We start from the raw sequence: 57,671 nt of genomic DNA on the forward strand, positions 1-57,671 counted from the left end.
GCCCGCGCCGCACTACTGACCATTGGAACCGGAAATCAGCCCTCACTGTACCTTCAGGAAGTTGCAAAGACCGAAAATGCTGAATTTAAATTACTGGCTCGGAATGGGCAATATTTAATTACTCGCCCCGCCGATGACCGTCCAATAGTTGCTCAAATTCCGGGTTATACAGAAAAAAATGCCTTGCAAGCGATTGAGCGATTGGAGCATATTACCCGTTGGACAAATATTGCTGAACTCTCCAGCCCTCCTACCAGTAGCATTCCAGCCTCGGCGGTGCAAATGGTAATTTATCAGGAGGGGCAAGAAGTTAAAGATGCGACTATTAGCTTGCAGTATCAACAGCAAAATGGTTTGTGGAAAAGTCCGACTTTTAAAGTCAAACTCAACAATACTAGCAATCAAGAACTATTTTGCGCCCTGCTAGATTTGACAGACAGCTATGCAGTTAGTCCGGAATTATTAGAAACCGGAGGTGTTTGGCTCAAACCAGGGGAGTCAGCTTGGGCTTTGGGAGGTGAAAATATCTATCCGACAGTGCCAGAAAAACTTTGGAAACAGGGAATAACTCAGAGCCAAGATATTCTCAAACTAATTGTTAGTACGGCTGAGTTTGATGCTACCTTGTTGAGACAAAATGAACTGGACTTACCTTTCTTCCCAGAAAGAGAACCAGGTCGAGGGCGGGGAACCCTAAACCGTTTGATGAAGCGTGTGCAATCCCGCGACCTGAGAGCTGCACCAGAAGAAGAGGAATTGTATGATGACTGGATTACCAGTCAAATCAACATTACTACAGTGCGCCCCAAACCATAATGCTAATTTTCAAACCCTGATCTGTGTTTTTGAATTATTCCTAGAGGTAGTTGACATTTGTACATCAAGCTAAACTTGCTTTGTTATTAGAGGATGTTTTAAAAGTATTTGATGATGTATCGAATACTTTTAAATCCCCCTAAATTCCTCTTAAAAAAGGGGACTTTGAAGATATATTCTCCTTTTTTTAAGGGGGGAAGGGGGGATCAATAAATACCTAAAGTCACAGCCAAGCACTTTTAACACAACTTCTTTGATAACTAAAGTATTTATAAAAGTCAGTCACAAGTCAGTAATCTCCAGACGGGAAGTCAGTATGCAGTGCTGTTTGATGAATATATCAGATTCAAACAAGTAGAACAAACAACCAACAAAGGAACTGTTTTTATGGCTGAATTTTCTAGAAACATGGCATTTATCATTGGCATTAATAATTACACAAACGGTATTTCCTCTCTACACAATGCTGTTAATGATGCCAAAAAGCTAATTGAAATACTGCAACAAAAGCATGAATATAAAGTACAGGAGTGTTTGGATGAAGTAGCTACTCTCAATAACTTAAATGAATTTTTAGAAAAAATACTACCAGAACAAGTAAGTGAAAATGACCGCTTGCTATTTTACTTTGCCGGTCATGGGATAGCCCTGAATGGCGATGATGGTCCAGAAGGTTATCTGATTCCCCAAGATGCCAAATTGGGAGATGTTCAAACCTATCTACCAATGACTAAGTTGCAGGAATCCCTGAGTAAATTACCGTGCCGTCATTTTTTGGGAATCCTCGACTGCTGTTTTGCTGGAGCCTTTCGCTGGTCAAGCAACAGAGATTTATTAACTGCGCCAGAAGTCATCCACAAAGAGCGTTATGACCGTTTTATTAGTGACCCAGCTTGGCAGGTGATAACTAGCGCAGCTTCTGACCAAAAAGCCTTAGATGCCTTTGCACTTAACTCAGAACGCGGCTCAGATGGCACCCATTCCCCTTTTGCTGCGGCATTAATCGAAGCACTTGTAGGTAAAGTCCTTAAAGTCCTGGTTTCTGCGTGGACCATTCCAGCCAGACCAGCAGTGGCAAAATCAAGTCTTAATAACCTTGCAAAAGGCGGTTTATCAAGTTAAAGAACTCAATCATTGGCAAGGACCTCAAGGTGAGATACGCGGTATATTTTTAGGTCAAGATGACAAGGTATGGATCGCTGTTAGCACTACTGTTAAAACAAATGACGGTGATGAGAATAATATTATTAGCTTATGGGACTCAGAAAGCCGACAGGTTACAGAATTACCTTTAGGCAATTTCAAAAATGTCAGTTTTAGAAATATCAGTTTTAGTCCCGATGGCAAACTGGCTATCGCAGGACAAAACAAAACCATCTACTTATGTGGTCTGGAGAGCAAGCATTGTAAGGACTTACTAAAGGTTCCAAACTCAATTGAAATTGAAAGCGTCAGTTTTAGTCACGATGGCAAGAGCTTAGCTTTCATTATTTCCAGGCAACGTGGTGGTGGTGCTTACTCATGGGAGAAGCCACGCAGTGTTTACTTATGGAATTTGCAGAGTCGAGAAGGGTTAAAAGAATTACCGGGGTATTCAGAGACTCAAGGCATTACCGTAGAAGACGTGAGATTTAGTAGTGATGGCTACCATATAGTAGAAGTTTTCAAAGACCACAACAATAGCAGTAGCAAAATTCCTGATATCTCACTCTCCAAGATCCATTTTTGGGACTACTTATCGAAGCGCGAATTAGGTGTAACTGCAAATAATTCAAAATTACTACAATCGGATCTGTCATCACATAATAATTTAAAGGATGTAATATTAAGCTCTGATAGCAAAAAAATGGTTACCATTCCACTAATAATAAGTCCCGGCGTATCCAAGATTTGTTCTATCGATTTTTGGGACTTGTCTTACATTGGCGCTAATTCTACGCAAAAACCATCAAAAAATTTCGACGAAGGCTGCTCCGCCGATTTCAATCCCAATCCCGATAACAACCAGTTAGCTATTGGAGGAATAAACGGCGACATTAGTTTTTACAACAGTAACAGTATGCATTATTACGATAGTAACAGTTATAGTGAGCAAAAATTGACTGAATGGAAGGCTCATGAAGGTGCAGTTAAAAATGTCAAATTTAGCAGTGATGGTAAACGATTAATCACTATTGGAGAAGATGGTGTTATCCGCTTGTGGAATACGCAAGAATCGCAGTCAAGCTTACCTTCACTTCCTATAGACAAAAAAATTGAAAGTATCAGTGTTAGCCCTAATGGTCAACAAATAGCTCTTACAGACTCTCAGGGTGCTGCTAGTTTGTGGGACGTGTCGCATCAAACTTTAACCCCACTGCCAAGAACTGAAGGTAGTTTCACCAGTGTTATTTTTACTCCCGATGGAAAACACTTTGCTGGTGCTAACAAAGACAACACGATAAGCATTTTTGATATTTATGGAAAACTTGTTTCTCCTAATAAATTTAAATTACCTAGTGGTAATTTAAAGAATATGATTTTTCGCCCTGACGGGAAATTATTTATAATTGTGGAATATGACAAAGACAAATATTTAACTTATTATATGGTTGATTTTTCCAACAATTCCAAACCTAATGAAATTCGCATAGGAGGATACCTAAATAAGGGGTATAAATTTATGGGGTATACATTTTATAATGGTAAATTTGTAGCAGCCACTCCAGATATAGAGGATACCAGGGGTTCTACATCTGGTAAGGTAAATTTGAAGGATTTGTCATTGGACAATATTATTAATAATATTAGTACTAAAAAACTAACAAAATTAAACGCAGATTTCATGACAGATAAGGTTGCATTTAATATTGATGGGAACTTAATGGCTATAACTCAACAAAAAATTGGTAAACCAGATGGGACTGTTATGTTATGGGATATCGATGCTAACCAGATAGTTCAAAATTTTAAAACGTATTCTAAAGTATATGAAAACAAAACTTTCAAAGACACAGAATTACAAACAGACGCAATTAAAAGCCTAAGTTTGAGTGCTGATGGCAGCACACTGGCTATTCTTGGTCAGGACGGAAAAGTCATGTTGTGGCATACAGGATTAGATGAATTACTCATGCAAGGTTGCCAACAAGCACATAACTATTTAGCTACCCTTGGTGAGAAAAATAGCGATCGCCATCTCTGTGACAAGAATTAAAGCTTCTCAGTTGCCAGAACAAACGCAGAAAACTAGTACAGGTGAAACAATTGCAGTATCAACTCCCAGTAGTTTGGGTGTGTCAAAAGTAGTTGGTAAGTGAGCGATCGCTATCTCTGTGACGACGTACCAGTTTCAGTTACATCTCAATTTTCTACTATCCCTTCTCCCGCTACATCTCCCCCTACTGCAAAGAAAATTCTTCCATAAAGCGTTAAAAGCTGACCACAACATAACTCCACGAGTTATCAACGTCGATAAAAATGCCGCCTATCCACCTTCAATTAATGAGCTGAAAAAGTCACAACTATTACCCGATGATTGTGAATTACAACGAGTAAAATATTTAAATAATCATGTGGAGCAAGATCATCGATTTATCAAACGATTGGTTAAACCAGGAATGGGATTTACCACGTTCAACACCGCGAGGCGAACCTTGAGAGGATATGAGGCTATGAACATGATCCGTAAGGGACAAGTCAAGGGAGTTGAAAAAACAGACATTGCTGCTCAAGTAAAATTTGTTGCTCAAATCTTCGGTATAGTTGCATAACTATTTAGGCAGCAGATTTCTCTAATGCTTGGTTTAAGATATGCCACTGCTGTTTGCGAGTATCCAATGGCAAAGATAGGATATACAGTGCCAAACGAGTTAGGGGGAGACGACCTAAATTAATGTCGATTTCTACTTCTGTGCGCCTTAATTTACCCATATACTGCATAGATAACTTTGACGGCGCGAATAGACAGCAAGTGCTATTTATCAACATTATTTTGCCATACTTCTTTGAGAAACTTTTTGAACTCTTCTATAATCACAGGTAAATCACTATCAATTTCTTGGGTTTGTTGCCCATTTGTACTTGAACGGAAGAGACGACGACCTCGACTATCAAAACCAATTTTATCCGCAACTGCCATAAAGATTGAGTAATCTTCTGGTACTGGTAAATCTCCACCTTGGCGCTGAAGAATCAAAAAGCTAGTGATAATTCACAATCCACATTCTACCTGAAAATTCTCTGTAGGTAACTGAATGGAAGCAATTAGCAAAGCCATGTCTTTTAATAGCCATCGGCGAAAGTGTGCTTGGTTAGATGAAGAAAGAATTCCATTAGACACCAAAATACAGACTATTTCACCAGGTTGCAATTGATTTAAACACTGTTCTACAAATAAGCACTCTTGTTCTGCTTGGGTTTTCAACTTGGATGTAATCACGTAGCTTCCATCTTTGTGTTGTATCCATTTATAAGCCATCTCAAATCGGGCTAGTTTTGAATCGGAAGTGAGATTAATTTTGCAATAGGGAGGATTGGCAAGTGCTACAGTAGGCAAGGAAATTGGCAGAGGAAGATTACTGACACAATTTTGAAATAGTTGTTGCCACTCAGTAATTTTAATTCTCATCAAAATAAACTTCCTTGCAACATATTTTCTGCTTTAGTATTTTCATACTTGATACCATTAATTAGCAAACTATTATTTAGCTTCGTTTGACGTGTTGATGCGGGAGTTTCATACTTTAAATTTGGTCGGATAAAAGAAATCCCCTTGCCAGTCAGGGTGTCTCCGATGACTAAATCTCCGCCCAAACTAGGAATAGGCAATGCCAAGTAGGGAGCGTAAAGCATGAAGTTTAAACTTGCTATTTTTATTAGTAGTGAATCCCACTCCCAGCCTGTTAAACTGATAGCATAATTGGACATTTCCAATGCTAATCGTCCTGTACCAAGTGCTGGTTCATATATATGAAATGGTGCTATTGCAGCAGAACTGACAACTGCTGCAATAGCCATTGTCTTGGCTGTCCAAGTAGGAGTAGGATAGAATTTAGCTGTTGATTGTCCGTAACGATTAGCAGCCAACAAATGACCGAAGTAATCGAAGGGACAAGAAATCAAAAGCTTCAGTTCCAATTCTTGAATAAGACGATTACTCGCACCGTTACATCCCTCTGGCTCATGAGGCAATTTAGCAATGCTGGGATGCCCTAGAGCATAAAGTAACCAGTCAATGAAATAGGGAATAAATCTGGAAGGACTGCCACATCCACCTGTAGGAATAGATTGCAGACAGCTTGAGAGCATCTGTAAAACTTGAGGATGTCCTAAGTCTAAAAACTCAGTTTGCGGTATTTCTTTAGGTAGTTCTCCAGTTTCCATTGTCCATCGCCATTGCTCCCACCTACCTTGATATTCATCATCTAATTTCAGTAATTTTGATAATAGCCATCCATGTTCAACAGTTGATTTGAGTACCATTGATGTTATCTTTAACAAGCATTTGCCAATGGCAGAGGCATTAGCCTCTTAAATCTTGACTTCTGGAATAGCTTCTAAATTGACCATTGACGATAACTCAGGAATGACTATATTTGATTGTGATTTTTTATCTGGAGATTGAGTCAGTAGTTTAATTAACCATTTTTCAGTCTGCATCTGATCCTTTTTATTCCAGCGTACATTTAATCTTTGGGCGGGTTTAACAGGATGTAATGCTAAAATTACGAATTGTATTTGGTTAGGAGTAACTGAGTATTGTCTAGCCGTAGTCCACAATTTTACCCGGTCTTGCCAGCTTAAATGTGGATGGCGTACAGCCCATTCATAAAGCCTGGGAATACCTTGTTTAAATGCTATATTTGTTAATACTTGAATAAAGTGCTTATCGTCATTAATTGCAAGAGGTGCAATTACTGGATTATCGACTAATAACTTTTTCCGAGATTTAAAAATTTCTGGTGCAAGTTCCTGTATTTGATCAACCCACTGAGCAATTTGAGGATAGGCATTTAATAAAGGTTCTACAGTCAGTCCTAAAAATAGTTGTCTCATCACCAAAGAGAAGTTATCTGCAACTATAGAGTCAAAGGCAGAGCGATTTGGATGAGATTTTTGAATGGGGAATAGGACTTGTTGTTGTGTTTTAGTAATTTGTTGAATATCGGCAAGATTAATTACTGGCATGGTGGAGAGAATATAACATCTCTCCAATGCAGCGGTAAGCTGCAAATTAATTATACGTACAGCCAAGATACAAGAATTAGCTGTCAATCAAGGACATACACCTATTCGTCAGGCAGTCATTGATTACAGCATATTAGATTTAGAGATCGATCAGATTGTTCGGCGGTTGATTGCTATGCACTCAGCGATAATACGGTTAATATCAGGCAAATAAAGCACATTCAATAAGAACTGTAAAATTACTGGACTAAATCTGAAGCAGTATTGTATTGTCACTTTGGATATTATTCAGTTTATTAGAGCTTCAATATGCGATCGCTCCGTTTTATTTTTATTGGTATCATTACTTCTCTATTTGTTACAAATGTTGTTTTTCTGCGAAGGACTCTCTCTGTCCTACTCTGTGGCGTTCTGAGCTTTAACTCAGCAAGTTGTTATAGTTTCTTAAACATTTACGGAAAAGCCGACGCTGCTGCACCTCCTAGTAGTGCTGTTGTCACTTCCAAGGATTTGAGTGTTGTTCAGAAAGACGAACAAAAAATTGCGGATTGTTTCTTGGGAGTCTGTGTAAACCTTCCCAAATCGCCTATCCCCATCCCCGGTGTACCCAGTGGAAATCCTATAGATATAGCTAAAACTGCCGTTATTAAAGAGATTGGGGAAGCAGTCGGAGTTGGTTCACCACTACTGTTAGACCAAAAGACAGCCTATCCTGATGTTTCCGATCAAGTCAAAGATTTTCACCCAAAGCCCTTAGCGATTACTTCTGATCAAGACCTGCAAAAGCCTTTACCTCCGGGAGACTACAGTCTTGATGTGATAGCTTATTGTACCCAATTCTCTATCCATGCACCAGGGCGAGGGCTACCCTATAAACTTGCTCCTTTGACAGGAAAACAAGCACCTGCAATTAGTGCTTTGCTGTCCCGTGGAACGTTGCAAGGTATTGCTCCTGCCACACTAAACGCAAATTCATGGCGGATTCAGGCAGGTCTACCGTTGAAGCAATGGTCGCAACAAGATCAAGCCTTAATTCACAAGCTTATCCCTGAGTATGAAAAAGGACTAGAAGGGGACTACCTGCAACAAATTGAGAATACCTACAACCAATTCCGCTTAGTTCCTGGTATCCCGTCACTAAATGACCTACTCAGACAGTCTGGAGCGCCTGGACAAACTGTACTGCAACTGCGACAAGCACGCCAAGCCCTTACTAATCAAACGATTTCCGCAGAACGCCTACCGGATATGCTCTATGAGCCGACAGGCGACGGTTTACCGCGTGTGCTTCCGGCAGCTAAAGATTCTTCACCGTCGCATTGGGCAGAAATTAAATCTGGTGTTTTTGCTCGATTCACAGTTATTGAAGGAAACTTGGGACGAAATTTATTAGAGTTCCGAGTTACACCCCAGGCAAGTGCAGCTATAAATAATTCTGCTACAGTCGTTGCACAAAATCTGGATAAGAATCTGCAAGTAGGTGATCCTAAAACAACTGTTGCAGTAGCACCAATACCATTAGCACTAATACTTAATGGAGCATTCTACATTGGATATTCTATCGGTCGTGCAGCACAGGCTCTCATTTTTGCTGCTCCAATTAATTACTGCCCTTATATTCCAATTGCCCACAATACATCTAGAGTTATTTCAGCAAGTGGACCTTACAAACTAACGATCTACGTTACGGGAGCAGACAATACTCCAGGAATTGGCGCGGCTTTTCCTGGTGGACATGCATGGATTAGTTTGTCCGATGGACAAACTACGAATTACTATGGTTTTAGTGCAGCGTTTAGATCCTCTTCTGAAATCCCTGGAGGGACATTGCTTGAATTACCTTATATATTTTTCCCGATTGGTATTCCAGGTATTTTTCAGGATGAGAGCGGAAGACCTTACAATGTATTCCAAGAATACACAATCACTCAACAGGGCTTGAGAGATGCGTATCAGGCAATTGTAGATTGGGATGACACCTATAATTTAGCTTTTCATAACTGTGCAACCTTTGCTTCTACAGTTGGAATTGTGTCTGGGGCATTACCAAGCAAAGATATTAACCTTCTTTTATCGATTATTAATCCTGCTAGTTTAGCTAACTACTTACTTTCGCATGGAGGAAAGAGCCACTGATATAAAACTTTTTTAACAGGCGTTTTTTAAGTGCTATTATCTCTTGTCGTAGGTTAGGTTGATGAACGAATCCCAACATTAATTAGCTCAAACAAAGTGCGATTGCTCCATAAGATAGTTTGAATAAAATGGTGATACTCTGATTATCGATACCTATAAAATTAAGCACCAGCGATCGCATAAAAACACAAAACAAGACAGGGATTCCATTAAACGAAATTCCAAGATTCATTAGCTCAAACGAAGTGCGATCGCTTTCAAAAATGTTTTGCTCAAAGGAGCGATCGCTCTGATTCTGGATACTTAGAAAAAAGTGAAGATAATACAAAAATTGATTCTTTGGAGGCAATCTGAGATGCGTCTTGTGCGCTCAATACAGGCTCAAAATGTCTGCTATGCAGCATCAATTCCGGTAGTCTACGCTATGACTAGATTCACTATGAAGCTAGCAGCAATTCTCCTGGTGATTAGTGTGGCAAGTTGTAGCTCTAGTTCACCCCCGGAGGCAGCCAACTCCCCCTTACAGATTTCCAGTTCTTCATCTCTAGAAAAAGGCAAGACTGCTTTAGAGACCTTACGGAAACTCCAAGACAAAACTGAACCAAACAGTATTACTGGCAATGGCATTAAAGCACAGACATATCCGGCGGAAGTGAATGAGTTAAAATCTGCAATTGACACTTATACCAATAGTGCCGAGGCTGGAAGTCATCCCGAACTTACCAAGCTTTTACAACATGCATTGACTGGACACATGCTTGCACTAGATTTAATAAAAAGTACTCCAGGAGAATATGTTAAATCTTCACAGGTTGATAAGATTTTTCAGTACTCTCCAGATATTAAGAAGCATATATTTGGTCAACCTGCAAAAGATTCAGGAGAAATCCTTTATCGAACTGGTGTCATTCTTGCGGGAATCTGGAGCCAAACAGGGGAAGATGCTCGACTTGCCTCAATTGAAGTGAATCTTTCTCAGTAACCTTGCAGTAGTTTTCAAGATGGAAGATATACAGATAGGAGAATTTTCTTTATGTCATCAAATCCCAATGTCCTCGGCTATTACCTTTACTCGCTGGTTGTGATTGGTGCATTTATCTATAATTGCCGTAATTGGAAATTTATTCGGGTGACTCTTCTCTACTATATCTTCCTGACATTTTTTGCATATCTTCTCATCTACGGTAGCGCTTATAATTTAGAATCACACCTGAATCAATTGCATAAAGATGGATTATTCACAGCCTTTCCTTTCACTATTGGCGGTGATAGGCCAGATGTAAACACGGTTCTTAAAACAAGCCCCAATTTTTTTCCTTGGACTCTGACATCAATTTCCTTTTTTGTAACATTCCCGCAAGCTGTGACTAGAGGAGCGCGAATCCATAAGCGCAAATCCCCAGAAAAGGTCATGGAAAAAGTACTTGACCATTACAATCAGATACGAGATATTTTAAGGAATATAACTAATATTGTACTACCTATTATAAACGATATCTATATTGTTGGTGAATGGGTATTTGTATTAGTCTAGAGCGGTAAAACTTGCTAGAGTAGATTTTTAATGATTGAAATAGGCGTAAATAGGTAAACCAAAATTTTCAATAATAACGAATTTACTAGGTTTAAGTTTTTGCTCTAGCTAGTTTTGCCACGCTAGGTATTAGTTACTATTTCATCACTTGTTTCCCCATTTCCTATGCACAGTTGGTATCTGATGCTCCTTGGTTGTTTTTTTATCTTACTAATCACAGGAACTGATATCACCATTGGCATAAAAGGGCCTATCGCTATTATTTTAAGTGCCTTTGTCCCTGGTATTATCTACAAATTGCAATAGTTGTCAACTGTTGTATTGACGGTGATGATTTTGCTTGTGAGTCTTAGCATAGCCATATTTTCTGGCACTCTCATATTTTCTCTAATTGAAGTCATATTTCACACAAAAAATCCTGGTATTATTACTATAATTATCATCTTTGCTCTTGAAATTGGCGTGCTATCGTTAAGCTTTACATATCTCTCCAAAATCATCACCTTCGTGATTGATAAACTAATTAATTGGATGGGTTATCGAAGCCATCAATAAAATCAGATTTTCAGCTTAAAGATATATTACATATATGATTAATCTGGCATTTATCATAATAGCTGTTATTGCTGTAACTTACTCTTTGTTCCTCATTATAAAGTTTTTATTACCTATATTCCGTTCAATAAAAGTAAACCCAACATTCATTAGCTCAAACAAAGTGCGACACCGAATAGCCAGTCACTATCAGGCTACGCCTACACTCCATATCTTGAGAAAGATATTGTGGATAGAATGCCAATACGATCAATCCTCTACTTCCGGTTCACCAATTGTCTTCTGTGCGCCATGACGAATATGGAGAATTCTCACCGTTGGAACAGGCTGATCTTCAAGAACCGTAAATAGAATACGATAGGTTTGCTTTCCTTGCCCGTAAATAAGCTGACGAATTTCTTGACTAAAGAAGGCATCCTCTCGAGCGATTGGACAGCGCCGAGGCATTTCTTGCAGAGAGACGATTGCTTTAATCAGCCCTTGATACCAGAGTTGGGCGCGTTCATCTGTGGTAAACTGAGAAAAACTTAAGAATGCGGCATCCGCTTCGGCTTTCGCAATGCTAGAGAAATCAATGCGGTACGTCATGCTTCAAGAGACAATCCATATTTCTGATTTTGTTCAGCAATGAAGTCCTCTAAACTCGAAAATTGTCCTTGCTCAAAATCATCAAGCCCACGTTGGATTCCCTTTAAAGCCTCAAAAAAATCTTGATCGTCCAAACTCAGTCCTAAAGTCAGCACCGCTAGCGCCATTTGCGAAATATCTTGTCCAGTACTTTCAGCACGCTGTCGCAGCAGTGCCTCAACTTTCGGTGGCAGATCAAGTGTAATGGACATTGTGAGTTTTCCGAGCGTGATATTGGTTTTATTATAGCGATGCCTGCTCTGGGCGTAGCTGCGGCACCTCATAGATTGGGTAAAGCGGACTGCTCAAGTGTGGGAGTGCTTCAGCTACGCCCGTTGTAGACATCACGCTAATTCTAGATACCTGTAAAATTAAGCTGCAAGCGATGGCAACTCTTAGAGACGCTACGCGTAGCAAAATGTCAAAATTACCTGCTGTACAACAATCCTAACTGATAATGACTCAATCCCAACCTCCATTACCACAACCCAAACTAGAATCTGCTGGTATTACCTCTGACCAGTATTTTGAGTTTACTCCAGAAAAACTAGAACTGAGTAACGGATATTTGGGTTACGGTGGACAAGACCAACTTGGGTTTCATTTGTCTGTTCTCACCAATATGGGATTGTTGACAGCAGTTCGACATACAAATTTGTCGCTGTGGCTAGAAGCACTCAAAGGTGTGGTGAGGGAAAAACTACCGACTGTCAACGCCCAACCAGAAGTAGCAGAAGCAATGCTCGATCGATTTAATCAGGCGATCGCAGACTTGGAGGCAGTGATTGAGTATCTGGAACAATATAAATCTGGAATTTGAGCGATGTCTACGACGATACTCGTGTCAAACATCAGGTGTAGCGATGGTCTCCGACCGATCGGAGGCGATCGCATCTAATAACACTAAACCCATTTGTTTCAATAAAGCAGTGTTACCATCAGGACAACCATGTTGAATTAGACACTTGGCACAGCCAGTATTGCAGTTGCAATCCTGTGCGATCGCACTAGCAGCACCAGCAAGTTTTGGCAGATGTTTAAACACAGCTTCAGCCGCACCATTACCGCCATCACTGGTATCATAGAAATAACCTGTGTAATTGTTATTTTCCCCTAACTCCTTCACTACTGTAAAATTCACCTGTTTAGGGTCAACTCTAGCCACCAGCTGCAACGCTCTCATAATTTGATGCCCAAAGGTGTGGATAGCAATCAAGGTAGTGGAATATTCCCACAACTGTTGATAGCCTGGTGGAATCGCTTCTCCACTGCGAGTAAGACTAGTTCTAGTTTCCTTGGCATTGTGCTGGATGTATTCTCGCGCACTTGAGTTAATCGTTACTTTAACCATTGGTGCTGAAAATTGAGTACGGAAAGGCTGCTCAAACTTTTCTTCTGACAGGGTTTTCACAATTACAGCTTTGCGTGTGAGTTTGCTACAAAGCGGACAACGATGTTCTTTAGGTAGCGGCTCTTTGTAGTTAAGACACCGCTTGTTCAAACAAGTCTGCTCATAGATTTGGGTCATTAAACTGTAACCACTGGTAATGTGCTTAACTTCACCAAAACTAAGTGACAGGGTTAAGTATTCCTTACAGTCATCAACTTCACTGACTTGAGAAAACAGCAATGGTAACTTTACCGGATCTGTCAGCACTGTTAGGCTACTGGTTTCTGATTCTGTAACTGCAACTGTAAATAGTGGGCTATCTGCTGTCTGTTTTAATATTGCTTGCTTGCTGTTCAAGTCAAGGGAGATGCACTGATAAGTCAGCATTCGTCCATTGGTATCTTGTCGTTTGTAGATGGCTTGGGGATGGACTTCCCGGTGAGCAATATCTTCTGAGATTTCCTCCAGTTCTTCCCCAGATTCTGCATCTACTAGCTTGATGGTAGTTTGAGATAAACCACCACGAAAGTTAACATCTTTATGGGGATAACCCTTTGCCCACAGTCCATTACGACCTTTATTTAGATGCCCTTGGGCTAACAGGAGTTTTGCTACCTCGTAAGCTGCTGTGCCAAAGTAGTGCTTTATTTTATTAGTAGGAATACCAGTTTCTGCGGCTGCACACATCAAATGTTTAGCAGCAAAGATGGGATATTCGTCATTAAAGAATACTTCCTCAGCTTCTCCTGACACCAGCATTTCTGGATGTTCAGCTACATAGCAGTCAATGGGATTGAGAGCATTGGGAAGCAGCACTGTTAGTCCAGGTTGTGAACGACCGGCTCGACCACTGCGTTGCTGATACGCCATTTTGGAGCCAGGCCAGCCACGCAAAATGCAACATTCTAATTCTGGTAGGTCAATTCCTGCTTCTAAAGCTTCTGTGGCAATAATCCACTTGAGCGTGCCAGACTGGAGTTGGTCAACTACTTCTGCCCGACGCTCAGAAGTTATGCCACTGTAGAAGGCGGCTACTTGGTTTGATTTGAGTAATTCTGTTAGTTCCCGCACGCTGCGACGGGAGTTACAAAAGGCGATACCTGATTTACCTTGATTGAGCAAAAATTGAATAATCCGAGCGATATCACCAGTCAAATTGTAACTGGGCTGAGTGATAATTATTTGTCTAGATGGTGAAGCTGCTCCACTTTTGCGAATCCAAATTAGGGGTTTGGGGTTGAGTTTAGTTGGTTTTAAGCCGGAGATTTTCAGAGCCAGTTGTTTAGGATTACCACAAGTGGCACTCAGGAAGATAAATTGCAGTTTCTTGGAGTCACCACCGTAATGATCTACTGCTAGTTTAATACGACGAATCAGCCAGGACATATTTGCGCCATAGCTGCCTGAGAGGGTATGAGCTTCGTCAAGCAGTACATAGCGTAATCGTTGATAAAAGTTTGCCCAATGCGCGGATTTCCAGGCTTGCTTGAGTTGAAAATGGATTAATTCTGGTGTGACACCCAATATATGCGGTTCGCTCTTCAGGATTTGTTCTCGTTTTTCTGATTTGACATCTCCAGTGATCATTGCCAATATAGGTCTGGATTGTGTTGGTATGGTAGAGAGTAGTTCAGAGATTTTGTGGAACTGGTCTAGTGCTAATGCTCGTAGTCCATAAAATGCTAATGCTCGATGTTCTTCATTTATACAACCTTCCAGAATGGCGGGGTATGTGCTGAGAGTTTTGCCACTGGCTGTGGGAGAGGTGAGGATTAAACTTTTACCTTGTCTAATTGCTTGTAAGGCTTGAAGTTGGTGAGAGTAAAGTTGGGTGATTCCTAATGAATGAAGTGCTTGAATTAATTTATTTGGTAGGTCATTAGGGATATTTTTCAGATTAGGTTCTTTGGCAGAGATAGTCTGTTGCCATAGTAAATCTTCACCTATAAATTCAGCAATATCTGTTGGTTCATTAGGATGGTTATTTGAGTTAGAATTTTCTGTAATGGGTGTACGAGGTGGTGTCCAAAAGCTTTGTAGTAAGGCACTATAATTGGGCGTGTTCATGGTGGTGTTTTTCGCTCATTGCCCTAAAAAATCCCCCAATGGGGGAGTGATACTAAATTACGATAAGTAGTAGAGTCAACCCTGCCCAAAAATGTCTTTTATACGCTAAGACTGAAACTAAGATGGGCAAGTTCTTTAGCAAATGCTTTCTATCATAAAGTCAGTTAGCAACTATACAGTATAATAGTTTGAAAAAATCAACGTTTAGGTCAATTATTAGCGTATTAGGGAAGAAGTTGTGGAACTAAATAGTCAAAATCTACACCCTAGCTCATCTGATTTACCTCAAGTACCTCCAGCGGACTGGACAACGACCCGTAGGAAAATACTCTCATGGCTGAATCAAAATAGTAGCTCTCTAGCAAATTTGTATGAAGGTGCAGTTTGCTTAACTTTTGGAATTCAAATTCCTGGTAGATTAAGATTTATATCTCATGCTGTTCGTGAAATTCGTAATAGATTGCCTGATTCTATTCCTAAAATAAGTGAAAGACTTGAATATAAAGATGAAGTTGAAAACCTAGCAGATATTTGGGAGAGTAATGGCTTTGGTTTAGATGAAACACCTTTAGAGAGTGAAGATATTACTATTAATTTTCAAATATTTAGTAAAATTCAGCAACTTATAAAAAAACATAAAGCAGTAAGATACAATAATAAAAAAATAACCTTTCTCTTTTTTGAATTATGTATTTCTGAAAATAAACTTGACCTGAATATATTAGAACCTATAGTCAATCACTACTGGGAAATAACAGAGTGGTTTATGGAACAAACACATGAAACACATGATAGCGGTAAACCTAAATTAGATCCAGATGATCTTAAAATCCGTCATCAATTTGAGTTATTTGAGTCATTTCTCGCTACATTTGCTCAAAATTTCTACACTACTGTAGATAAACTTGATGAAATCTTACAAGAAGACAATCCTCAGCAGATAGAGAAAGTTATAGGATTCCTGATTCACCCACAGCATTTTAGTTACTTTTTCAATCGTCTACAAAATCCAGAGTGGATTAAACCGTTAAAGGATAAAGGGTTTTTCAAGAATCCTCCACAAATTATTGAGGATGTTAGTCAAGGCACTGTCAGCTTTCCTATGTGGCCTCAGTCTCGCTATCTAGCGCGAATGGCTGAACACAAGCCGAAAGAGGTTCTAGAAATTGCACGGCAGATAGAAAGCAACAATCCCCGTGTCCATGAAGATTTTGTTGATGCTGCACTTGAGATGGCATTACAAGAAGCAGTGCAATTAGTTCCTAAAGTTAAAACTTGGATTAAATCACTATACTCATCCTCTCTACTTCCAGAGAAAGTTGCTGCCCTCATAGTACATCTTGCTCAAGGTGGTAAGATTAAAAAGGCACTAGAACTGGCCAAAACATTACTTGCTGTTATGCCAGATTCTAGTTTGAACAATGGGGACAATAATGATAATAATGTTTACCTTTCCTCACCCAAGCCAAGAATACGTTTTAATAACTCGCATTATCGAAGAATTTTAAAAACCTTAGTGCCAGAATTAGTAAAGATAACGGGTGAAGAAGCGTTAATTATGCTAATTATTCTGCTTAATAATGCGATTAAGTTCTCTAGACGTAATGCAGAAACTGAGGAAAAGCAGAATAATTCGCCTATCTTGGAGGATTACTCACGTATCTGGCGATATGCAATTGAGGAGCATCATCGAAATCACCCTCCTTACGATGTTAGAGAAATTTTAGTAGAAACAGTAAGGGATACAGCAAAACAGATATTAGAATCGGATCGGACGAAAATCCGAAATATTGTGCAGAAGTTGGAGGAGCGACGCTGGCGAATTTTTCATCGCATCGCACTTTACCTGATTCGTGAGTATCAAGATGTAGACCCCAATTTACTGATTGAAAAACTTATTGACTCTAAGCGTTTTACAGATACTAGTTCTTACGAAGATTATGAGTATGCACACTTACTCAAAGATAATTTTGCTCAACTTACTGTAGAGAAACAAGCGCAAATTCTAAGTTGGATTGAAAATCCGGAACTGGACTTTAATTGGGAAGAAGATCAAGAGAGAAAAGCTGAATGGGTGAAATATTGGCAGTGGCATAAACTAACAATAATAAAAGATAGTCTTTCAACATATTGGCGTGAACGCTATGATGATTTAGTCAATAAATTTGGCAAGGAGATTGAACTTTCAGATATTGTTTCTGGAGGTGTAGGTCAGGTTAGAGTCTCAGGTGTTGGAAGTCCAAAAACTGACTCAGAATTAGAATCTATGAGTATTGAGGAGCTAGTTGCCTTTCTTAGAACATGGGAGCCAAATTCTACAGATCCCTTTGAAGAGCCATCACGCTCAGGGCTAGGATCTGCTCTGGAAAGACTGGTTGAAAAAAGTCCTGAACGTTATGCACAGGGAGCCGCTCAATTCCAAGGTCTACACGCAAGATATATATCGAATTTGCTTAGAGGTTTGCGTCAAGCTTTAAATAATCAATCAAAACAACAGCAAGAAATAAGAGAATTTGATTGGATATCTGTTCTAAGTCTCTGCAATTGGTTAGCAGAGAAATCTGAAAAATTCAATAAATCTCAGACAATTTATAACGAACCCAGCAGCAATTGGCTCGAACCTTGCCGAACAGTGGAAGACTTGCTTGGAGTCGGACTGAACGTTGATACAATAGCAATTGAGTTTAATTTTCGCGATCGGGTTTGGAACATCCTCAGACTTTTAACTCAACATCCAGACCCCACGCTAGAAAGAGAAATGGAGTATAGCTCAAATAATAATTATAGTGAACTGGCAATTAATACTGTTCGCGGGGAAGCAATGCACACAGTTGTTCGCTATGCCCTCTGGATTCGTCGCCACTTTGAGCAAATACCTGAGAGTGAAGAGCATTTGCAACGAGGTTTTGATGAAATGCCAGAAGTACGGCAGGTACTTGATGAACATCTTAACCCAGATATAGAGCCATCTTTAGCAATACGCTCAGTTTATGGTCAGTGGTTTCCTTGGCTGGCTTTACTAGATCCGCTATGGGCAAATCAAAGCATAGGAAAAATATTTCCACAGAATGAAACTTTCAGCAATCTGCGACGTGCTGCTTGGGAAAGCTACATTAATTTTTCTGGTATTTATAACAATGTTTTTGATTCACTACATGAGGAATACCGCTATGCAGTTGAACAGATAGATCCCACATCGATTGAACGACAAAAATTGACACATACTGATGAAGGTCTTGCCCAGCACTTGATGACTCTCTACTGGCGTGGGAAGCTGAATTTGGATGAGCCAGGAGCATTGGCAAGGTTTTTTGAGTTAGCTTCTGATACGTTACGTGGCTATGCTCTCGAATTTGTGGGGAGAAGTCTTAATAGGACAGAAAATGAGATAGATCCAGAAATACTCAATAGTCTCCAATTGCTCTGGGAAAAGCGTTTGGAAACAGCACGTAATTCTACCGAACGTAGTTCCTATACCACTGAACTTGCTGCTTTTGGCTGGTGGTTCGGTTCTGGGAAATTTGATGACGTTTGGGCTATTGCACAGATTAAACAGATTCTTGAGCTAACTGGCAAAGTAGATCCTGACTTTTTGATGCTCGAACGTCTAGCTGTACTTGTTGATACAATGCCAGAATCATCTGTCGAGTGCCTTGAATTGCTCATTAAAAATGATAAGTCTGGTTGGAGTATCTACGGTTGGCAAAATGAAACTAAGGCTATCCTCAGTAAAGCTATTCAAAGCACCAGTGGCCAAGCAATAAAAACTGCTGAAAATATTATTCAAGATTTGGGCAAACGCGGACACTGGGAATATCGAAATTTACTCCCTCCTTCTGGAAGCAAATAACCCTATTCCGTCAAAGTGGACAGTAAATCATCCAGCGAACGCAAAACTTGATTGCTTTTTCAGTTAAAGGATCTAAATTAGCTGTAGATTCATCTAAAGTTAAAATTGGTAGATTATTGATGATTACCCTGGCGATGCCTGCGGCGGGCTACGCCTACGCTAATCGCTGCTTCTGCCCTCCACATTTGCCCTTACTGCGCTGGATATTGTATCATATTTTTGCGGAAATTGGCTAAATGTAAGAGGCTGAGGCAATGGAAATAGAGATTAAAATAGAGTTAGCAAAGATAGAGTTTACTTGATTAGGAGATTCTATGATGACTTTACAAGAAATTATTAATTCTATTGAAAGTTTGCCCACAGAAGATCGAGAGTATTTATTTGAGTTTCTTCGCCAGCAACGAATTGAGAATCGGCGAGTTGAAATTTTGGCTAATGCTCAAGAAGTGATGCAGGCTTTTAAGGATGGGACAGCTCATAGGGGAAGCGTTGATGATTTGATCGCTGATTTACTAGGAGATGATGATGGAAGTTGTCTGGAGTAGTGGATTTAAGCGGTCTTTTAGGAAGATTACAAAGAAAAACCCGCAATTAAAGAATCAAATTGTTAATGTATTAAGGCTTTTGGCAGATGATCCATTTACACCGTCTTTGAAGTCTCATAAGTTAACAGGAAATTTATCGGGGTTGTGGTCTTGTTCTGTTGCTTATGATTGTAGAATTATCTTTAATTTGTCTGAGGATGAGAAGTTGTTAGAAATGGTTATTTTATTGATTGATATTGGCAGCCATGATGAAGTTTATTAAATGGTAAAATAGAGGCTTAAGCAATGGAAATAGAGATGAAAATGAGTCAGCAAAGTTAGGGTTGACTTTCGAGGAGTTTCTATGATTAGTTTACAAGAAATTATTAATTATATTGAAAGTTTGCCTCCAGAAGAACGGGACTATTTGTTTGAGTTTCTCCGTAAAAAGAAGGAGGAATCTAGAGGGGATAATTTTTGGGAGGGATTACAAAAATTTAGAAGCGTAATCCAAAGCGAGGGGATTATCTTTACTGATGATGATTTCGCTGACTTACGATATCGCAGTGTGGTCAGAGAAATTGATCTATGAGCTTGAAATACTTACTTGATACCAATATTCTCAAGAGAGCCAGCACGTCCTATTCCTAAAATGAGAAACATAGCTTGTGAAAGTTTTGTTAGATACTAATATCATTATTAGTGAATTTGGATTTTAGACTGGAATCAAATATACAATCCAAAATCCAAAACTCTCAGTCAACTTTATGTTGATTAAGTTAACTTAAATAACCTACTAACACCAAGAATTACTGGCAGTAAATCCTTCGCATCAGCACCTCTCTTAATAGACATTTCCAAATCCAGCATCATAGTTACTGCTTTAGCTAAAGCGTTAATGCTTGTATTTGCTACCTCCTGACGCAAGTAATAAATGCGATTAGGATTACTGAGACTGCACAGTTGAGCTAATTCACGATCTTTCTTAACCCCAGAAGCGTAGGCGTAGCCCGTCGCAGACATCGCAGACTTAACCCACAGCCAAGTTCTAAACTGCGTTAGGAGAGTAGCAACAATCACCATTAATGGTTCCGAGCGTGACAGTAAATTATCCAGCAGGCGCAAAACTTGATTGCTTTCTCCTTGACGAATAGCAGATGCCAGTTGTAGGCTATTCTGAGTCTGACATGGCACTAACTCTTTTACTTCTGCAAACTCTAGTTTTCTGCCATTACCATAAATATACAGTTTGCGTAACTCAGTGGCTGCACGAGTCATATCGTTACCAATTGCTTCTGCTAGATATTCCACTGCATCCTTTGACAGCACTAGCTTGATTTTTTTAGCCTGAGTTGCGATCGCTCTCTCAATCAAATCATTCCGCCAAGGTGGTATCAATAAAAACTCAAACAACTTGGCATACTTGACAATATGTTTGTAAATCTTCAAGCGCTTATCTACATTGGTGGCGACAAACACCAGAATTGTGAATTCAGGCACTTGAACAAGCTGCTGCAAGGTTGACAACTCAGTATCACCCCACTGCTTGAGGTGGCAATTTTCCACAATCACCAGTTTTTTACCACCAGTCAGGGAACGAGTGCGAGCTACGCTGATGGCTTGGTCAAGGCGATCGGCTGGAAATCGATGATAGCAAAGTGTGAGCCATTGGGCATCAATCTCTGCTTTGTATTGGTTCAGCTGTTCCTGGATGGCGTGTTGGTCATCACCTGTCAGCAAGACAATCATGCTTTTACCCTCCCGTTACTGCTCTTGTTGGCAGTTTTAATTAACACAGTCATTGGTTGTTGACTTTGGGTAGCTCGTTGCAGCATTTTAGCGATCGCTTCTTTACTACTTTCAAACTTCTTGAGGTAAGCTGGTGTAACCTCTAAAATTGCCTTGTCACCTTGCAATTTAACGAGATTTGCATGAGCCAACAGCTTTTGATTACTAGGTTTAGCTGTATCCATCACAGAAAGCCAAATTTGAGCCAGGTTAGTAGTCTGATCTGCAACTGTTTGTAACAATTTGTCATCTACAGGTTTAGCTGTCACCTTGTTTGTGGTGTATACTCCAACTGTTGGTAACAACTTGCCGTGATGCACAGGTTTAGCACTTAGCGTCTTGGTTGCACTGACAGGCAAGAAACTGGGTATCAGGTTCAGTAAGCAAACTTCTAGCCACACAGCAGCATTTACTGTGTGCCGCAGATAGTTTTCTGCTTTTTGTAACTCTGCTAGAGACAAGTTAAGCGTCTCGAAATTCCAGTGATTTGCTAAAACCTTGAGTTGAGCATAGCTAACACAACCAGTTAGCAGGGATTGCTCTTTGGATGCAGACTTGACAATCAGTAAATCTCGGTATGTTTGCAGTAAGTTGGAGAGAATCAATTTGGGCGTTTTACCAGAGTCCACTAGAACTCTTGCTACTTGCAGCAAGTTAAAGGTGTTGTTGGTGGATATTGCCTGTAAAATTGACATTAATTCTGTTTCTGTCACACCACCAGCGATTTTCATAACATGATTGGCAGTGATATCTTCATCTAAAAGACTCACCTGACCCAGTAATTGCAGTGCATCCCGCAATCCACCATCGCTGAGTCGAGCGATCGCTGTTAGTGCCTCATCATCAATAGAGATAGATTCTGCATCTGCTATAATACGGAGATGCTGCACAATAGTCTGAACAGACAAAGTGCGGAAATTAAACACCTGACAACGGCTGACAATGGTAGGCAACACCTTGTGCAGTTCTGTTGTGCAGAGAATGAAAACAACATGAGGTGGCGGTTCTTCAATACACTTAAGTAAGGCATTGAAGGCGTTACCGGTTAGACAATGGCATTCGTCTAAAATAAAAATTCGGTAACGTCCTGCAACAGGTGCTAAGGTACTGCGCTCAATTAAAGCACGGGCATCATCTACACCATTATTAGAAGCAGCATCAATTTCACTAACATCTAGGCTATTGCTGGTTTCAATTGAACGGCAGGATTGACAAATACCACAAGGTTGGTCAGTTGGTTTTTTAGTGTTGAGACAATTGAGAGATTTAGCAAATATCCGAGCAGTTGATGTTTTACCTGTGCCTCTAGAACCTGTGAATAAATAAGCTGGTGCAATTTGCAGGTATTTGACAGCATTAGTCAGAGCAGTTTTGATGTAGGGCTGTCCAACTAATTCGGCTATTGTCTGGGGTCGATATTTTTGATGTAGGGCGACTGTAGACATAGGATTCATTAACCTTAATTTGTCGCCCTTACCCCTGTTAAGGGGGTGTAATTTTGACTCCAAAGTAGGCTGATTTGCTCAACCGTTTCCAGCAGGATTTAACGATACCAGAAGTTGAGTAAGTTTAATTATTTAAATGTCGAAACAGATGGATGAATTTGGCATTTTGGTGGCAAATAGTCGGGTATCTACCGCCAAAATGCACAGTTTATATTTGTCAAAATCGAGGATTTTCGTTCATATTCTCAGTTTTGTCCAGAGTTCCTCAAATCCCCGTCTAAAATAAACACCACTCGTATCCAAAACACCCTACAAAACTTCAAAATTTTGATTAACATTTATTAAGCATTTAGAGTGTACAGTGGCAGTAAGAATTGACGCATTTCCATTTGCAGTTCTGGATTTGGTCTATCTCCATAAGGAACCAACATGGCAGGATGATCTGATTGTTGGAAGTGCATTTTGATAGCAGAACTGGGAATTGCCTTGGCTGCTTCTACTAAATACTTGAGGTTAAACTGGATATTCAATGACATTTCTGATGGTAGATGAGCAGCAATAACTTGATCGCCTTTGCCAAACTCCCGTTCAATTGATAGTCGTAACTGCTGCAAACTTCCATCAAACTGTAAGTAAATACCTTTCTCTTTTTTATCTGTTAACACAGCTAACCGTTCCAGTGCTTTGACTAAGAATGCTTTTTCTAGGATTACTTCTCGGTCAAAGCTAAATCTTGCCAATAGCTGTTCGCAGTCAGGGTAAGTTCCTTCCAGACATTGACATCTAAGGATAATATCTTGCCAAGCAAAACCCAAGCGATTACTTTGGGCATCATACAACAAATTAATGAATTCGACAGAATCATCCAAGTTACGCGCTAGTTCCTTGAGGACTCGACCGGGAATAGTAAATTGGATTATCTCTTCAGATTCTACTTGTTTGCGGGGTTTTCTACCAATTCCTTGAGTTGAAAGTTCAGTGGTTGCAATTCGATGCCCATCAGTACCAATAAATTTTAATTTCTCCTGTGTAAGTTGGATATGAACTCCGGTCAAGATATATTTATTTTCATCAGTGCTGACAGCATAAATCACACCTTTCAAACCATCTTTGAAAACTGTTTTTGGCAGAGGGATGGGAGTAGCATCAATTGTATAAATAGGTGGAAATTCTTCAGCACTAATGCCTCTAATTTCATATTTTCCATCAGCATCAGATAAACTTAGAGAGCAGATTTTGGTTTGCTTATCCTCATCAGTAAGCTGTATAGTTTGAGTCTGGCTGCTGAGGTTGATATTACCATTAGGGCAATGCTTAACTATCTCAAATAGCATTTCCACTGGCACAGTAATTTCACCCTTGAGCAAAACCTGGGCTTCAAAACTTGCCTGAATTGTTAATGCTAAATCAGTAACAGTTAAATGTATCTGTTGTGTTTCGATATCTGCAATGATTAGAGCATTAGCAAGAATCGGATGGGTAGGTTTAGCTGGGGTAGCACAACTAACTAAAGAGAGCGCATCGTGAAATTTAGTTTGTGAGCAGATTACCTCCATTCCTAATTCTATAACTGGTTGAGAGTTTAACTCTGATTTGGCAGAACGTTTATTAGTAAGCTTATTTGAGATAGGTTCAGTTGAAGTATCAGTATCTAGAGATGTAGTTTTTTTCTTTTTACCTGTAGATATTTCTGGGATATTTGCTGATACTTCATTTTCGGCTTTAGGAGTAGCTACACTTGTTTGTTTTGTCTGATTGGCAGGCTTTACTCTTTGTTTCGATGCTGTTTGAGTCATGATGATTTATTTCTGGTTGCGACATTGTTAGAAGTGTGACTGCGATAGCAGAAAAGAAAGGCTGTGAAGCTTTGAATCAGATGCTTTTACCCTGTGAGACATACGGAAGTTTACTGATATATCCCATTGAACGGCTCTCAAGCAAGTCTTGATTATGACCAGAGGCGGAACATCTCCGGCTCCGCTCCTAAATTATTAAGTTCTACAAATGCCTCCAAAAGTTCTTTCCAATGGTTTTTAAACTGATAACTTTGCTGTTATTACCAGATTCTTCTGTAGTCTTCTCAGCCAGTATAGAATCAGTTTCCAACAAAGAGTTCAGCAGTGATAGTTGATGATCAACATCTGCCACATTGCGGTATATTAGAGACGGCTCTATTTTCATTCCTAAAGGTGTAGGAACAATTTTTAAATATTGGTTTAATGTATCTAGATAATTTCTATTGGCAAATTGTCTTTGTGCTACATAAGGGCGCAATATGTTCAGTAATTGGATAGCTCTTTTGATTTCTAGAGAATCAGAAGTACTATCAATTTGAGGTTGGCTTTCTCGGTAGCCTTTCATTTTCTTCTCAGCCACGAGATTGTGGAATTTAGAAACTGCTTGTTGATAATTACCGAAAGAGTGAACTTTTTGCTGAGATTTGTAGCCGACTCTACCCCACTCAACAGTTAGATTACCTTGCTTCACTTTTGCACTCCAGAATTTGTTACTGTTCTGAGCCGCATTTACAAATATTAAGTAAACTTCCATATTTTTGACATAATTTAGAGTAGAGTATTGCCATGTCAAATGAATATCTCAACAACAGATGTTCATTTGACAAAAGCTTCAAATCATTACTAATTTTGGAATACCTAATTAGTAAAAATTCAATGTGGAGTAGCTTATTTAATTTTGGCGTTCCCGCTTTGGGTGGCCTACGGCATCGCTTCTCTTCTTAGGCTGCGCCCTAAGCGAGGCTATGCCGTAGGCTTTACGAGACGCGGTTAGCGATGGGCTACGCCCCGAAGCGATCGCTAACCGCAGACATCACTTCTTGGTCTTAGAAGAAGCGCGTTTATCTAATTAGTGCGGAACCTTGAAGTACGAAGCCCTTTCTTAGACACCTGCACAGGACTGGAAGCTGGTCGAGCAATTTTTGACCAAGACTGCATCCGCTCAACAGCAGCAGCATCTTGAACAGCTAAAGGGGTGATGTTTTGTTGGCAATTTTCTAAATCAGCTAGTGTAACCTGCTGAGGTCTTTCCTCATCGAAAGCCAGTAGAGCTGCTTCTGATGCTAGGGTTTCCAACTCAGCACCACTAAACTTGTCAGTAGCAGCAGCGATCGCCTCTAAATATTCCTGCGGAACTTCTATACCAAACCGTTCTAAGTGAATCTTGAGAATCTGGCAACGTTCCAACTCAGTAGGCAGGTCAACGAAGAAATTCTCATCAAACCGCCCTTTCCGCTTAAACTCAATAGGCAGCGCTGTTGGGTCATTACAAGTTGCCACTACAAACACCCCTGCCGTACATTCAGACATGAAAGTGAGGATATTTCCCAGAATCCTTTGTGAGACTCCAGAGGTATCGCCATTAGCTGAAAGTGCTTTCTCAACTTCATCAATCCACAAGATACAGGGCGCAATAGCTTCAGCAGTCTTGAGTGCGCGGCGGACATTGCCCTCAGATTCTCCCACCAGGCTACCAAGCATTGAGGCAATGTCTAATTGCAGCAGTGGAAGATTGAGTATAGTTGCAATGTTTTTCGCTACTATCGATTTACCCGTCCCTGGTGGCCCTGCCAGTAGCACCCCTTTAGGCTGAGGTAGATTTAGCGATCGCGCTTCTTGGGAAAATAAGCGGCTGCGGCGTTGCAACCAATCCCGCAACAGGTCTAGTCCACCAAACGGTATGGTCGCCGGTTTACCCAATTCAATACCCATCTGAGACAGTAGGCGGGTTTTGTATTCGACAACTAAGGGAATGACTGTAGCATCAATTACTATGCCTTTAGAAGTTAATCGCTCTTTAACAGTGAGCCGGAGAAAGTCGCTAATTTCCTCCAAGGTTAGCCCTAACGCTGCCCTTGCCAAGGTTTCTTTATCTTCAGTGGTGAGAGATACTGCAAATTGTACCTCTTGCTCACTAGCAGATTCTTGCAAGTACAGCAAATATGATTCTAAGTGGTCTTGAATTTGCTCAATGCTGGGCAAAGGAACTTCACAGCAAGGAATTAGTCTCAGTAGGGATTCGTGCAGTTGAATGTTTTGACCTAAAAACACAATTCGCTTTTCAGTCGGTTTGAGGCGATGGTACAAGTTTTTTACTCTGGTGAGGACTTCCCAACTCAATTGCAGGGAGTTTTTACCCACAAAAGGGTGAACATCTCCGAGGATGAAAACTCCATTACCGCCGAAATTGTTGATGTACTCGAACACATATATTAAAGGGTCTATGTTAGGAGGCTTTTTATACGTCTCGACTGACTTGAACACCAGTCCACCATCGTCAGCAATCAGACATTGCTCCAAGCTGGAAACTCCCAAATTCCAGAAGTACACTGGACTGTTAAGTTTGTCCATTACTTCAGTAGTTAACCACTGAATGATAGTGGCTTCTTCGGGGGACAGAACATCTATTGCCACGATGGGTATTTGAGAGTCAATGGTAGTAATGAGGTTTGATAGTTTCATTATTGCGAATTTTGATCGGGTACGGGAGTAAGTTCTTCGTGAGTGGTAACAAGATGCACGACTACTTCGTAAACTTCGGCATCGCCGTTAAACACTTCAGCAACTCCAGAAGAATTTGGATGAGCAATGGCGGAAATTAGGGCATTGACTAAAGCGCAAAGTCCCTCCGCATTTCCTTTGATAATTACTGGTTGCCGCACTCCTTTTGAGGGGTAAATATGGAGCATCGGATAATCTTCAGGTAGTTCGCTCATAGAAAAATTGTGCGGGGGAATTTTTCTCGTTCCCCCATCGAATGTTTATTGGTGCAGTCGTTGTTGATGAGTAATGATGCTACGAAGCTGTTGCTGAGATTCTGGTTTGTAAGTGCGATCGCTGTGTACCACACCCAAAGCTTCCTCAAAGGGTTGGGTTGCTTCTAGACAGGACAAACCCTCAAATCCCTCGGCTTCTATTTTCACTTCGCCTGTAACAGTGTCAAAATGTATCAATATTGCCCGTTCCATAAATTACCTCCGTACTTGTTGAGTTTGCTGGTGTGCTGAAAATGCAAGGCGCAGGGTATGTACCTGACCGTTGGTTTCTTCTGTGATGCTGCATTCTCCCAGATGTTCTTGTAACTGGGCTGCTTTAGCGCGAACCATGTTCTTGCCGTAGGCTTCCACTAGGGTGTGAGAAAAGAAGTTTTCTCCTAGTCGAGGTACAGTTTCATAGGCATCATGGATGAGTTGATACACCCCTGCCTCTTGATCCCACTTAAACCCGATATCTGCGCGAACACTTAAACTACGACCAGGGACAACAATCTCAGCACTTTGTCCTTGGGAGTCGTCGTAATAACCTCTCAGCGATTGTGGTTTTTCATAAACTTGGACAGTAAGCTGCAAATTTTGTAGAGCTTGTACTAAACATTCACGGTTAGTTAGTTTTGTAGTGACAGTTGAAAAATGTGACATTTCCTACCTCTAAATACTGTGGACTGGTAAATTAATGCGAACAGTGGTGATAAACTCAAAGGAAAACCCTACGTATCACTTACCCCCTTAATTGCCTAGCAAGCCTGGGAAGTATGGGTGTATTGTCTTGCTCTACAACGCCACTTGATGCCAGTCGCCTCAAGTCGGGAAACCCGCCCACAGCGCTGGCTCCTTTACGCCGGGAAACCCGTCCACCGCAGTGGCTCACACCTCGTTTTCGATCAAGGACGATACAGATACGTTCTTGATTGTTTTTTCTAGCGAAGTTTGAGAGACATCGCTGTGGCTCTGGTTAATCCCATGCCTTCATCACTTGCTAATCGTTGGAGATGGCGTTGTTCATCCAGAAGCTTGGAGCAAATTTCATCCATTTTTTTCTGCAACTGAGAACGCCCTTGTGAATCCAGCTTTTTGGCATCCACAGAAGCGTTTTCGAGAACATTTTCTAGATGAGTCATCATTTGTCCAAGGCTGCTACCTGCTTCAAAACTGGCGTTAGCCAAAAGCATTTGGACTTTTTTGAAATGACGTTCCATCTTCTTCTTGAAGTTGACTGGCTTGCGTCCTGGTTCCCAGTTGCTCAAATCTTCGAGCAACTGGGCTGCTAGTTGTTCGCCGAGAGCGATCGCTGATTCCCTCAGTGTTTGTTCTAAATTTCTGTCGTACTGCTCGATAAAGCGAGTTATTTGCCCTAAGCATTCAGCTTGTTTCTCTGACAGTTGTTCACTGATGGCGGGAATAATGACAGGACGACCAATTACTACTTGCAAATAGTCCTCTAGTTCCTCTAAACAGGGAAAAGCTTTTACTAGGTTCTGCTTAACTTCTTGTTGTTGTTCTACAGATAACTGCCAAGCATTGAGTGAAAGAAATTTATCAATACGTTCTTGATAGTCTGTGTACCCCTTTTCATACTCTTCTTTCAGTTGAGTGCGTAAAACAGGTGCAATGTTATCTCGAATTTCGATTAGTTGATTCCAGACCAAGGGCGCTAAGTCTATGGGACAAATCCAATCACCATTGTCATAATTCATCCATTCTTGGACTGAAGTAATTTCTTGCCTTAATTGGCTCGCTGCTTCGTCTAAAGCTTTAAAGACTTTGATGCCCTTTAAACCAACTTCTGAGGTTGTGACCTTAACTAAGTCAGATTCTTGTTCATCTTGAGAATATTTGAGAACATCTTTCAATTTGGGAGCATTACTCTTGGTTGTCTTCTTTAACTGAATCTTGAAACGGATGCGAGTTTTATTCAGCTTAGAGAGATTATATCTTTCAACAACAGCGTCTTTTAGAAAGGTTTCGGTTGAATTGGTAATCACTGCTTGTACCACATTTACTAGGAATAATAATGTTTTTTACCTCAGTGAAATAAAGCGTAAGCTTTACCTTATAGCCACTAAGTCCGGCTAGAATCTTATTCATAAAAATCATTTAATTGCTTACTTAATATAAATAAATTTGATTGTAGTTTTAAAAATAATGGCTCTACCGATACCCTACTTAATTTGTGAAAATTACAAGGCACAGAACCCCGATTTATCTAATAAATCAGGGTTCTCATTATTCACGAATGATTAATCGTAATTTTGTGTCGAGATTCATATACACCATTGTCACCGGATAACTAATATCCGTTGTCTGGCCCGTGAGCTAGAAACATAGTACAAACGATTAAACTCTCTAATCTTTGCCAGTACTGCCTTACTGTCATCTCCTCGTTCTGGATAAAGTCGCTTACTCAAATCTTGACCATCAATACCTGCTTCTAAGAAAGTGCTACCTTGACTATTGTGAACAGTTAATGCAAAGCAGTTTCTGAGGTTTGCAAACTGCTCTAAATGTTTGTAGTACTGCTTCCATAGAAAGGGATTACGCTTGGCACTTTTGAGTAAGCGTTTGGTTTCTTGGTCAAATTGTTTTTGCTCATCTTCATGCAGAACATAGATTTGACGCACAATCCCTTCATCTGTCTCTACCTTTAACCTCCAAGTATCATAATTGTTGTAACGATCCCCAAAGACATCTAAAACAGTAAACTCTGTAGATGTAGAAAGAATCGTAGTTTTACCATCGGGAGCCATCACAGGATCTCTGGTGATTAATCTCTCTCCTGGAATAAACCGATTGATATTTTCACCATATAAATGTGTACGAATCTGCTGATTGTAAAAGTCAACTTGAGTATTAGTCCAGGACAAAATTCGGAAACAATCTGGGTTTTGAGCAAATTCTCTCTTCATCTTTTTGCAGGCATAACGCAGCAAAGTTTGACGTTTAACCATCAATGCCCCATTACTTTTATCAGGGAGATATTTAGCATAAGGCTCAAAAGGAAACTTGCTCTTGATGACTGCATAGCGAGAAGCAGTGACAAACTCTAACAAAGGGCTACCAGTTCCTTGACGCACAACTTGAGTTAAAACTGCTTTTTCTGGCACTTGAAAACTAGGGGATTTTCCTTCATTAACTGGATTTAACTGTGCCGGATCGCCCATGAGAATAATTTTGATTTTTGTCCAGGTGGATGATTGGTTAGCAACATCCTCAATCCAGCGCCAGAGTTGTTTGCCAATCATGGAACATTCATCAATAAAGACAACATCAAATAGATTGATGTAAGAAGGCCCTGTTTGGTCAAGTACTTTTTCTTTACCTCTAGTTACCATACCCAGTCCTAACAACTGGTGAATGGTGAAGAATTCTACGCCAGTTACGCCATTTTCTGCCGCCATGCGTTGCAGCACGCCTACAGCTTTATTAGTGGGTGCAGTCAGTACAACTCGCTTACCCGTAGCAACAAGAACTTTAACTAGTTGGAAAACAATAGTTGACTTGCCAGTTCCGGCATAGCCAATCAGCAGAAATAAAGCAGCCATCACAGTTGGCTGTATAAATGTCCACATTGATAATAAAGCTTTTTGCTGCTGTTGGGTGAGTTGAAATGGAAAAGAACCTGTTGCAGCGAAAGTAGGAAGTGTTTGGATCATCATCGCTTCGCTAATTCCATTAATTGATCGACTCAATGCAGCGATAGCTGTTAGTTTTACTTCTCCGAAAAACAATACTCCTTCTGGTTTGAGGAATATGTTTCTATATCCATTCGGCATCATCAGAAATCAATATATTAAAAGTTTTGGTGTTGCTGAATCATGGTATAATTTCGGACAATTTTGAACAAATTTTCAATGGTTTCAACCGCCAATTAATGCCGCATTTATGCAACGCCAAAGTTTTTTAAGATTCAGATGATTTAGTTAAATCTGGAGTTGCACATATATATTTTTCCATGAAGGTAAACATCTTCAATCTTAAAATTATTGCTACTCGGAAATCCTACTTAAATTCTTGTCATTACAAATTTTCGTCCATGTCACCATACATTAGACCTCACTACGCATTATCACGTATTTAAATATACTCAATATTTTATTACACTGAAAATAGTTTTTAGCATAGGCGTGACCCGCACTTCTCTACGAGACGCTGCGCGAACGGCAAAGCTCAGTGACCACCGTAGACATCGCTCGTTTTTTATCCGGCCTCACAAAATCCCATCCCGTTGCTCCCATCTCTATGTTATTTATCAAACAAAAATACCTGCCTTACAGGATTGCATTTTTCAGTGTGGGAGTAACCTTGCTAGTCAAGTTGGGACTAGAGCATCTAACCGGAATTACAAATTGTTTCAGCTTGTGGCTAATTGCGATCGCTATAAGTACTTGGTACGGTAGCATTATTTCAGGATTGATAGCAGTGTTTTTGGCTACTTTAGCTAGTCATTACTTTTTTACAGACCCATCTTCTAATCTCAATAGTCTGGAATTTGTATTATTTGTTATCGAGGGTCTATTAATCAGTGCGCTAACTGCTAACTTCCAGTCAAGCAAACAACAGTCAGATACTGATAAAACAGAAGCCCAAATCAATCTAAAAGATTTATTACAGAGTCAGCGTTCACTCCGTCAAGGTGAAGAACTATACCGAACATTAACCCAAAATCTACCCAATGGAGTAGTTTTTCTCTTTGATCGAGATATGCGCTTTATGGGTGCTGAGGGTACAGAACTACAAATTTTTGGTTTACCAAAAGAGGAGTTCCAAGGTAAAACGCTGCACGAAACTGTTCTCCCTGAGACTTACGATCTGATAGAACCAGCTTACCGTAGTACCTTACAGGGTACTCCAATGTGTATTGAAATCCCTTATAACAATCAAGTTTATTTAATACAAACTTTTCCAGTCAAAGATGAAAATAGCAAAATTATGACGGGCTTGGCAATCTTCCAAAATGTCACGAACCGCAAACAAGCAGAAGCAAAAATTATTAAGCTGAACCAAGCTTTAAATCGACGAGTTAAAGAACTACAAACTTTGTTAGAGGTGATTCCAACTGGCATTGGCATTGCAGAAGATCCAGAATGCCGAACTATTCGAGCTAATCCGGCTCTTGCTAAACTGCTGGGCATACCTGTTGACGCAAATGCCTCTCTCAGCGCTCCTAATGATGAACGTCCAACTAACTTTAAAGTTTACCAGTCAGGCAGAGAATTAGCTCCAGAAGAACTGGCTATGCAATATGCTACCACTCATGGGGTGGAAATACTGGATTCGGAGATTGAGGTGGTTCGTAATGATGGTATGAGAATTAACCTGTCGCAATATGCTGCCCCTTTATTTGATGAAGATGGAAAAGTGAGGGGGTGTGTAAGTATATTTCTAGATATTACCCAGCGCAACCAGGCAGAAAGAAAATTGCAAGCTGCTAGAGATCAGTTGCAGACTGTACTGGAGGCTGTACCTGGAATTGTATCTTGGGTCAGTTCCGATTTGTGCTATCTAGGTGTCAACAAGCACTTAGCTGATAGTTTTAATTTGCCTCCCGAAGCTTTTGTTGGTCAGGATATTGGTTTCTTAGCTAGTGGTAATGGGTTTCGTGAGTTCGTGCAAAATTTCTTTGCTGGAGATCAATCTGAAGCACTATATGAGTTGAAATCCATAAGCGCAGATCGTAGTTATTTAATTGTGGCTCAAAAATATGACCAGAACAGAGCCGCATTTTTAATCGGCATTGATATTACCGAACAAAAGCGCGTAGAAGAAGAACTGAGACAAAAGACTGAGGAACTGGCAGAAATAAATCGAGTCAAGGATGAATTCGTCGCTGTCTTGTCTCATGAATTACGTACTCCCATGCATAATCTCCACGGCTGGGCGCAACTATTGCTAACTGAATCTGAGATGGATGAAGCACTGAAAATTGAGGGACTGGAAACGATTGAGCGGAATGCCCGTCTACAAGTTTGCTTAATTGACGATTTGCTGGATCTGGCTAGAATGCAGAAGGGCGAGATGAATTTGGAAATCGAACCTGTTGATCTAGCAAGTGTAATTCGGTCAGCAGCAGATACTATTCGATTGTCAGCCGAAACAAAGGGCATTCAAATTAAGTTACATCTTGATGCTGTGTCCAACGTTTTAGGTGATGCCATTCGTTTACAACAAGTAGTTTGGAATTTGCTTTCAAATGCAATCAAGTTTAGTTCCAAGAATGAAAGTGTAGAGGTGAGGTTGGAGGAAGTTGAGTCTCAGGCTCAGATTACTGTTATTGATCGAGGGAGGGGCATAGAAGCAGAATTTATACCATTCGTCTTTGAACGGTTTAGTCAGCGTGACGCTTCCACTACTCGTTCTGCTGGTGGATTAGGGTTAGGACTAGCGATCGCTCTCACAATTGTAGAACTCCACAATGGCAATATCACAGCAGCCAGTGCAGGATTCGGCAAGGGTTCGACATTTACGGTGAGGCTACCTATTGTTAGAATGACAGGGCAGTTAAGCAATGATGAACTATTCCTTGGAGAATTGCTGCATGGCAATAAGGAAATTGCCCAATTGCAGAATTTGTGCATTCTGGTTGTGGATGACGATGCAGATGCTCGGATGTTAATGCAGACTGTTCTTCAGAGCGCCGGGGCAGATGTATTAGTGGCAGCATCAGTAAAAGAAGCATTGGCACTTTTAGAACAGCAATCGCCCGCTCTACTGATTAGTGATATCAGTATGCCAGATGAGGATGGCTTTACCTTGATTCGTCAGGTTCGCTCCCGCACTATGGAGCAAGGGGGACAAATTCCATCGGTAAGCGTTCGCGGAGCGTCTCGTAGAGAAGCTATGCCGAAGGCCATCGCTCTCACCGCATTTGCTGGATCTGAAAATGAGCAACGTATTTTAAAAGCAGGGTTTCAACTTTTTATTACCAAACCAATTGAGCCAATGGAACTTGTGGACAAGATCATTGAGGTATTAAAAACTTGATCAACAGTATAGCAATCACCTGACGGCATTCGTGGTGAGTTAACTGAAACTCACGGTTATTGCAGCGAATGGTAATGTGATAACAGTATCTGGCATCACCGTGCCAAAACGGGAAAATTGTACGCGCTTGGAATTGAGACTAACCTAACGCCGTGAAAATACCTTGTTTTCAGCAAAGGGCACATCTCTACTCTTCATCCTAGACTTGTCTAATGTCTTTCCAGTTGGTGCAGAGTACTAATACTACCCTGCACCAACAAAATAAGGGTAATCAGCCGCTCTTCGGGTGAAGGGGAAAAAATCAGTGGCTAAGATGCTTGCTAGGCAAGCTTTTCAGCCAAGCGCGTACAATTTTCCCGTTTTGGCATGGTGATGCCTATCTTGGTTTGATCTCACGGGGTTTTCTGGACATCTTTCAGCTAGCGAGTGAGGTATTCTTGCTTGAATACCCCACTGATTACCTTACTATTCCTGTCAAATATCGCCTGACTAGCATGGTAGTATTTGGCGGGGAAAGTCATGGTGTGTAAGATGGCAATAGAACTGTATCCATCATCCTTTCGTTGCGACTGTGGGCATCAATCGCATTTCTTTGAGAATACCGTCTCTGATATGAAAAACATGAGCATCCGTAAACGAGTCACTTTAGGAGACTCTGAAGATAACGAACACAGAATTGTTTTTTTCAAGAGTAAGGCAATAGAGATTATTTGTCCCCAACTCGGAACCTGCACAATAACCGACTCACAGTAACGGGCTTTAGAGATGAGTCACCACGCCTCACTGTCAAAACTCGATGCCCTCTTCGCCTCCCTCCACCATTGAGCCTTGAGATGATAATTGTAAGATGAGTGCCATGCTGACAGAATTTACCCTCGCCAGCTTCAAAAGCTACAGTACAAGCCGATTGCCCCTTGGATCGCTGACAGTACTAATAGGTGCAAACGCCGCAGGTAAAAGTAATGCCCTGGAAGGTCTGCGCTTTCTGTCATGGCTGGCGCAAGGACAAAAACTTTCTAGCATTCAATATGCAGTAAATAGTGCAGAGCGCGTTGTGCGCGGTCGAGTCAATGACTTGTGCCATCGGGGACAATCAAATTTTACCATTGGTTGCCGTTTGGACTCAACAGAGTGGAACCAACTCGATATAACCCTGAATCTGCGTGACGGCGAACTGCACATTAATAGTGAGCGGATCATTGGCTCGACAAGTCTTGTCCCACTATATGACCTAGATCAACCCTCTCAAGGGGCTATTACTGATGTTGGTGTCGCATATAACAACTTTACAAGGGGAAAAAACAAACCACGAGTAACGTGCAGCGATCAAATGGCTATATTCGTGCAATTAGATAGCCCTGCTCGGTTTGATGCAAAATACCCCAAATCTCAAAAGACTATTCCTGAGACTGTCCGCGAATATCAACGAGTCTTAAAGAATATCTTATTTCTAGATCCCGTCCCCGCCAAAATGCGCGAATACAGCTTCAAATCCGATAAGCGATTACAAGAAGATGGTACAAATCTTTCTAGTGTTTTATTTCGCTTGTGGGAAAACAACCCCGATAATCAACAGGCAATTCTGAACTTTATCCAAAGTCTACCAGAACAGGCTATAGATGGGCTAGATTTTCTTTTCGGCCCACGGGATGAAGTCATGGTGCGGCTAGCGGAAACCTTTGGGAATAACCGTCGCTATTGTGAGGCGGCATTATTATCCGATGGCACTTTGCGGGTATTGGCTATAGCTGCTGCTATGCTATCGGCTACCGAGGGAAGTCTAGTGGTTATCGAGGAAATTGACAACGGTGTTCATCCCAACCGCGCCAAGCATTTACTCACCAGTATCCGGGATATTGCCGAGCGACGGAAGTTACGGGTGCTGCTTTCTACCCACAACCCAGCCCTAATGGATGCCTTACCTGATGCGGCTCTCGGTGATGTAGTGTTTTGTTTCCGAGATCCAGAGTCAGGAGATAGCCGCCTTGTACGGCTTGGGGATATGTACGATTTCCCAAGTCTGATATCTCAGGGGCTGCTCGGTCAACTAGTAACTGCTGGGGTAGTGGATCGGTTCGTCAAGTCGCCGCACACAGCAGAAGATAGAAAACAGCAAGCTATGGAATGGCTGTCTCGTTTGCAGGAGTATGGCAATGAGTAGTATCTGCCTAATAGATACCAGCATATTCCTCGAAATACTCAACGTTCCCAACTATAATCAGCATAGAGCAGCAGTTCTCGAAGATTTTCAGACCTATGCTCAATCTGGCTGTACTTTTTTGTTGCCTATGGCGACGATACTTGAAACAGGCAACCATATTGCCCAGAACGGCGATGGCACAATGCGAAGGAAAACCGCCTTACGTTTTGTTAAAGAAGTTAAAGAGGCATTCACAGGCGTAGCTCCCTGGAGACCTACTACATTCCCGAATACGGCAGAGATATTGGAGTGGATTGACCAGTTCCCGGAGTTGGCTGGCAAAAACAAAGCTCCTAATAAGCAAGAAGGAACCAGCTTCGGCGATTTCAGCATCATTCAGGAATTTCATAAGTCCTGTCATCTCTTCCCAATGAGTGAAGTGTTTATCTGGTCGCTAGACAGCGATTTACAGAATTATCACCAAAGGGGAAAATGACAATACTTAGCATCAGCATCCAGATTAGGGCGAACGCATATTGTCATTAAGAACCCTGTGTTCTCAACAAATTCTCAAATAATCGCATTAAGCAATGCTTACTGACTTATCACTCAATTCGCTTTTTGACCGTCGTTATCTTCCTGCTTCAAAATTCTTGCATTAATTAATTTTTCTATTTTCAAATTTTGAATTATCTGAATTTAAACCACATCTATTTTGAGAACCATAGTTTTTCAAAGTAGTGGGAGCATCTTGCTCACTATTGGTACTATGCGCGCACTTTCAACATGGACAGGTTTAGTAAAAAGAAATGTATTTTCCCCTGTGCATCACCTCTAGCGTTGCTGTCCTAGTCTGAGTAAACGGTCATTTAAGGCGATTCTTCCTAATTCAGAAATAACCTCAACTGGAACACCAACAGATGTAGCTGCTTCTTTTATTGTGACTCTGCTATTTCGTAACAGGTCTAAAAGTTGCTGCACTTTAGGAACAACTGGATCGCTTTTGTTGGTGTAACCCCGATTAATAGCAATTCTCAGCCCGTTTTCAATATCATCTACTCTCGCTCTGCGATTTTTATCTATTAATAGTGTCTGCTGTCCAGCGATCGCACTACTTTCAAAAGCCGCTCCGCGTCTTGGCGCAGTGCCGGAGGTAATCGCATTTGCAATCTGAATACCAACATACCCAGTCTTTGTACGCTGGGGAACGATATCGAAGTTGTAGAGTCGTTTTTGTCCCGTTTTGTCTACAGTTTGGACAAGTAAGTTAGTAATAGCAGTGGTGGTAGTCCCTGGAAACTTTAGCGGTTGGATTGCCCTCAAAAATATAGTTGTAGCGCGTCCGCTTTTTAAATCTGTATCTGTGGTGTAGACCAGTTGTGAAGGGTCTGCTACCAAAATGTAGGCGATCGCCTCGTCGGTTTGAGTGAAGCTAATAGGTGTAGCACGTCCTGGAGTAATTTGAACCTGAATCCTATTGCTTGCAGCCATATCCCGTTCAATCAAGCGATATGCAGGAGTTTGTGCTTGTGCCTGTACAACAGGTGCTGTCACACCGAGCATTAATGTGCTAGTGCCGATGATAAGAGTAGCAAATTGTTTCATCGTTCAACTTTCAAAAAACTATTGACGACAACTGAGACTTCTGTACCTTCAGGTAAAAACTGGATATTTGGACGTTGTAATAATTCCTGTACTGCTTGGTCAGAGCGTCTAGACAGACGTTCACTGACTGGACTAAAAAAGCCTTCTAGCGCCGCCGCCCAAATCTGAGGATTAGAGTTACTAGTAATAGTACTTTGGTTAAAAGTGCCACTAGAAACAACAGTGCTAGATTGAGTGCGGGGCTGATTCACTATGCTTCCCACCTTACCCAAACTACTGAGTAATCCAACTAATAAATCTTGTTGGGCAATATCTGTCCCCACATCATTCAGCTTTTTAGCAATTAACGGTTGCTGTCCTCGACCGCGAATTAACAGAGTCTCAGCCGGAATGGTTTCCTGTTTGACTGTACCTTGGGAGTCAGGGTAAATCAGCGCGATCACACTAGCAGATACTAAGTTACTCTTTTTACCTACTGCCACTGTTTTCGTTACTAAAACAGTACCAGCAGGGAGTGCCACCGTGCCATCTGTGGCTGTGAGAGGTTTGGTTAACTCGATAGCAAAGCGATCGCTCTTATTATTCCCTTCCTGATCCCAAATCATCGGCATGATAATTCTACCTTGGGCAGATGTACCTAGTGCTACCTCTTTAGTTTCATTTACATTGAGATCGGCTGAAGATACAGGGGTGCGATTGAGGATACCTACCATTCCTGGAGTCAAGTTATCAGTTTTACTGTCAGTGCTTTTAGAGCCAATTAAAACTGTTTGAATACCAGGGTCTTCGGGAGTGGAAATGGATGCCCTAGCCGTTGGTTTCGAGGCTGTTGGAGTTTGAGTGTTCAGTGCAACTTCTGACTGAGTTTCAGCTACTTTAGAGTTACCGATTTGCGACTGTCCCAGGCTAGCTAGTTGGTTCCACTGCTGGAAAGGATCGACATTACTTTCAGACTGTCGTATTGGTGGTGAAGCTTGATAACTTCCAGGATTGGGAGAAATATACCGTACTACTGGGGGCGCAGGTTGAGAAATTCTTACAGGAGTTATTGGTGTTATGCGTGATGCAGGAGTTGTGCGCGATGAAAAAGTCTGAGGAGATGGCGTTGGTTTAGGTTTATTTTGTAAGGTTGGACTTGGGGATTTAGCAGCAACAGGTTCCACTTTAAGTTGTTGCCGTTGGTCTTGAAACGCTAATCTGCTTTTAAGTTCGGCAGATTCATCCAAAACTGGTTCGCCTTTTGGAGATGTAGTAGGAGTTTGAACTACTTGTTTAACAGGAGGTTTCGGTTGGAGAAATCCAAACCAGATCAGTGCTACAGAGCCAATAACGATTCCGACTAAGCCAACCACCGAACCTAGTCGCACACTAGGTTTTTCTGCTAACGGTCGCTCTACCGCTCCTTCTGCATCTTGTTTCAAGCGATATTCTTCGGAAATAAGGTTACTTGCGGTAGGGTTATAACCTGCCAACAACTGCTCCTCTTCAGGGCTGATATCATCATCAGCCACCAAAGTGGCTTGGGTAGAGCGATGATTGCCGTTAGTACTGTTGAATTCCGGCGAAGAATCACCAGAATTTTCGTTTAGGTAGTCAAATTCATGGTTTTGATTTGAATTGGTCATAATTCTACCTTTTTCCTTTAGCGTCGTTGCTGAGAATTGAACTCAACCATCTTGGTAATTTGCAGTCCAGACGATCGCACTTCATAAATTTTCTGTTCTACCAGGGGGGCCTCTTTACCTAAAGGAGATCGGGGAATCTCCACTGCTTGGACGGTAAATGTGCGGTTAAAAGGAATACGCTCATCTCTACCAGTAGTTCGGTCAACTAAGATGCGGGTAGCAATCATGTCTATTTCCCATTCCCCAGGTCGTACTGCTCTTGGTTCTGACAAATAAGAAATAATAGTGGTGCTGCGAAGCTGACCTGAAAAGACGGTAGTAGGAACTAATTCGGCAATCTTTGGTAGAGAAGCTTTGGCAAATTCCGGTTCTAGCAGCAGGGAAGCAAGCCAAGCATTTGTGGGAATTCGCCCATTTCTACCAACTTGAATGCCTTGGTCTGGTTGATTAGTGCCAGTGAGTTTGTCATCCCAGTTAAATGTTAGGGTTGTCCAATCACTAACTAGCTTTTGAATTACAGCTGGATAGCGCCAGTTGCGGTCTTGCTCGGAAATGTAGATTGTCTCACCATTTACCAACTGGGCAAAAGTCGTCTTGCGATCGGCAATTTTATTGACCCTGAAAGCGGTGAATAGAGTCAACAAAAATATCAGACCATTAAATGCAGTTAGGCAGAGAAAACAAACAGCTAGGAGGTTTTTGGCTTCTGGAAGCAGTGGAGCTTGAAGTCGTTTAATTTGCAGAGTCATACCAAATTGGCATAAGTAGTATTGTTTGAAAATCCACCGAACAGGCTTGTGTTAAAGGTTTTTAATTCGTTTTGGAAAGTTCTGCGTGTAGCGTCTCTAAGAGTTCCCATGCCGCAGGCTTTACCCTGCGCTAACGGAGCGGCGGAAGTCGGCACACCCTGCGGGATCTTGCTACAGACTTTCCGCAAAATCCAAAATCCAAAATTGGTATTACCCCCTACGGAGTAGAGCAATACTGGTTGCAGTTCCAATGGCACTGCTAAAAATATCGATTAAGCCTTTGACATTGGCAGAAATGCCGTTATAAATCGCCATTCCCCCACCTCCAGCTATCAATACCGCCAAAACTGGTGCAAAGATGCTCAGGAAACATAAAAATGCTACATCAGATGCTAATTCAGCACCCGACTTCACCAGCACGACGGCTGCTAAACCTACTAAAATGTTGTAACCAAGTTGAACGCCAAACAAGGAAATAAACCCTGTCAGCCACGCCCAAATAGGACGACCTTGTAATGGCAGCAAAGATAAACCAACTGCGATCGGTGCAAATAATGCTGTCAGCAGTAGAGCAGCTTCCAAAATATTTACAAAGCCCCATTGCAGGGCATACAGGATAAAGCGAATAATGGGGATGGCAGTATCTCGAAACACACTACCTGGATCGTTGGCAAACTGAACAGCAGTACCGATTTGACCAGGCAAAGTTCTATTCCAGAGAAAACTACCAAAATCTCGTAGTGGTTGGAGTGGAGATTTAGCTTGCTCTTCAGCTTTGGTAACAATTGCCTGTGCTTGGGCTTGCTTTGAGTTCCAGCATTCAACTAACTCTGTACCGACTTTTCCTTGACATTCGCTATAGAGGTTTTCTAGCTGTTGTCTAGCGATACTGCTAATTGCCACATTGGTAATAGCATCTCGAAATGTTAGTTCACCAACTTGAAGCTGAAGAACGCTTTGCACTTGGTTGTAAGCAAAGCCTCGGATAACAGTAATTGTCTTCGCCAGCATATTGCCGTTAGCCCCCAAGAAAATCATAATCACGATGGGCCAAACAAAAATTGATGCCAGCTCTGACCATGATTGCTTTTCAATGATTTCTTTACCGGTGGTCAGCGCTACAAATAAGATACTGGCAGCTCCCAAAGTGATGCCCAATTTAATTAAGCCAATCCATAATGCCGAACCGAGCGGATCTAAAGTAACTAGCCAGACGGTATTCCACGACTCAACTGTGGCACGAGAAAGTTCTAAAGAACTGGAGATAATTTCTAGGGCATCGGATTCTCCGCCTGTTACTGGAAATGATTGAGCAATAATGTGGATCATGAGTGTCATCAAAGAGGAAATGGGGCAGGGGGCAGGGAGCAGGGGGAAAACCCCATAAATAAATTTAGGGGCTTGAAATCCTTGATTGCTGGGGAATTCCAGAATCTTTCTCCCCTGCTCCCTGCTCCCTTGCCTCTTTGGTCAAAGCTACTGATTGGCACCAAGGGTAATGCCACCAGGCATGATCAATAAGCCCGCCTGTTGAGTGGCAGCATTACCTGCGGCAACACTCTTACGGCGATCGGCAGTATTGATGGCTGAAAGTTCCTTGGCTGTTTGAGCGGTTAAGGTGTTACTCAATGCCCTGTCAATGCGTGCTTGCTGCGCTTCAATAAGCATCCGCTCGTTGACGCGACTGGTAAGGGCAGTCTGTTGGGATAGGTTTTGCAAAATCTGTTGGGTGACATCTAAACTTTGGGATTCCTCACCCAAGCTGACGCTTTCTTGAGTATCTTGTTGAGTAGCTTGCTTAATTTGAGCCATCTGACTTTGGGCTGCTTGGCTCAAAGTAGCCTGATTAGCAATCTCTGTGGCAACTGTTCTAGTAGCGTATTTACCAAGGTCTTCACGGATGCCATAAGAGCTTTGACCATTGGTTTTATTCTCCAAAGTTTCAGACAGCACGGCACCAGGGTCGTTGTTGGCAGAACCGTTCATGATTCCTGCCAAAACTTTGTTTAAATCTGGAATTTGAATTGCACCCAAGGCAGAATTGAGCAAATTGCCAAGAGGATTAAATAGGTCATTTTGAGCGAAATTTTTGACATCTCCCACAAAATCACTGATTTGAGATGCTGTGTCTGAGGTGAAAATACTACTACCAGTAGTTTTATTACTAACAGCCGCAGCTACCGGATCTCGACCGTTGTCTTGAGTGCGAGCAAGGGCTGGACTGGCGATAAAACCAAGTTCAAAAATTAAAATCAGTGCTATCAATCTGATAAAGGTAAGTTTAGATTTCATGATTCACCCTCCTTAATGCAGTTTCTAGATATATCAACTTGCAATCAGGCTACTTTTAGCCTGTTGGTCATCGTTACTCTCTTGGCGATCGCCTTCTCCTTGCAGAGATGCTCCACTTTGATGCAGCCTGTCCGCAGGACTTACGGTGGGGTGTAGCCAATCGCGCAATACTGGGGTTTGATCTATCTCTTTGCCAATATGCTTAAAGCCTCTGTTTTCCTTCAAAGCAGGAATGTAAGCATCAGTAAAGGCTCTCAGTCCTAACAGATTGCCTTTAGCGGTATTTGGATACTGAGCCATCACCCGTTCTCGTGCTTCCCGTTCATCTTGGTTATTGGCAACACTGGCCAACATCATTTCGCCAGGGTAAAAGCGGGTACGCCAGAATCTACCACCTGTTTCTACTAGCCAGCAGGAATAAAGGTCGCTGGTACGGGGTAAAAATGTTTCAGTCGCATTCTGACTGATAATATTGACGGGATAGCCCAGATACCGTTGGAAAGAAGCAACACCACTACTGGTAATACGTCCGGTAATCCGATAGGTCATGTTCTGCATAATTTGAGCGCCTGTCGAACACTCACAAATGGTATCCGGGTCTTGGGACAACAGCAGAACAGCAATGCCTTCCTTCCTCCCCGTGGCACAGGTTTCGCCTATAATCTGGGCAAAGCCATCTTTACGTAACAATACGGAAAGCTCATCGCCAATAAACAAACTCTTGGGATGGGATAGGGCATTACGGATACAGGCAGTATGGGCGTTAATTGCCATCAAGTAAGCATCCTGTTCGTTACTCAATCCGCTAAGAGCAAAGAATTTAACAGCAGGTTCAGGGGAAAAAGTGCTGGGACGAGCGATCGCTTTCCCTAACCTAGATGCGAGTAAAGCACTAACCTGATTTTGGATTTGGTTGAGTGCTTGTCGGTCAATCTCTTCAAAGGATCTGAGATTAAGGCGCTCTCTGGTACAGAACTTGACGAAATCTGGTAACGTGGGTATCTGCTGCCACTCTGGTGAAAGCCAGCCCATCTCAAAGGCTCGGTTGTAGCGAGCAATAATTTCTGGGTCTTTTAGAAATACGTCCAAAGCTTTAACCAGCAAGGCATCAACCCGTTGAGCTAGATGAGGATTTTTGACTTTACCCATTGCGATCGCTGTTAATGCTTTGCGAATAAAGTCCTTCCAAGATTCCATGCGCCGTTCCCGTTCTGACTTGTCGAACCGTCGCAAATCTGGCGGTTCCAGTAGGTTACTGCTGCCACTGGAAATATCGTAATATGCTCCTTGCTCGCCCAAAAGCTCAATCGCCGTCTTGAAAGTGCTGTTACCACTGGCAGAGATATCCATACCAACAACGGGAATATTGTTCGCTAATGCCTCTAGAGCAAAGCGCCATCCCAAAACGCTCTTTCCTGAGCCGGAAGTACCTGTAATTAGCGCGCGTCCAATCTGTTGGTGAAATAAGTCAACATAAATAGGCTTGCCACCACGACTGGTAAGGAATTCCACACCTTGTTTATCGATGTCCTTGGGGACAGTTAGGGGCATAATCCCAGCTACAGTATGAGTATCTAAAGTTATTCTGCGTTCGCTGAGATTGCCTCCATGCAGCAACCATTTGCAGGTAATCGGCAGGGTTTGCAGCCAAATTTCCCAAGCAATATTACGCTCTCGAATTACTTTGGCAGTCTCAAAACTATTAGCCAACAAGTTGCAAGCGTGGGTTAACTCTTGGGCGCTGTGACGATAAACTAGAAATACAGGCGCACAGTGCAATGCTTTCGTCCCTTCATAAAGTCGTCGTTGGGCTTCAAAGGATTCCTCCTGTTTGATTTCCGCTCCAACGTCCCGTCCCTGTCCTTTGGTGATGGCTAAAGTACGGGCTGTTTTGGATTGTTTTGCCTGACGCGCCAGGTTGTCTTGGATGAAGAAGTCATTGCTGCGGCTGATTTCAATCCAAGCTTCTGTATCGTGGACGTAGCTGGAAGCAAGGATTTTCCACACCCACTTTAGCTGGTCTTGGGCATTAGACCAACCAACGGGGGGATCTGCTACGACCATGACTCCACAAACCTTGCTTTTACCTGTCAGATAAACTCGGTCATTATCTCCCCGATGTTCGGGACAAGCAGAACGTCCCTGTTGTCCTTCAATCAGTAATGTACAGATGTGTTTGTTGGTGGTTAGGGTTTCTGTTAACTCCAGTCCCGTCTCAGTTTCCTTCAGTGTAATAACTTGGGGAATAGGAGGTGCTGTACCCTCATTAAATCGATTCCAAAGCCACTGCCACAAATCTGTAGCATTGCAAGGTGTTACTTCTAAGCCAATTTTGGTATTGAGCAGCAATTCCCACTGGATAAATCCTTGCTGAAACCCTTGCAGTAAAAGCCTTTGGAAAAACTCCTCTTGGTAAATGCGCTTATTTCCTGTAATTTGTTCAACTGCCCAAGAGCCGAATTTTCTGCATTTTTCAATCAGTCCACCCACAAAATCCTTGTGCTGTGAACCAGCTTCATCATCGCTCGTCCAAGTACAGAAGGCCATTTGGTTCCAGATTTGGCGAGAACCTGCTTCCTTGAGTTGTTCCACCCGCAATTGCTCATTACGTAACAGCACAGAAACTGGTTTTAGCTGGCAATCGTCTGCTAAGGCAGTAAGTGGGGTTTGGCGTTTGTGAGGTACTCCCTTGGCAGAGCCTGTGCGTAGGGGATATGACTCAGTATCATCACTATAACAGCCTGTACAAAAAGTAATTTTTTCACCGGGGGGTAGTTCTTTCAAACCCTCTTCGATAGAATGGGCAAATTCGCTGACCTCATTTTCATGGAGTATGTCATGCAGTCCAGCGATGCGAAACCCAAACACGAGTTGATACTGAGAATTGCCTTTATCCAATAACAGGGCAGCCACTTCACGATCGTTCTTCTTAATTTCTGCAATACAGCAGATATTTACTTCATTTTGGAAGGGCATGAACTTACTTTTGCCTCCATATTGATTCGGTACAATCAGTGGCTTAAATCGGATTTGCACTTGCGAGTCTGCATAGCGCCGACGCACCCACCAGGATCGATATTCGGGGATCGGTGAGATGTAAATGTTGTTACTATTGCACCACTCTGTTCCCGGTGGATTACGCCATCGATCTAAAAACTGATGGGGCTGTTTGCCTGTGAGAATCCACCAGCTGATAATTAGCCAGAACGAGGTGGCAAAGAACCAACCCATACCCAAACTGAGTAAACCATTGGTGAGAACATAGCAAACTACAATGATGGCAATCCAAGGAACTAGCTGTTCAGCCGGAATAGGCCCAATGCTGGCTTGCTTGCCCAGAATCCGATTTACTTTGATGAATTCTCGATTGTCTTGTGCCATATCTGACGAATGTTTTCTAACTTCTGAATTCTTATTTAATGGGTATAAAATTCAAGTTGGGTTTACCTGATGGCTGATGTTGTTCCTGCGCCATTACCGACAAATATAAAAGTGATGACATCAATGGCAATTACGATGGAGAACGCTAAACCAACTTGAGTAACAATTGGTCGCCAGTCATTACCTTGCTGTGCTTGGTTATAGGCAAATAGAGAAGCAGAAGCAACCAGCAGCAAAAATGCACCTCGGATTAGGTTGAATGTCAAACCAACAACGTTTGTATCCAAAGTGCTAGTAGAACCGCCTCCGGCTTGGGAACTTTGTTGGGCTAGATTGTTGAAGAAGCTTTCCAAGCCGCTTAAGAAAATAGCTTGGGCTGGAGTTGTAAAGGTATCGAGTAAAGCGGTAACAGTGATAATGGCGGCAACAATATGCCAGAAGCGAATTTTTCTACCTAAATACTTTTCTAGAATTGGTACTGTCCGAATTACGTACCCAATACTTAAGAAAACAATGATGGCACATCCCAAAATAGTGACGAATATGGGTTTGGTCGCTAACAAATAAATTCCAATTGCAAGACATAGTAAAATGAAAAATAAGTCAGTGCGGTTTATTTTCAGGTTTCTCAAGTTGGTTGAAAATTTCCGAGATGGCAGCAGTTTTAACTGAGAAATGTGAGATTTTGTATTGTTCATTTTTCTCTTCTCGTTTGTAGAATTAAACTTGCATTTCTGGTTTGCTGGCTTTTCTTTGAGTTTGTTTCTGGCGTTGCCTTGCAGTATCTTTATCAGCCGGGGCTTGGGTAGAGCGAGTTGATTGCTGATTGTCCAGTAGCGTTTCTATCTCACGCAGGGGGATGCTACACTGCAAAATTTCTGGGGGCTGCCCTGGTACTAGAACGGCATCAAGCACTTGTTCATCATTACGATTAGGGTTAAATCCTTGAAGTAGCCGTGTATCATTGGGCAGTTTCACTACTTCAAATTCGTACTTGACTTTGCCCTTTTCAGTCCAGGTGAATGTCGGTTCATCGTCGCTGTTAAATCGGTTAGGTAGTTGTTCTTGAAATTTTTGAATTAATGCTTGGGTACTGGCTTTGAGGGCGTATTCTTCTTTCGACTGTGGCAGTTTGCAGATGCCCGTTTTTTCATCAGGGCTGAGATTGTCTTCAGCGATTGCCCACTGTCCCTGAGTGCGAGTAGCAGCAAAAAGTGTTTCACCTTGGGTATTTTCTAAAGCGATCGCTACCTGCTTGTCCTGTGCTTCTACCCATAAAGTTTTGTTACTGGAAATGGCGATCCCTGCTTGGGGTGATTGGTCAAATAATTCACTAGCAACTTTGGCAAACCCCACTAAAGCATCGGCACAGGCAGCTTGTTGTTGCTGTGCTTGGCGTTTCGTTAGATGTTCTAAAATGTCAACGTCTGCTGGTGGCTGGTTAGCAGAGTTAGGTTGGACAATATCTGCATCAGTTTCTGACTCGACAACAGTAGAATTATTTTGTGGTGCTGCTATCTGTTTTTCCAATCGGCTAATTACCATTTCTAAACGGTCAAGTCGCTTGGAAAGAACTTTCAGGTAGGCTTCAATTTGGTCAAGCTGTTCGCTGACGCTGGCATCCTTATCTAATTCAAATGGTTGAGATTGGTATTTGGGGTCTAGTTGGGAACCAAGATTGTCTACTTTCGAGCCGATTTTGGTAGCAGCTACAGCCAGTGGATTATCTGCGGCTGATTCTTCAGATACAGTTTGAAAATCTTGAGACTTTTGAGACTCTGGTGAGTCCGGCTTTGCTTCTTGCAGGCGACTGGCTATGTTATCTACGCGGTCATTCTGCTGTTGCAGTTCTTTGAGAATTCGTTCAAGCCGCTTTTCATCAGCCTCGGCTGCTAGCTGTTCCAAAACACCTTGTCCTACCGCAATTCCCAGAGATGCCAGTTGTCCTGTTAAGCCTGCCAAATTCACCCCATTCACTTCTCGCCCATTGGTGGCAGCTGTAGCACTTAAACGCGAAGTTTCGTCTAGAGGCTCTCTGGATTTGGAGTTTTTGGCAGCAGTTTTGTTGGTATTAACTCTGTCCTGAGCTTTAGTTTGTGTTTTCAGTTGGGACTTACTTTGGGTTTTATTTGAAGTTTTGACTTGAGTTTTATTTGAGGCTGCGCTAACACGACTAATAGATGGCTCGTCTTCTTCACCTAAGTCATCTAGGTCGTCTAGTTGAGTATTGAAATCGTCATTTGATAGGTCGTCTAGTTCGTCATTTATATCATTTAGTTCTTCATTTTCTTCATCTAAATCGAGCAGGTCATCTTCTAATTCATCATCGAGATCGTCTAGTTCTGTTTCAGCAAAACCGCAAATTTCAGCAATGTTAGAAGGGGTGAAGTAGTTTTCATCTTTGCTGGTAATTCCTTCGAGGTTTTTAATCAGGTACTTGCCACTGGTTCTGTGGTTGGGATCGCTGGTGAGGTAGAAGCGATAGCCTCTAATCTCGTCATCATCCCCACCTCCTACACAGAGTTCTACTGTGATGGGGGCTTTACCTGATTCCTGGCTGTAGTTTTCTACATAGGCTTTAAAGTCTTCGTGGGACTGGATAGAATCATCTTGAATTGAGGATGCGATCGCTTTATCCAATGTGTTTTCAATATGGCGGAGTTTGCGGCGATCTGTCAGGTTTTCCCATGAGCGATTTTGAGAATTTTGTCTTTGCTTAGGTTTGGTCAGTGTTTTGGTAGCCATAGGTACTCAAAGCTGATTGCCGATTCTGTTAGCCTAACAAGGCTTGATCTGGAAACAGCTAGACCAAATGGCGATTTATAAGTTGTCCAGTTGGCTAATGTTGACTCCTGGCCTTTCAAACGTAATTCTTGAATTTTTGTCTTTAGTCCAAGCCTGGGTTCTGGAAGACTTAAGCCATCAGAAATCTCAATTAACCTGAGTTCGGGTTAAACATATGAAGGAAAAAGCCACTACAGTTGAAGGCTGGGTTTCTTAGGTTGATGACAATAAGCGATTAATCCGCACAAAACGTTAACACAAAAATTGACGGGGCTTCGGTGTCTAGAGTGTTCAATCTGAGAAATGTTCTTGAGTTGGTCGTTAATTGTTTCAATAATTGAGCGTTTGCGGGACAAAAGCTTATCATGAAGACGCATGAGCTTATTTTTCATGTTGCGACGAGGTTTGGCAAAAAATTCAATTCCGAAGGTAGCTATGCCGCAGGCTTTACGGGGCGCTACGCGTAGCTTGTTTCCCCGGAGGGGTATGGAGACGCTAACGCTAACACTGAGACGTTCCGCGAACTCAGTGTTAGCGACGTTAAGAGCGTCACCTGAAGAGAAGCAAAAGTATCTATGTCAAGCATAATGCAAGTATCCAATGCCAAATAGAGAACACTTGCTTTCTTGAATTCCAGTTGTGTTTAGAGTGATGTGATTCTGAGAGCGGTCAAAACTTGATTTCATCCTAATTTCATTTCTGAATGAAAGACTAGTAAGAGAGTGTATTTCTAAAACTTAAAAGTACTTTTGACCGTTCGCAATATCCTCTCTCCCATACTCAAGGACTTTTAATAGCAATGTCTAACTCTCTGCGTTCCCAAACACCTACAGCTATTGCTTGTGTTTCTGGTACATTCCTGAGCCTGCTGTTATTAGCAAGTCCTACAATTGTTATGGCTCATGGCGGACATGGAAATGAGTTTCAAGGAGGAAGTGAAGCCACTTCAACTAATAATTCTATTCAGGTTGATGCCGATACAGCCAAACGTCTAGGGATTAAAGTCGAGCCTGTCCAACGTCAAAGGTTAGCCATTGGTATCAAAACTACTGGACAAATAGAGACTCTTCCCAGCCAAAAAGTAGAAGTGACTACCCCAATTCAAGGAGCGAAAGTAGTTGAATTGTTAGTGGAACCTGGGGCATCAGTAATAAAAGGTCAACCTGTTGCTGTTGTAACCAGCCCAGATTTAGTGACATTGCGCGTAGAATCTCAGAACAAATTAGCACAAGCTCAAGCTGATTTACACTACAGCGAAGCTGATTTAAGACTGGCTCAACAAAATTACGAAAGATATCAACAAATAGCTGACTCTGAAATTGCCCAAGCACAGAGTCAACTTGACTTTGCTCAAGAAAAGTACAACAAAGATAAGCAGTTAGCTGATGATGGCGCTTTACCCCGTCGCAATGCTTTGGAATCTCAAACTCAGCTAGCACAAGCAAAAGCCGAACTTACTAAAGCGAAGAGCCGTAGGGACGTTATCGCAGCAGAAAATCAACTCAAACGCGCTCAAGCATCAGTTCAACTAGCAAAGTCAAATATTAATCGCAGCAATACTAGTTATCAAACTCGACTTGCTCAACTGGGAAATCTCCCAAATTCTAAAGGACTAGTAACAATAACTGCTCCTATATCTGGTAAGGTTGCTGATAGAGAAGTGACTATTGGTCAAACTTTTAATGATGCTGGTGGCAAATTAATGACGATTGTCAACGATAGTCGGCTTTTTGCTACAGCTAACATTTATGAAAAAGATTTAGGTAAGGTAAGAATTGGTGAGAGAATTAGATTAAAAGTTGCTAGTGTGAGCGATCGCACTTTTTCTGGTCAAATTTCTCACATTGGTACGGTGGTGGAGGGAGAAACAAGAGTTGTACCAGTACAAGCAGAGATAGAGAACTCACGCGGACAACTCAAACCGGGAATGTTTGCGGAACTAGAAGTTTTAACAGACCAAACGTCCTCTGCTATTTCAGCTATTCCTACCTCAGCAATGGTAGACGCGAATGGTAAAAAAGTTGTTTATGTGCAGAGTGGTAATGCTTACCAAACAGTTGAAGTCACATTAGGCCAGACTTCTGGCGATATGGTTGAAGTCAAGAGTGGCTTATTTGAGGGAGATATGATTGTCACCCAACGCGCACCACAACTCTACGCCCAATCTCTGCGAGGTGGTACCCAGATAAAAGCCTCGGAACATACAGAAGTTCCATCGCAGACAACAGAGGTTAAAACAGTACCTTTGTGGTTGCTAGGAGCAGGTGGAGGTGCTGCAATAGCTCTAGTAGCTTTTATGGTGGGTCGTCGCAGCAATCATCAACTGGTTCCAGTAACATCAGAACTTACCTACAGCTTACCAGAAGATTCTTCTAATGATTCTACAAACCTAGATGATAACCATCATCCGCCTAATGAAGAGTCAAAAATCATAATCATTACTAAAAATACTCAACAATAAAAATATCGCAATCCCATATAGTCTTAATATAAGGAATTTAACGCTTTCACAAATGGCAAGGATGACCATTGACCAGTTACAGATTTTCCTGGCGGTGGCGCAGCATTTGCACTTTACTCGCGCCGCCGAGGAGCTTTACATAACTCAACCTTCTGTAAGTGCTGCCATCCAAAGCCTTGAGGAACAGTATGGAGTCAAAGTGTTTAATCGAATTGGTCGTCGCATTGAACTAACCCTTGCTGGGAAGATGCTACAAGTAGAAGCACAAAAAATTTTGACTCAGGTGGAGTTAACTGAGCGAGGATTGCGAGAACTAAATGACTTGAAACGGGGTGAACTCAAGTTAGGTGCAAGTCAAACTATAGGTAATTACTGGCTTCCCCACTTCATTAGCTTGTTTAAGCAAGATTATCCTCATATTTCTGTGGATTGTACATTAGGTAACACTACTGAAATTAGCCAAGGAACAGTTACAGGATTGTTTGACCTCAGTCTAGTAGAAGGGGAAGTTGAACCATCGGTTTTAGCTTCTCTGGAACAACAAATTGTCGGCGGAGATTGTCTACAAATTGTTGTCGGTCAATCTCATCCTTGGTTTGAAAAAATGGTAGTTGAGGTAACAGAATTAACAAACACTACCTGGGTAATGCGCGAAAAAGGCTCAGGAACCCGTCAGCAGTTTGAGCAAGTGCTAAGACAGTGGGGTATTGAACCATCACGGTTAAATGTAATTTTGTTAATGAAAAGCGGTGATATGGTCAAAGCAGCCGTTGAGAGTGGGGTAGGAGCTGCGGCTATTTCTAACCTGATTATTATTAAAGAACTACGTCTTGATATGCTTCGTTGTATTAAAGTTACAGGTGTTGCGAGAAATACTAATGATCCAGACCCACTCTCACGACCTTTCTTTTTATTAAAGCATCGAGAACGCTTTCAAACCCGGATCTCCCAAGTGTTCGAGCAATTGCTAGTATCGGCTCAATCTGCGGAATAGCTGGATGTCTATCTTAATAGTTTAAACCTATCGTTTAAATAGTTAGGAACGTTTGCTTCTATTATTTAAACCACCTAGAGTTATATCAACCCTTAATAGGAGGTTGATATGAAACAAAATATTAGGACGAACAAGAGAGTGCAGATACCGGAACTAACTTCAGAACAAAAACTCTTGTATCGAAAAATTGTGTTTTTGGGAGCGGCTGGATTTTGTCTAACCCCTTGGGCTTCACCACCAATAGCACTGATGTTGGGGATTCTTTTGGCGCTGACTCACGAGAACCCATTTCATCGGATTAGCCGCCCAGCCGCTAAATATTTACTAGAAGCATCTGTAATTGTACTCGGCTTTGGGATGAACTTAGCAGTTGTGCTAAAGGCAGGTGCAAGCGGTGCTTTGTTTGCTATTGGTAGCATTACAGCAACCTTCATTCTCGGCTATTTTCTAGGGAAATGGTTGAAAATTCCCATCAAAGCCTCTGCTTTAATTTCAGCCGGAACAGCTATTTGTGGTGGAAGTGCGATCGCGGCTGTTAGTTCAGTAATTAACGCAGCCGAAAGCGAGATTTCTGTAGCAATGGGGACTGTCTTTGTCCTCAACGCTGTTGCTTTATTCGTATTTCCACCTCTAGGACACGCGCTGCACTTGACTCAGGCACAATTTGGAACCTGGTCGGGTATAGCAATCCATGACATTTCCAGTGTAGTCGGTGCAGCATCACATTATGGTCAGAGTGCGCTATACACAGCCACAGCAGTCAAACTTTCCCGCGCTCTGTGGATTGTACCTATCTCAGCAGCAGCAAGCTACATATTTCAACGTCAGCAAGCAAATTCGGGTGAGAGTGCGATCCATAAACCCCAAGTCCCCTGGTTTATTGGCTTGTTCATCCTTGCTTCTGTAGTGCGGACTTTTATTCCAGAAGTTGCTGCTTGGTCGCCAGTGGTAACACACGTTTCAGAAGCGGGTTTGACGCTAACGCTGTTTCTAATCGGTGCAGGGCTATCACAACGGATGTTGAAAGCGGTTGGTTGGAAACCGATGCTTCAGGGAGTGGTGCTGTGGATATTTATTAGTGCTACTTCCCTTGGTGTAATTTTATTAGTCGTGCATTAGTGCAGACAAGAGGAGAGACTATGACTAACATTTTGCTTTATTTACTGTTGGGCGTATTAGCGGGATTCTTAAGTGGGCTGGTTGGCATTGGTGGAGGGGTTTTGATTGTCCCGGTGCTGGTCTTTTGGTTTGGATTGTCACAGCACGAAGCACAAGGTACAACATTAGCCTTGTTAGTACCGCCCATTGGGTTGCTTGGCGCGTTGACATATTATAAACAAGGCTATGTAGATTTAAAAATAGCAGCTTTTATTTGTGTAGGCTTTCTTTTCGGGGGTCTTTTCGGTGCAAAGCTGGCGATTGGGCTGTCTAATGCTGTTTTAGAAAAGGTGTTTGGAGTTGCAATATTAGCGATCGCACTCAAGATGATATTTTCACGTTAATTATTCATGATTCAAACTAAATTTTACTGCATTTCATCCTGATTTCATCTTCATTTGAGACATTAGATACAGTGCCAGATTGTTCAAATTACAAATTATCCCAGATAGATTCACTGTATCTTCAAGCAAAAAACCCTTGATTCGTCTCAAAAATGCTCAATACCATTGTTAAATGGTCGATCGCCCAAAGGTGGCTAATCGTTATTGCCTCGATATTAATTAGTTTGTGGGGATTGCGTGTCATCACACAAATGCCCCTCGATGTATTTCCTAGCTTCGCTCCGCCGCAAGTGGAAATTCAAGTTCAAGCTTCCGGTTTAGCACCAGAAGAAATTGAGTCTTTAGTGACTCGCCCAATTGAGAGCGCGATTAATGGCACACCTGGATTAGAGTCTCTGCGATCTTCATCTGCTATTGGGATTTCTGCTATAAAAACTGTCTTTAGCTGGGATACTGATATTTACCGCGATCGCCAACTAGTAACAGAGCGATTACAAGGGGTAAAACTGCCACAAGGAGTTGAACAGCCAGAAATCTTGCCTATTAACTCGCCCTTGGGATGGGCTGTTAAATATGCTTTTTCTGCTGAAAGCACTGACATGATGGAGGTGTGGCGGATTGCTAATTGGGATGTGAAAAATCGCTTGCTGGCTGTACCGGGGGTGAGTAATGTTTTTCTCTACGGAGGCGATGAGCGGCAATATCAAGTTTTGGTAGACCCAGACAAGCTTAAAGCCTACAATGTCTCGCTGCCAGAAGTCACCAAAGCAGTGCAGAATGCTAATGTCAATGTGCCGGGAGGATTTTTGATTACTCCCGATCAAGAAACACTAATTCGGGGAATTGGGCGAATAGAGTCGATTAATCAACTCAAGCGTTCAGTTATCAAAGCGACTAAAGGTACACCCGTATTACTGGAACAAGTAGCAGAAGTCAAAATTGGCCCAGGACTAAGACGAGGAGATGGACTATTTCAAGGGAAACGAGCAGTAATTTTAACTGTCTCCAAGCAGCCTGCGGCAGATACTCCCACTGTAGTCAAAGCTGTGGAAGCAGCAATGGAGGAGATTAAGCCAGGGCTACCGGAGGATGTCAAGGTTACTAAAACCTTTGACCAAGATTTATTCATCGAAGCTTCGGTGAAAAACGTTGAGGAAGCCTTACGCGATGGCATCATTATTGTTTCAGTCATCCTGATTATCTTTTTGATGAACTGGCGCACCGTAATTATTAGCCTTAGTGCGATGCCTTTGTCATTACTATTAGGCATGATTATTCTGAGTTGGACTGGACAAGGTATTAATACAATGACCTTGGGTGGACTGGTAGTTGCTATTGGTTCAGTGGTGGATGATGCGATCGTTGATATGGAAAACGTCTACCGCCGATTGCGAGAAAACCAACTAGCAGGGAACCCGAAAAATCCTTTACAAGTTGTATTTGACGGTTCAGTGGAAGTGCGTGTCAGTGTTTTATTGTCCACTGTGATTATTGCAGTAGTTTTTGCACCGATTTTCGTCCTGTCTGGCGTGGAAGGTCGAATTTTTACGCCGATGGGAATGGCATATTTGTTATCGATTCTCGCTTCTACCTTAGTTGCATTAACACTAACTCCAGCATTATGTGCCTTATTACTAGCAAATCAACCTTTACCAAGTACGGAAACTTGGCTTGAGGGCAAAGCACATCAATTTTATCGTCCAGCGTTGAAGTTCTCGATTCGTTACCCCAAGGTGATTTTAGGGGTGGCACTTGCGGGGTTTATTGCATCGATAATTATTCTTCCTGGGTTGGGAAAAGTCTTTTTACCTGAATTTCAAGACCGTTCTTTGGTCAATTCAATGGTTCTTTTGCCTGGTGAATCTCTGAATGCAACTAACCAAGCTGCTTTGGCGGTGATGGATGCCCTTAAAAGCGATCGCCGTTTTGATTTCATTGCCTTACGATCTGGGTTTGCTCAAGGAGATCCTGAAGTGGCTGGGGTAAACTTTGGCGAGTTGGATGTGCAGATTAGCGAAGAAGGAGCAAAAAACCGGGAAAAAACTATTGAAGCACTCCGCAAAGAGTTTGAAAAACTTCCTGGTGTGGCAACTAATATTGGTGGATTTATCTCCCACCGCATAGATGATATCCTCTCTGGCGTGAGAAGTGCGATCGCAGTGAAAATTTACGGGTCTGAACTAGAAGAACTCCGCACCCTTGGGAAACAAGTACAATCGGCGATGAATGGTATTCCTGGCATTGTGGATTTGCAATTAGAACCCCAAATTCCGGTTAAACAGATTCAAATTCAATTTGATCGTGATGCGGCGGCTCGTTATGGGTTAACTGTGGGTGAATTGGCAGAAACGATAGAGACTGGATTGAATGGTAAAGTAGTCTCCCAGGTGTTGGAGAAGCAACAAACGTTTAATCTCGTTGTATGGTTGCAAGATAGCTCCCGTAATAATTTGGATGTCATTGGTAACTTGTTGGTAGATACACCCAACGGGCAGAAAATTCCTTTATCCCAGGTTGCCAAAGTTGATTATGGCACAGGGCCAAGTACCATCAATCGTGAAAATGTTTCCCGGCTGATTGTGGTTTCTGCCAACGTTGCTGGGAAGGATTTGGGTTCTGTAATTAAAGATGTACGCGATCGCGTTAAACAAATTCAACTACCTGGAGGTTACTATGTGCAGTTTGGCGGTCAGTTTCAGGCACAGGAACAAGCAACGCAGACATTAATTATTGCAGGTGCGATCGCCTTTGCAGTGATTTCCGTACTGATATACTTTGCTGTCAAGTCAATTCCTGCCACAGTCATGATTATGATTAACTTGCCACTGGCATTAATTGGTGGGGTTATCTCTGTGGCCTTGAGTGGTGGTATTATTTCCGTTGCTTCGATGGTTGGTTTTATCACTCTATTTGGTGTAGCTACTCGCAACGGATTACTGTTAGTGGATAACTATAATCATCGCCTCGCTGAGGGAATACCACTTAAACAAGTAATTGTTGATGGTTCGATGGAAAGATTAGTTGCAATTCTTCTGACAGCACTTTCGTCAGCACTAGGTATGGTTCCGCTAGTGATTGGTTCTGGTGCCGGTAAAGAAATTTTGCAACCTTTGGCTGTGGTAGTGTTAGGAGGCTTATTTACTTCTACTGCTTTAACACTATTAGTTTTACCAGCTTTATATTCGCTATTTGGGAGGTTTTTAGTTCCGAATAAGACTACAAGAATATACGATATTAAAGTTACTCAGGAGTCAATTATATGAACAACTTTGATGTTTTATTCAGGGAGGTGGATTAAAAACTTTATATAGACTCAATGCCAGGATCTAAAAATATTGCAAAGACTGGATTGCCAGAGAAATCTTATCTCAATTATCAACACATTTTAAATGAGGAATAAACCAATGAAATCACTTAAATCTAGCTTAATTATTCTTGGAAGTGTAGGACTACTATTTTTAGGAG

General features: G+C 41.8%; 49 protein-coding genes (2 of these 49 cut by a window edge). 22 read left to right on the forward strand and 27 right to left on the reverse strand.

Features of this window, described 5'->3' with window-relative positions:
• From V7K49_RS12750 to V7K49_RS12765, 4 genes are all read left to right on the forward strand, one after another.
• Window positions 1–816 carry the 3' end of a caspase family protein gene (locus tag V7K49_RS12750; protein ID WP_335205816.1) on the forward strand. It extends 1,197 nt beyond the left edge of the window, so only the last 816 of its 2,013 coding nucleotides appear in the window; the start codon falls outside the window, past its left edge; the stop codon is at window positions 814–816.
• Window positions 817–1,203: 387 nt separating this feature from the next.
• Window positions 1,204–1,938 carry a caspase family protein gene (locus V7K49_RS12755; protein ID WP_335205817.1) on the forward strand — a complete coding sequence of 245 codons (735 nt, stop codon included), beginning with the start codon at window positions 1,204–1,206 and terminating at the stop codon, window positions 1,936–1,938.
• Complete coding sequence (locus V7K49_RS12760) at window positions 1,913–4,012, forward strand: WD40 repeat domain-containing protein (RefSeq protein WP_335205818.1); 2,100 nt, start codon at window positions 1,913–1,915, stop codon at window positions 4,010–4,012. The genes V7K49_RS12755 and V7K49_RS12760 overlap by 26 nt, the downstream gene beginning before the upstream one ends.
• A gap of 118 nt (window positions 4,013–4,130) precedes the next feature.
• A complete protein-coding gene (locus tag V7K49_RS12765; protein WP_335205820.1) occupies window positions 4,131–4,568 on the forward strand; it encodes a DDE-type integrase/transposase/recombinase in 438 nt (145 codons plus the stop codon).
• A gap of 4 nt (window positions 4,569–4,572) precedes the next feature.
• On the opposite strand, the gene V7K49_RS12770 is transcribed toward V7K49_RS12765, so the two are convergent.
• Genes V7K49_RS12770 through V7K49_RS12790 form a run of 5 tightly spaced genes read right to left on the reverse strand, consistent with a single transcriptional unit; the run spans window position 4,573 to window position 7,050 of the window.
• Window positions 4,573–4,728 (reverse strand): hypothetical protein, encoded by a 156-nt coding sequence (locus V7K49_RS12770; protein WP_335205822.1) that lies wholly within the window; start codon window positions 4,726–4,728, stop codon window positions 4,573–4,575.
• Window positions 4,729–4,771: 43 nt separating this feature from the next.
• Window positions 4,772–4,993, reverse strand: a complete 222-nt coding sequence (locus tag V7K49_RS12775; RefSeq protein WP_335205824.1) for a hypothetical protein — start codon at window positions 4,991–4,993, stop codon at window positions 4,772–4,774.
• A 15-nt stretch (window positions 4,994–5,008) separates the two neighbouring features.
• On the reverse strand, window positions 5,009–5,425 hold the full coding sequence (locus tag V7K49_RS12780) for a hypothetical protein (RefSeq protein ID WP_335205825.1): 417 nt from the start codon (window positions 5,423–5,425) through the stop codon (window positions 5,009–5,011).
• Window positions 5,425–6,279, reverse strand: a complete 855-nt coding sequence (locus V7K49_RS12785) for a hypothetical protein (RefSeq protein ID WP_335205826.1) — start codon at window positions 6,277–6,279, stop codon at window positions 5,425–5,427. Before V7K49_RS12785 ends, V7K49_RS12780 begins: the two co-directional genes overlap by 1 nt.
• Window positions 6,280–6,327: 48 nt before the next feature.
• Window positions 6,328–7,050 carry a hypothetical protein gene (locus V7K49_RS12790; RefSeq protein WP_335205827.1) on the reverse strand — a complete coding sequence of 241 codons (723 nt, stop codon included), beginning with the start codon at window positions 7,048–7,050 and terminating at the stop codon, window positions 6,328–6,330.
• Between the two features lie 243 nt (window positions 7,051–7,293).
• Between V7K49_RS12790 and V7K49_RS12795 the strand changes: the two genes are divergently transcribed.
• From V7K49_RS12795 to V7K49_RS12805, 3 genes are all read left to right on the forward strand, one after another.
• Window positions 7,294–9,120 (forward strand): hypothetical protein, encoded by a 1,827-nt coding sequence (locus tag V7K49_RS12795; RefSeq protein WP_335205828.1) that lies wholly within the window; start codon window positions 7,294–7,296, stop codon window positions 9,118–9,120.
• Between the two features lie 424 nt (window positions 9,121–9,544).
• A complete protein-coding gene (locus V7K49_RS12800) occupies window positions 9,545–10,102 on the forward strand; it encodes a hypothetical protein (RefSeq protein WP_335205829.1) in 558 nt (185 codons plus the stop codon).
• A 51-nt stretch (window positions 10,103–10,153) separates the two neighbouring features.
• Window positions 10,154–10,654, forward strand: coding sequence for a hypothetical protein (locus V7K49_RS12805; protein WP_335205830.1), 501 nt, complete (start codon window positions 10,154–10,156; stop codon window positions 10,652–10,654).
• Between the two features lie 804 nt (window positions 10,655–11,458).
• Here the strand turns inward: V7K49_RS12805 and V7K49_RS12810 are convergent.
• Together V7K49_RS12810 and V7K49_RS12815 are read right to left on the reverse strand one after the other, a co-directional pair.
• The gene (locus V7K49_RS12810) at window positions 11,459–11,797 is read right to left on the reverse strand and encodes a type II toxin-antitoxin system RelE/ParE family toxin (RefSeq protein WP_335205831.1); all 339 of its coding nucleotides are present in this window, start codon (window positions 11,795–11,797) and stop codon (window positions 11,459–11,461) included.
• Window positions 11,794–12,048, reverse strand: a complete 255-nt coding sequence (locus V7K49_RS12815; RefSeq protein WP_094333544.1) for a hypothetical protein — start codon at window positions 12,046–12,048, stop codon at window positions 11,794–11,796. Before V7K49_RS12815 ends, V7K49_RS12810 begins: the two co-directional genes overlap by 4 nt.
• 245 nt (window positions 12,049–12,293) lie before the next feature.
• Here V7K49_RS12815 and V7K49_RS12820 point away from each other — a divergent pair, with 245 nt between their 5' ends.
• Window positions 12,294–12,656 carry a hypothetical protein gene (locus tag V7K49_RS12820; RefSeq protein ID WP_335205832.1) on the forward strand — a complete coding sequence of 121 codons (363 nt, stop codon included), beginning with the start codon at window positions 12,294–12,296 and terminating at the stop codon, window positions 12,654–12,656.
• Between the two features lie 24 nt (window positions 12,657–12,680).
• Here the strand turns inward: V7K49_RS12820 and V7K49_RS12825 are convergent, their stop codons facing one another.
• Window positions 12,681–15,293 carry a DEAD/DEAH box helicase gene (locus V7K49_RS12825; protein WP_335205833.1) on the reverse strand — a complete coding sequence of 871 codons (2,613 nt, stop codon included), beginning with the start codon at window positions 15,291–15,293 and terminating at the stop codon, window positions 12,681–12,683.
• 238 nt (window positions 15,294–15,531) lie between these two features.
• Between V7K49_RS12825 and V7K49_RS12830 the strand changes: the two genes are divergently transcribed.
• The 4 genes from V7K49_RS12830 to V7K49_RS12845 all read left to right on the forward strand — a co-directional run bounded on the left by V7K49_RS12830 (window position 15,532) and on the right by V7K49_RS12845 (window position 20,259).
• Window positions 15,532–19,143, forward strand: a complete 3,612-nt coding sequence (locus V7K49_RS12830) for a hypothetical protein (protein WP_335205836.1) — start codon at window positions 15,532–15,534, stop codon at window positions 19,141–19,143.
• A 314-nt stretch (window positions 19,144–19,457) separates the two neighbouring features.
• Window positions 19,458–19,688 carry a hypothetical protein gene (locus V7K49_RS12835; RefSeq protein ID WP_099100473.1) on the forward strand — a complete coding sequence of 77 codons (231 nt, stop codon included), beginning with the start codon at window positions 19,458–19,460 and terminating at the stop codon, window positions 19,686–19,688.
• Window positions 19,669–19,950 (forward strand): type II toxin-antitoxin system RelE/ParE family toxin, encoded by a 282-nt coding sequence (locus V7K49_RS12840; RefSeq protein ID WP_335205897.1) that lies wholly within the window; start codon window positions 19,669–19,671, stop codon window positions 19,948–19,950. Before V7K49_RS12835 ends, V7K49_RS12840 begins: the two co-directional genes overlap by 20 nt.
• Window positions 19,951–20,031: 81 nt before the next feature.
• The gene (locus V7K49_RS12845; protein ID WP_335205837.1) at window positions 20,032–20,259 is read left to right on the forward strand and encodes a hypothetical protein; all 228 of its coding nucleotides are present in this window, start codon (window positions 20,032–20,034) and stop codon (window positions 20,257–20,259) included.
• Window positions 20,260–20,441: 182 nt separating this feature from the next.
• Here the strand turns inward: V7K49_RS12845 and holA are convergent, their stop codons facing one another.
• The 10 genes from holA to V7K49_RS12895 all read right to left on the reverse strand — a co-directional run bounded on the left by holA (window position 20,442) and on the right by V7K49_RS12895 (window position 31,468).
• Window positions 20,442–21,416 carry a DNA polymerase III subunit delta gene (gene holA, locus V7K49_RS12850; protein ID WP_335205839.1) on the reverse strand — a complete coding sequence of 325 codons (975 nt, stop codon included), beginning with the start codon at window positions 21,414–21,416 and terminating at the stop codon, window positions 20,442–20,444.
• The gene (gene dnaX, locus V7K49_RS12855) at window positions 21,413–22,900 is read right to left on the reverse strand and encodes a DNA polymerase III subunit gamma/tau (RefSeq protein WP_335205840.1); all 1,488 of its coding nucleotides are present in this window, start codon (window positions 22,898–22,900) and stop codon (window positions 21,413–21,415) included. The genes holA and dnaX overlap by 4 nt, the downstream gene beginning before the upstream one ends.
• A gap of 341 nt (window positions 22,901–23,241) precedes the next feature.
• The gene (dnaN, locus tag V7K49_RS12860) at window positions 23,242–24,696 is read right to left on the reverse strand and encodes a DNA polymerase III subunit beta (protein WP_335205842.1); all 1,455 of its coding nucleotides are present in this window, start codon (window positions 24,694–24,696) and stop codon (window positions 23,242–23,244) included.
• Between the two features lie 202 nt (window positions 24,697–24,898).
• Window positions 24,899–25,450 (reverse strand): WGR domain-containing protein, encoded by a 552-nt coding sequence (locus V7K49_RS12865; protein ID WP_335205843.1) that lies wholly within the window; start codon window positions 25,448–25,450, stop codon window positions 24,899–24,901.
• Between the two features lie 311 nt (window positions 25,451–25,761).
• Complete coding sequence (locus V7K49_RS12870; RefSeq protein WP_335205844.1) at window positions 25,762–27,378, reverse strand: AAA family ATPase; 1,617 nt, start codon at window positions 27,376–27,378, stop codon at window positions 25,762–25,764.
• The gene (locus tag V7K49_RS12875) at window positions 27,378–27,632 is read right to left on the reverse strand and encodes a hypothetical protein (protein WP_335205845.1); all 255 of its coding nucleotides are present in this window, start codon (window positions 27,630–27,632) and stop codon (window positions 27,378–27,380) included. The genes V7K49_RS12870 and V7K49_RS12875 overlap by 1 nt, the downstream gene beginning before the upstream one ends.
• A 45-nt stretch (window positions 27,633–27,677) precedes the next feature.
• A complete protein-coding gene (locus tag V7K49_RS12880; RefSeq protein WP_335205846.1) occupies window positions 27,678–27,884 on the reverse strand; it encodes a DUF2997 domain-containing protein in 207 nt (68 codons plus the stop codon).
• Window positions 27,885–27,887: 3 nt separating this feature from the next.
• Window positions 27,888–28,334: a DUF1257 domain-containing protein gene (locus V7K49_RS12885; protein ID WP_335205848.1), complete on the reverse strand. Its 447-nt coding sequence runs from the start codon at window positions 28,332–28,334 to the stop codon at window positions 27,888–27,890.
• Window positions 28,335–28,612: 278 nt separating this feature from the next.
• Window positions 28,613–29,689 carry a hypothetical protein gene (locus tag V7K49_RS12890; RefSeq protein WP_335205850.1) on the reverse strand — a complete coding sequence of 359 codons (1,077 nt, stop codon included), beginning with the start codon at window positions 29,687–29,689 and terminating at the stop codon, window positions 28,613–28,615.
• 282 nt (window positions 29,690–29,971) lie between these two features.
• Window positions 29,972–31,468, reverse strand: a complete 1,497-nt coding sequence (locus tag V7K49_RS12895; RefSeq protein WP_335205851.1) for an ATP-dependent DNA helicase — start codon at window positions 31,466–31,468, stop codon at window positions 29,972–29,974.
• 394 nt (window positions 31,469–31,862) lie between these two features.
• Here V7K49_RS12895 and V7K49_RS12900 point away from each other — a divergent pair, with 394 nt between their 5' ends.
• The 4 genes from V7K49_RS12900 (at window position 31,863) to V7K49_RS12915 (ending at window position 37,309) form a co-directional block, all read left to right on the forward strand.
• Window positions 31,863–34,673 carry an ATP-binding protein gene (locus V7K49_RS12900; RefSeq protein ID WP_335205853.1) on the forward strand — a complete coding sequence of 937 codons (2,811 nt, stop codon included), beginning with the start codon at window positions 31,863–31,865 and terminating at the stop codon, window positions 34,671–34,673.
• Window positions 34,674–34,990: 317 nt separating this feature from the next.
• On the forward strand, window positions 34,991–35,203 hold the full coding sequence (locus V7K49_RS12905) for a hypothetical protein (RefSeq protein ID WP_335205854.1): 213 nt from the start codon (window positions 34,991–34,993) through the stop codon (window positions 35,201–35,203).
• 326 nt (window positions 35,204–35,529) lie between these two features.
• Entirely contained in the window at window positions 35,530–36,834 is a 1,305-nt protein-coding gene (locus V7K49_RS12910; RefSeq protein ID WP_335205856.1) for an AAA family ATPase, read from the forward strand.
• Window positions 36,827–37,309, forward strand: coding sequence for a type II toxin-antitoxin system VapC family toxin (locus V7K49_RS12915; RefSeq protein WP_335205858.1), 483 nt, complete (start codon window positions 36,827–36,829; stop codon window positions 37,307–37,309). Before V7K49_RS12910 ends, V7K49_RS12915 begins: the two co-directional genes overlap by 8 nt.
• Window positions 37,310–37,647: 338 nt before the next feature.
• Here the strand turns inward: V7K49_RS12915 and V7K49_RS12920 are convergent, their stop codons facing one another.
• From V7K49_RS12920 to V7K49_RS12960, 9 genes are all read right to left on the reverse strand, one after another.
• Window positions 37,648–38,418 (reverse strand): hypothetical protein, encoded by a 771-nt coding sequence (locus V7K49_RS12920; RefSeq protein ID WP_335205860.1) that lies wholly within the window; start codon window positions 38,416–38,418, stop codon window positions 37,648–37,650.
• Window positions 38,415–40,043: a hypothetical protein gene (locus tag V7K49_RS12925; RefSeq protein ID WP_335205862.1), complete on the reverse strand. Its 1,629-nt coding sequence runs from the start codon at window positions 40,041–40,043 to the stop codon at window positions 38,415–38,417. Before V7K49_RS12925 ends, V7K49_RS12920 begins: the two co-directional genes overlap by 4 nt.
• Before the next feature lie 17 nt (window positions 40,044–40,060).
• The gene (locus tag V7K49_RS12930) at window positions 40,061–40,792 is read right to left on the reverse strand and encodes a hypothetical protein (RefSeq protein ID WP_335205863.1); all 732 of its coding nucleotides are present in this window, start codon (window positions 40,790–40,792) and stop codon (window positions 40,061–40,063) included.
• Window positions 40,793–41,002: 210 nt separating this feature from the next.
• Window positions 41,003–42,130, reverse strand: coding sequence for a hypothetical protein (locus V7K49_RS12935; protein WP_335205864.1), 1,128 nt, complete (start codon window positions 42,128–42,130; stop codon window positions 41,003–41,005).
• 138 nt (window positions 42,131–42,268) lie between these two features.
• Window positions 42,269–43,084 carry a hypothetical protein gene (locus V7K49_RS12940; protein ID WP_335205865.1) on the reverse strand — a complete coding sequence of 272 codons (816 nt, stop codon included), beginning with the start codon at window positions 43,082–43,084 and terminating at the stop codon, window positions 42,269–42,271.
• Window positions 43,085–43,117: 33 nt separating this feature from the next.
• Window positions 43,118–46,465: a hypothetical protein gene (locus tag V7K49_RS12945; protein ID WP_335205866.1), complete on the reverse strand. Its 3,348-nt coding sequence runs from the start codon at window positions 46,463–46,465 to the stop codon at window positions 43,118–43,120.
• 62 nt (window positions 46,466–46,527) lie between these two features.
• Window positions 46,528–47,163 carry a hypothetical protein gene (locus V7K49_RS12950; protein WP_335205868.1) on the reverse strand — a complete coding sequence of 212 codons (636 nt, stop codon included), beginning with the start codon at window positions 47,161–47,163 and terminating at the stop codon, window positions 46,528–46,530.
• Between the two features lie 22 nt (window positions 47,164–47,185).
• Window positions 47,186–49,210, reverse strand: a complete 2,025-nt coding sequence (locus V7K49_RS12955; protein ID WP_335205869.1) for a hypothetical protein — start codon at window positions 49,208–49,210, stop codon at window positions 47,186–47,188.
• A gap of 230 nt (window positions 49,211–49,440) precedes the next feature.
• Window positions 49,441–49,737, reverse strand: a complete 297-nt coding sequence (locus V7K49_RS12960) for a transposase (RefSeq protein WP_335205898.1) — start codon at window positions 49,735–49,737, stop codon at window positions 49,441–49,443.
• 311 nt (window positions 49,738–50,048) lie between these two features.
• Between V7K49_RS12960 and V7K49_RS12965 the strand changes: the two genes are divergently transcribed.
• From V7K49_RS12965 to V7K49_RS12990, 6 genes are all read left to right on the forward strand, one after another.
• Window positions 50,049–51,710 (forward strand): efflux RND transporter periplasmic adaptor subunit, encoded by a 1,662-nt coding sequence (locus V7K49_RS12965; protein ID WP_335205870.1) that lies wholly within the window; start codon window positions 50,049–50,051, stop codon window positions 51,708–51,710.
• 61 nt (window positions 51,711–51,771) lie between these two features.
• Window positions 51,772–52,704, forward strand: a complete 933-nt coding sequence (locus V7K49_RS12970) for a LysR family transcriptional regulator (RefSeq protein WP_335205899.1) — start codon at window positions 51,772–51,774, stop codon at window positions 52,702–52,704.
• 108 nt (window positions 52,705–52,812) lie between these two features.
• Complete coding sequence (locus tag V7K49_RS12975; protein WP_335205871.1) at window positions 52,813–53,823, forward strand: YeiH family protein; 1,011 nt, start codon at window positions 52,813–52,815, stop codon at window positions 53,821–53,823.
• Window positions 53,824–53,843: 20 nt separating this feature from the next.
• On the forward strand, window positions 53,844–54,206 hold the full coding sequence (locus V7K49_RS12980) for a sulfite exporter TauE/SafE family protein (RefSeq protein ID WP_335205872.1): 363 nt from the start codon (window positions 53,844–53,846) through the stop codon (window positions 54,204–54,206).
• A 152-nt stretch (window positions 54,207–54,358) separates the two neighbouring features.
• Window positions 54,359–57,469 carry an efflux RND transporter permease subunit gene (locus V7K49_RS12985; RefSeq protein WP_335205873.1) on the forward strand — a complete coding sequence of 1,037 codons (3,111 nt, stop codon included), beginning with the start codon at window positions 54,359–54,361 and terminating at the stop codon, window positions 57,467–57,469.
• A gap of 141 nt (window positions 57,470–57,610) precedes the next feature.
• Window positions 57,611–57,671, forward strand: partial view of a hypothetical protein gene (locus tag V7K49_RS12990; RefSeq protein ID WP_335205874.1) — the 5' portion only. It continues 434 nt past the right edge of the window; 61 of the gene's 495 nt are visible here — the first part of the coding sequence; its start codon is at window positions 57,611–57,613; its stop codon lies off the right edge, out of view.

Origin of the sequence: Nostoc sp. (assembly GCF_036919675.1) — a bacterium.
GTDB lineage: Bacteria > Cyanobacteriota > Cyanobacteriia > Cyanobacteriales > Nostocaceae > Nostoc.

Bases quoted from the DNA above. Each gene is read 5' to 3' on its own strand.
- V7K49_RS12825 (WP_335205833.1), bottom strand. From the start codon at position 15,293: ATGAACACGCCCAATTATAGTGCCTTACTACAAAGCTTTTGGACACCA.
- V7K49_RS12950 (WP_335205868.1), bottom strand. From the start codon at position 47,163: ATGAACAATACAAAATCTCACATTTCTCAGTTAAAACTGCTGCCATCT.
- V7K49_RS12770 (WP_335205822.1), bottom strand. From the start codon at position 4,728: ATGGGTAAATTAAGGCGCACAGAAGTAGAAATCGACATTAATTTAGGT.
- holA (WP_335205839.1), bottom strand. From the start codon at position 21,416: ATGATTGTCTTGCTGACAGGTGATGACCAACACGCCATCCAGGAACAG.
- V7K49_RS12925 (WP_335205862.1), bottom strand. From the start codon at position 40,043: ATGACCAATTCAAATCAAAACCATGAATTTGACTACCTAAACGAAAAT.
- V7K49_RS12835 (WP_099100473.1), top strand. From the start codon at position 19,458: ATGATGACTTTACAAGAAATTATTAATTCTATTGAAAGTTTGCCCACA.
- V7K49_RS12840 (WP_335205897.1), top strand. From the start codon at position 19,669: ATGGAAGTTGTCTGGAGTAGTGGATTTAAGCGGTCTTTTAGGAAGATT.
- V7K49_RS12965 (WP_335205870.1), top strand. From the start codon at position 50,049: ATGTCTAACTCTCTGCGTTCCCAAACACCTACAGCTATTGCTTGTGTT.
- V7K49_RS12865 (WP_335205843.1), bottom strand. From the start codon at position 25,450: ATGGAAGTTTACTTAATATTTGTAAATGCGGCTCAGAACAGTAACAAA.
- V7K49_RS12985 (WP_335205873.1), top strand. From the start codon at position 54,359: ATGCTCAATACCATTGTTAAATGGTCGATCGCCCAAAGGTGGCTAATC.
- V7K49_RS12870 (WP_335205844.1), bottom strand. From the start codon at position 27,378: ATGAAACTATCAAACCTCATTACTACCATTGACTCTCAAATACCCATC.
- V7K49_RS12815 (WP_094333544.1), bottom strand. From the start codon at position 12,048: ATGTCCATTACACTTGATCTGCCACCGAAAGTTGAGGCACTGCTGCGA.
- V7K49_RS12875 (WP_335205845.1), bottom strand. From the start codon at position 27,632: ATGAGCGAACTACCTGAAGATTATCCGATGCTCCATATTTACCCCTCA.
- V7K49_RS12820 (WP_335205832.1), top strand. From the start codon at position 12,294: ATGACTCAATCCCAACCTCCATTACCACAACCCAAACTAGAATCTGCT.
- V7K49_RS12785 (WP_335205826.1), bottom strand. From the start codon at position 6,279: ATGGTACTCAAATCAACTGTTGAACATGGATGGCTATTATCAAAATTA.
- V7K49_RS12980 (WP_335205872.1), top strand. From the start codon at position 53,844: ATGACTAACATTTTGCTTTATTTACTGTTGGGCGTATTAGCGGGATTC.
- dnaN (WP_335205842.1), bottom strand. From the start codon at position 24,696: ATGACTCAAACAGCATCGAAACAAAGAGTAAAGCCTGCCAATCAGACA.
- V7K49_RS12780 (WP_335205825.1), bottom strand. From the start codon at position 5,425: ATGAGAATTAAAATTACTGAGTGGCAACAACTATTTCAAAATTGTGTC.
- V7K49_RS12930 (WP_335205863.1), bottom strand. From the start codon at position 40,792: ATGACTCTGCAAATTAAACGACTTCAAGCTCCACTGCTTCCAGAAGCC.
- V7K49_RS12910 (WP_335205856.1), top strand. From the start codon at position 35,530: ATGCTGACAGAATTTACCCTCGCCAGCTTCAAAAGCTACAGTACAAGC.
- V7K49_RS12915 (WP_335205858.1), top strand. From the start codon at position 36,827: ATGAGTAGTATCTGCCTAATAGATACCAGCATATTCCTCGAAATACTC.
- V7K49_RS12945 (WP_335205866.1), bottom strand. From the start codon at position 46,465: ATGGCACAAGACAATCGAGAATTCATCAAAGTAAATCGGATTCTGGGC.
- dnaX (WP_335205840.1), bottom strand. From the start codon at position 22,900: ATGTCTACAGTCGCCCTACATCAAAAATATCGACCCCAGACAATAGCC.
- V7K49_RS12920 (WP_335205860.1), bottom strand. From the start codon at position 38,418: ATGAAACAATTTGCTACTCTTATCATCGGCACTAGCACATTAATGCTC.
- V7K49_RS12805 (WP_335205830.1), top strand. From the start codon at position 10,154: ATGTCATCAAATCCCAATGTCCTCGGCTATTACCTTTACTCGCTGGTT.
- V7K49_RS12895 (WP_335205851.1), bottom strand. From the start codon at position 31,468: ATGATGCCGAATGGATATAGAAACATATTCCTCAAACCAGAAGGAGTA.
- V7K49_RS12880 (WP_335205846.1), bottom strand. From the start codon at position 27,884: ATGGAACGGGCAATATTGATACATTTTGACACTGTTACAGGCGAAGTG.
- V7K49_RS12800 (WP_335205829.1), top strand. From the start codon at position 9,545: ATGACTAGATTCACTATGAAGCTAGCAGCAATTCTCCTGGTGATTAGT.
- V7K49_RS12885 (WP_335205848.1), bottom strand. From the start codon at position 28,334: ATGTCACATTTTTCAACTGTCACTACAAAACTAACTAACCGTGAATGT.
- V7K49_RS12935 (WP_335205864.1), bottom strand. From the start codon at position 42,130: ATGACACTCATGATCCACATTATTGCTCAATCATTTCCAGTAACAGGC.
- V7K49_RS12755 (WP_335205817.1), top strand. From the start codon at position 1,204: ATGGCTGAATTTTCTAGAAACATGGCATTTATCATTGGCATTAATAAT.
- V7K49_RS12810 (WP_335205831.1), bottom strand. From the start codon at position 11,797: ATGACGTACCGCATTGATTTCTCTAGCATTGCGAAAGCCGAAGCGGAT.
- V7K49_RS12845 (WP_335205837.1), top strand. From the start codon at position 20,032: ATGATTAGTTTACAAGAAATTATTAATTATATTGAAAGTTTGCCTCCA.
- V7K49_RS12975 (WP_335205871.1), top strand. From the start codon at position 52,813: ATGAAACAAAATATTAGGACGAACAAGAGAGTGCAGATACCGGAACTA.
- V7K49_RS12970 (WP_335205899.1), top strand. From the start codon at position 51,772: ATGACCATTGACCAGTTACAGATTTTCCTGGCGGTGGCGCAGCATTTG.
- V7K49_RS12940 (WP_335205865.1), bottom strand. From the start codon at position 43,084: ATGAAATCTAAACTTACCTTTATCAGATTGATAGCACTGATTTTAATT.
- V7K49_RS12795 (WP_335205828.1), top strand. From the start codon at position 7,294: ATGCGATCGCTCCGTTTTATTTTTATTGGTATCATTACTTCTCTATTT.
- V7K49_RS12955 (WP_335205869.1), bottom strand. From the start codon at position 49,210: ATGGCTACCAAAACACTGACCAAACCTAAGCAAAGACAAAATTCTCAA.